This window comes from Mucilaginibacter sp. P4_E8 (assembly GCF_056401495.1).
In genome coordinates this window covers 57672-115342 of record NZ_JBFUJG010000005.1, presented here as the reverse complement: position 1 = coordinate 115342, position 57671 = coordinate 57672, and the positions used below count along the sequence as shown (strand labels likewise).

Here is a 57671-nt window from a genome sequence, read left to right as displayed (position 1 = left end):
TATGCCGTAACATAATAGGTTTGGGCTTCTTCCCTTTCGCTCGCCACTACTCAGGAAATCACTATTGTTTTCTCTTCCTCTGCTTACTTAGATGTTTCAGTTCAGCAGGTTCGCGCATTTATGCAATTAGTCTTCAACTAATTAGGTTTCCCCATTCGGAAATCCGCGGATCAATTCATATTTGCTGATCCCCGCGGCTTATCGCAGCTTATCACGTCCTTCATCGCCTCTGAGAGCCAAGGCATCCCCCGTGTACCCTTTCTTACTTTCTTCTACGCATACGCTTTTGCTCGTATGGTATGCTTTTTTGATCAGATTGCCGTGTTGTCCGTTACGTGTTGTCTGGTTCCGGTTGCCCGTTGCCTATAACATGTAATTTCTAACAGCCAACAACCGTCTCTATACTGTTGTCTTCTCTTTTTCAATTACTTCTTCCAATATGTCAAAGAACTTTACCCCATACTTAACAACGGTTAAGCAGCTTGCATGATATCCTATTTCCTTTCGGAAAACGGAGGGTGTGTGGAGAATAACGGATTCGAACCGTTGACCCCCTGCGTGCAAGGCAGGTGCTCTAGCCAGCTGAGCTAATCCCCCTTAAGATGTTTTCGTCATTATATCATCCGGTCATTATGTCATTGCTTTGCAGTTTTGACTTTTTCCTTTCGACTTTTAACTTACCTTTATAGTAGTCCCGAGCAGATTTGAACTGCTGACCCCTACATTATCAGTGTAGTGCTCTAACCAAGCTGAGCTACAGGACTTTTTGTTTAGTTTGCAGTTCTGAGTCTTAAGTTCTGAGTCTCAAGTCTTTTCTGACTCATGACCTCCGACTTTGGACTGCATCCTGCCAACCTGATCCTTCGCTCACCTTTCGGCTTCGCTCCACATAGATGGCTTCATCTTTTGGGTTTCCTTTTTTGTGTTTATAATAGATAGTAGAGCTACCAGACATCAATGCTGAAACTTTCGTCTCAGATCTCATATCTAACATCTCCTTATCTAATTTTTAAGAAATAATCATGTAGGTAACACTGTTATGTTACTTAAGGGAAACTGCTCCAGAAAGGAGGTATTCCAGCCACACCTTCCGGTACGGCTACCTTGTTACGACTTAGCCCCAGTTACCGACTTTACCCTAGGACGCTCCTTGCGGTTACGCACTTCAGGCACTTCCAGCTTCCATGGCTTGACGGGCGGTGTGTACAAGGCCCGGGAACGTATTCACCGCGTCATTGCTGATACGCGATTACTAGCGAATCCAACTTCACGGGGTCGAGTTGCAGACCCCGATCCGAACTGTGAACAGCTTTTGGAGATTGGCATCCTGTTGCCAGGTAGCTGCCCTCTGTACTGCCCATTGTAGCACGTGTGTAGCCCCGGACGTAAGGGCCATGATGACTTGACGTCGTCCCCTCCTTCCTCTCTATTTGCATAGGCAGTCTGTTTAGAGTCCCCACCTTGACGTGCTGGCAACTAAACATAGGGGTTGCGCTCGTTGCGGGACTTAACCCAACACCTCACGGCACGAGCTGACGACAGCCATGCAGCACCTAGTTTCGTGTCCCGAAGGACTTGAGCGTCTCTGCTCAATTCACTAACTTTCAAGCCCGGGTAAGGTTCCTCGCGTATCATCGAATTAAACCACATGCTCCTCCGCTTGTGCGGGCCCCCGTCAATTCCTTTGAGTTTCACCCTTGCGGGCGTACTCCCCAGGTGGAATACTTAACGCTTTCGCTTAGACGCTGACCGTATATCGCCAACATCGAGTATTCATCGTTTAGGGCGTGGACTACCAGGGTATCTAATCCTGTTTGATCCCCACGCTTTCGTGCCTCAGTGTCAATGACACCATAGTAAGCTGCCTTCGCAATTGGTGTTCTGTGACATATCTATGCATTTCACCGCTACTTGTCACATTCCGCCTACCTCTAGTGTATTCAAGTTCTTCAGTATCAAAGGCACTGCGATAGTTAAGCTACCGTCTTTCACCCCTGACTTAAAGAACCACCTACGCACCCTTTAAACCCAATAAATCCGGATAACGCTTGGATCCTCCGTATTACCGCGGCTGCTGGCACGGAGTTAGCCGATCCTTATTCTTACCGTACATTCAGCTCTTTACACGTAAAGAGGTTTATTCCGGTATAAAAGCAGTTTACAACCCGTAGGGCCGTCTTCCTGCACGCGGCATGGCTGGTTCAGGCTTGCGCCCATTGACCAATATTCCTTACTGCTGCCTCCCGTAGGAGTCTGGTCCGTGTCTCAGTACCAGTGTGGGGGGTCATCCTCTCAGATCCCCTAAACATCGTAGCCTTGGTAAGCCTTTACCTTACCAACTAGCTAATGTTCCGCATGCCCATCTTGTTCCTATAAATATTTGATCATTAACAGATGCCAGTCAATGATGTTATGCGGTCTTAATCTCTCTTTCGAGAGGCTATCCCCCTGAACAAGGTAGGTTACATACGTGTTACGCACCCGTGCGCCACTCTCATGGAAAGCAAGCTCTCCAATCCCGTCCGACTTGCATGTATTAGGCCTGCCGCTAGCGTTCATCCTGAGCCAGGATCAAACTCTCCATTGTAAAATGTTTTGTTTGTCACTGACCCTATTATTAATAATAGAATCTGTATATAATGTATCTTTATACAGTTTCTCTCGTTTTCTCATAACTTACGCTTCCTTCATTCCCCTTACGGTTCCTTCTGGTTGCGTTGTTACACTACATGATTTTCTATTTCTTAAAAGAACTTCTCAGCTTCCCTATCTCAGTTCCGCCTTATATGTTTTGCCGCATTTGCATTTGGCCTAACTTTTCATTTTTGTCCGCCGGAATCGCTCCGGCTTCTCTCTTTGTTTACTCACCAACCTGCGTCAGCTTTCTTCTCTTTGTTACTCGTTAACCTCGGTCAACTTTCTCTTTTTTATCTGGTTAAAATCGCTTTAACCTTTCCCGCTTTCTCTCTCAGCGTTTCCGCTTTTTTCCTTCCTTCGTTTCGGGAGTGCAAAGGTAAAAACCTTTTTCTTATTTCCAAAACTTATTTTTTTTTATTTTTCTAAGTCTCTTTCCCGCTTTTCAATCCCCTCTTTTCTTCCTTTCTTGCGGGTTGCAAAGATGCGAATCTTTTTGTTGTTTGTCAAGTGAAATTTTCACTTTTTTAAACTTTTTTTTATTCGCTAATTCTTCAAAAAACAACGCCCTTTTTCCTTGAGCGGCCACAAATGTACAGAGAAAACTACTTACGTACCAAGAGAAATTTGCAAATAATTAAAACAATTCTGCAACTACCTGAAAACTAACCCAAAATTCATCGGCAACAACCCTGTTTTGCTTATAAACATTAGCATTTACCTTATTTGTATATTTGAAAAGTATATGAGCAACTACACATTTCCCAAAAACTTCCTGGCTTCATTAAGCGCAGAAAACGGATTTGATGAGCAAAATTTTATAAATGCCCATCAGTTTTTAGATGCACCTACCTCTATAAGGTTAAATCCTTTTAAGCTTTCGGCCCTGAAAACAGATCAACAAGTGCCCTGGTGTGCCGATGGTTTTTATTTAAACACCCGTCCATCGTTCACTTTCGACCCGCTTTTTCATGCCGGATGTTATTATGTACAGGAAGCATCGTCTATGTTTATTGATCATATACTTAAACATATCAGGCAAAACAAGCAGCAACCGGTAAAAGTACTTGACCTTTGCGCAGCACCCGGCGGCAAAAGCACGCTCCTTAATTCAGCTATCGGGGCTGAAGATTTACTGGTGGCCAATGAAATTATTAAAACCCGGGTACCTGTATTAACTGATAACCTGAGCCGCTGGGGGCAATCAAACGTTATTGTAAGCAATAATGATCCAAAAGACATAGGCCGGCTGAAAAGCTTTTTTGATATTATTCTGGTTGACGCCCCCTGCTCGGGCTCGGGCATGTTCAGGAAAGATCCGCAGGCCATGAACGAATGGTCTGAGGCCAACGTAGAACTTTGCCACCAGCGACAGGAACGCATACTGGCAGACATACTGCCTGCCTTAAACCAGGATGGATACCTTATATATAGTACCTGCTCTTATTCGCACCAGGAAAACGAAGATATACTGGATTGGCTTTGCCTGGAGTTTGACCTGGAAAGCATACGTATACCTATATATAAGGAGTGGGGTATTGTTGAAACCGAATCGGCACAGCAAAAAGCGTGGGGATACCGTTTTTATCCGGGCCAGGTAAAGGGCGAGGGCTTATTTGCCGCCTGTCTTAAAAAGAGAGACAACACCGGCGAACTTGGCTCCTTTAAAAACAACATGCAACAAAAAATTAGCAGCAAGGAAATTGACCAGGTGAAAACCTACATCAACAATCCTGATAATTTTTATTATTTTAAAGTGAACGACGACTGGCTGGCCATTAACCGCGAACACAAGGAAAGCCTGAATATTTTACAGCGACATCTATACCTTAAAAAATCGGGAGTACGTGTAGGTAAGTTAATGGGAAAAGATCTGATACCCGATCATGAACTGGCTTTAAGTACTATTATTAATAAGGATGTTGTTTTACAAACCCCGCTTAACCATGACCAGGCTATACAATACCTGCGCCGCGACAACATCGACATAAACACTACAGAAAAGGGATGGAGCCTGATGACCTTTGAAGGTCATGCACTGGGTTGGGCCAAACTACTGCCTAATCGTATTAATAATTATTATCCAAAGGAGATCAGGATTATAAATCAGGCGCCAGCCCCCCAGCCCCCTGAAGGGGGAGCTTTTGATTAGCGTGGGGGAATTTTCTGAACTTTTGTCTGAACTATGATTTATGGGATTAAGGGATTACCCGGATTTTTTGTACTTGTAAAGTTAAAGGCCCTAATCATCCTTAAATCGGGGTTCAAAAAAAGAGACACATAATAATGTGTCTCTAAAATAATTTGCAAATCAAAAGTTCCCCCTTCAGGGGGTTAGGGGCTAATAACCTCCTACTGATAACAGCACCAGTGTACAGGCATATTCTGTTTCAATACCTTTTTCATTGGCCATACGACGCAGTTCGGAGTTTTCCGTTCCTGGATTAAATATGATACGCTTAGGATTGGTATCTAATATATAATTGTATAAGGATGGTTGGTTTTGCGGACCAACATATAAAGTTACCGTATCAATATCATGATGGATGGTTTCGGGCTTTTCGATGGGTACGCCTGCAACCTCTCCGGTTTTTATTCCCACATTTACTATGGTATGTCCTTTGCTCACCAAGCGGTTTGATGCCAGATAAGCGTATCTGCTGGTATCGGGCGTGGCACCTAATACCAATGTTTTTTTATCAGCCATTTATTATTCTGTTTAATAACGCAATCTGGGCCGAGTGATATATATGATGCTGTATCAGTCCGTTGATGAGCTCTTCATAAGTTACACCGGTTCCCAATTCGCGGTTCCTTTCGTCGTTAATAGCTTCACTCCATTGTTCCGGGGGAAAGTTTTGGATGACGCCCACCAAATTTACATTAACCAGTTTCAAATCATCAACATAATTCTGCCATTTTTGTTCCTCGGGGCTGCCGGTTTCGGGCCAGTCGCCGCTGATCGGCACTCCTGCGGTTAAGCCGTTCATCCTGTCCATCACTTCTTCTGTCCAGGCAATCATGTGTAAAACAATCTCAGCTATATTATGGACTGAACCGGGCGGCTTTTCATAGGCAGCTTCAAAGCTAATGCCTTCAACAATGTCATAAACCGGCGAACCATACCAGGGATCGCCCGATAATATGTTTTCTAACTGGTGCGAAAGTTCTTTTGAAATGCTCATGATAATATTTTTAAAGTAGCCAATGCGCAGTTAATACCATCTATAGCAGCAGAAATAATGCCACCCGCGTAACCCGCGCCTTCGCCACACGGAAACAAACCCTGAACCTGCGGGTGCTGCAGTGTTTCTTTATCGCGCGGAACTTTTACCGGCGACGATGTGCGCGATTCCACTCCTACTAATATAGCCTCATTTGTATAATAGCCCTTCATTTTTTTACCGAATGCAGGTAATGCTTTTTGTAACCGCCGATGGATCCATAAAGGTAATACTTCTTTAAGCTCGGTGCTTTTAGTGCCCGGCAGATAGGAGTTTACCGGCAGATCATTCGATAAGCGGCCTTCCACAAAATCAACCATACGCTGGCCCGGCGCTACAAGACTACCTCCGCCGGCTAAAAACGCGGCATGCTCTATCTGCTGCTGAAAATGAAGCATTTTAAACGGATCATTATCATCGCCTGCCACATCCTCCATATTAATCTGTACTACTGTGCCCGAGTTGGCAAAGGGATTATTCCGTTTTGACGGACTCCAGCCGTTCACCACAATTTCATTAGCCTCGGTTGCACAGGGGGCTATAATACCACCGGGGCACATACAAAAGGAGAACACTCCCCGGTCATCTACCTGCTCCACCAGGTTATAATAGGACGGCGGCAGATCGGGGCCGCGGTATTCACAGTGGTACTGCGCGCGGTCAATAATTTCCTGCGGATGCTCAATCCGTACCCCTAAGGCAAAGGGTTTAGCCTCGATCAATATATGCTGATGGTGCAGCATCTCAAAAACATCCCTTGCTGAGTGGCCGGTGGCTAATATCACCACATCTGATGTTAACTTTTCGCCACTTGCCAGTTTAACACCTTTTATTTTGCCAAACTCCACCAATAAGGCGGCAACTTTTGTATCAAACAATATTTCGCCGCCGGCATTCAATATGGTTTCGCGCATGGCGGTAATGATCTGTGGTAGTTTATTGGTGCCGATATGCGGGCGGGCATCAATCAATATATCCTCAGATGCGCCATGGGTTACAAACATTTTCAATACTTGGTTCACGTCGCCACGCTTGGTTGATCGGGTATATAATTTACCGTCGGAGTAAGTACCGGCACCGCCTTCGCCAAAGCAATAATTTGATTCGGGGTTAACAAGGCCCTGTTTATTGATGTTGGCCAGATCACGACGGCGTTGTTTTACATCCTTGCCCCGCTCAATAATAACCGGCTTTAATCCGGATTGGATACACTGAAGTGCAGCAAATATTCCCGCAGGCCCTGCACCCACAATAATAACCGGGCGGCCAAACTGTACATCGGGATAATTTATCGTAAATATTTCGGGCTGAAATGCCTGATCTAAAAATACCTGTACTTGCATCCGGTAAACCACCTTACGGCCGCGGGCGTCAATGGAACGCTTTAATACTTTTACTGCCGAAATATTTTGGGGCTGGATATTTAACGAAGCCGCGGCTAAACGTGTTATAACAACTTCGTCTTCCTGTTGCCCGGGAGGGCATACTATCTCTGTTTCTTTTATCATACTATATGCCGGGTTTTTATCCCGGATTTGTGCAAAGGTAGGAAACCCCCTTTAAATCTCCTCCAAAGGGGGAGACTTTTGAAAAATCACAACCAAAACATTCTTTAATCGAGTTGATATTTAAAGCCCTCCCCGAAGGGGGGATTGGGTCAAACTGTTCGCCAGTGCACAACAACCGTCCGCTATCGAACAGTTTCAAGTGACCTTTAAATTACAAACACCTAATTATCAGTAGATTATAACATGGCATCTATATTGGCATAGGGTCATTATAAAAATAACAACAACAAGATGAATATCGCCGAAGACCGCTTGATGACCATTTGGGAAGGATGTTTACAAAACGACCGCAAGCAACAGGAACAACTATACAGATTATTAGCACCAAAAATGCTGGCAGTTTGCATGCGCTATGCAACTGATAAAGACGAAGCGCAGGATATACTGCAGGAAGGTTTTATAAAAATGTTCAGGAACATGAACAATTACCGTGGCGATGGCAGCCTGGAAGGGTGGATTCGCCGCATTATGGTACATTGTGCAATTTCGCGCTATCGTAAATTAAAGCCAATGGTTTTGGTTGATGATTTTGCTGCCGAAAGCAGTATGCCTATGAGCAAATCATATAACGATAACGAGCTGGAAGCAAAAGATCTGATGAAACTGGTACAAAAACTACCTAAAACTTATCGTTCCGTATTTAATATGTATGCCATTGAAGGTTACTCGCACCAGGAAATTGGTTCATCATTGGGTATGTCTGAACTGTTATCGCGCACTACCCTGTACAGGGCTCGCAATATATTAAAAGATATGATCAGTCAGCTTACTATGCGTGAGCAACATTGTTTGGCAGGGTAAGCCTTACCCTGCCCCCTTTTTGTCCGAACAATGGTTCAGGCAAAAAAGAGATTACCTTAATTTTCAACAACCTATGCCAGTTCAAGCGCCCTCTGCTTGAACTTATCCTATTATAAACATCCTGCCTTAATTTCTAATAAATCATTAGTTTATACTAATTAATCTCCGGCTTTATTATTAATTAGGATCCTGATTGTTCTTTAATCGTAGAAATCATGGTTCAGACAAATGTTTTAATTATCTTTAGAGATGTGTATCTTGACATGTTGTCATAACAATTACTAATTGTAACAACGGTACGCGTTTTGTAATCTAAATGAAAACACATCTCAAAAAAGCATAATTAAATGAAAAAGCTATTATCAGTAATATTAATTATAACGGCGGCCATGTCATTAAGCTCATGCAGTTATAACAGCATGGTTAAAATGGACGAAAACGTAAAAACTAAATGGGCGGCCGTTCAAAGCCAGTATCAACGCCGCAGCGATCTGATACCTAATCTGGTAAATACAGTTAAGGGCGCTGCTAATTTCGAAAAAAGTACGCTTACCGCAGTTGTTGAAGCCCGTGCTAAAGCAACAGCCGTTCAGGTTGACCCTACCAAATTAACCCCAGAGTCAATCAAGGCTTTTCAGGCTGCACAGGGCGAACTAAGCTCGGCATTGGGCAGGTTGCTGGCAGTAACCGAAAATTATCCTAACTTAAAGACCAACGAAAACTTCCTGGGTTTGCAAGCTCAAATTGAAGGAACCGAAAACCGCATACAGGTATCCCGACAGGATTTTAATACTGCTGTACAGGAATTCAATACCAAGATCCGTTCGTTCCCGGCCAATATAACTGCTAAAATGTTTGGCTTTAGCGAAAAGGGCTACTTTACCGCCGAACCCGGATCTGACAAAGCGCCTAAAGTTCAATTTTAATTATCATTGATTTCACCGATTGTTGAGATGATTACGCTGATTATAATATAATCAGTGAGTATCAAAGCAATTACAGAAGCAATCGGTGTAATCTTTTAAAAATCAGTGAAATCATACCTATGGCAGTATTTAACGAAGAAGAGCAGCAGCGGATTCGCGGAGCCATTGAAGAGGCTGAGAACCGCAGTTCGGGCGAGATTCGCGTGTGTATTGAAAAAAAATGCAGCGAAGATGTACTTGACCGCGCGGCCAAATATTTTTTTCAGCTTAATATGCATAAAACTACACTGCGCCATGGCGTATTGATCTATGTAGCTACGGTAGACCGTAAGTTTGCTATTATAGGTGATGCAGGCATAAATCAGGTGGTTCCGGCTAATTTTTGGGATGACACCAAAGAAGAAATGCTGAAGCATTTTAAGTATGGCGACATTGTGGAGGGTATTGTTACCGGTTTAAAAATTGCCGGAGAGCAGCTGCAAAAATATTTTCCGCACGCACAGGATGATAACAATGAATTGCCAGATGATATCTCCTTTATGGATGGCAATTAATCTTTAAACTTATGTTCAAAAAAATCATATTGTTCTTTAGCCTGTTGCTTTGCACTTTTATAGCACTTGCGCAGGATTTTCCAGAGCGGTCAACCACGCTGGTTACAGATTATACCAATACCCTATCTGCCGACGATAAGCAGCGTTTGGAAAATAAACTGGTTGCTTTTAATGATTCTACCTCTACTCAAATTGCTGTGGTGATCCTTAAATCGGTAGGCAGTTATGACATTAATGCTTACGGAGTAGCATTATTACGTAAATGGGGAATTGGGCAAAAAGATAAAAACAATGGCATTTTAGTGTTGGTGGCCATGGGAGACCGTAAAATGTCTATCCAAACTGGTTATGGGGCCGAAGGTGCTTTGCCCGATATTATAACCCAGGAAATAATTCAGCGTGATATGAAACCCCACTTTAAGCAGGGCGATTATTATGGCGGTTTGGACGCCGCTACCAGCAACATCATAAAATACACCAAAGGCGAATATAAAGCCGAGAAAAAAGAACAAAAATCGGGCAAAAGCGGTGGCAGTGCACTTATATTAATTATTATTATAGTAGTTATCCTTATCGTCGTATTCCGTAATCGTGGTGGCGGCGGCGGTGGCCGGCAGATCATTGGCCGCAGAGGGGGCGCAAGTCCGTTCTGGTGGTTTTTAGCAGGCAGTTTGCTTGGCGGAAGCGGCAGAAGCAGCGGTTCTGATTGGGGCGGTTTCTCAGGAGGTGGCAACAGTGGCGGCGGCGGTTTTGGAGGCTTTGGCGGTGGCAGTGGCGGCGGCGGCGGATCAAGCGGCAGCTGGTAGTAAATTCAGACCCTAATTCCAAGCCCCATGTTTAAAGATTATATATTAAACGAGTTAGAAAAAATTACGCTCATGATGGCCCGCCTGGCGGGCCTTAAAGCAGAAGCCAAGCCTGACGAATTTATTAAGCTGGCAGATACCATGCTGCAGAATGAGTTTGATATTAAACTACAGGAACTGCTTGAACTAACTACCGATGAGTTTGAGCTCTTATTGGAAAAGCAAAACTATCACCCTGATAAGCTTGAGGCTCTGGCGCAGCTATTATACATGTATTACGAGCCATTTAACCCGAGTCCCGAAACCCTGTTGGCATTGCAAAAGGTGTTACTCATTTTTGACTGGTTAGAGCAAAAACACCACCGCTCATCGTTCGAAAACATCAATAAACGAAATTCCATCTATCAATTTCTACAAAACAACTATGTCTAAAGATCTCACCTGGAAATTACTTTCATCCCACTATATACATAAAGGCCCCTGGGCTACCCTCCGTGTCGATAAATGCGAAATGCCCAACGGTCGCATTGTTGATGATTACTACGTTTTAGAATACAGCAACTGGGTTAATGCAGTTGCTATAACCGAAGACAATAAAGTACTCATGGTTAAACAATATCGTCATGCCGCTGGAATCATATCACTGGAAATTCCTGGCGGGGTGATTGATGGGAATGAATCGCCGGTAGAAGGCCTGCGCCGCGAACTGCTGGAAGAAACCGGTTACCAGTTTGATGACTTTGAGTTGCTTTGCACCGTTTACGGCAATCCGTCTACGGCCAATAACCAAACTCTTACCTATCTGGCTAAAGGTGGCAAAAAAGTTCAGGAGCAAGCACTTGATGATCATGAGGAACTAATTGTTGAAGAATACACCATCCCCGAAGTAAAACAACTGCTGCTTGAAAATAAAGTGGTACAGGCCATGCATTGCGCCGGCTTGTTTTATGGTATGGTAAAGCTGGGGGTTTTGTAAGTATCATTACTCCGGGCAATTATCTTTACGGCGGGTATCAACTATATAAATGATCCTCCAGCCATCCTTAGTTTTCATCAGCTGGAAAACATCAACTCCGCAATGGCTGAATTTATCGTCTAAGTAAAATTTGTATGGCGCCCAAACGCTGGCCAGTGGGCCGTCAATTTTAATATCTTTAAAGGTTACCCGTTCGTCCCATACGCCTTTATGCGGTGTGCCTACCGCTTTTATAAAATCATCCGCGTTTTCGGTTTCAAGGGCTACCGGGCCATCCTTTTTATTGGCTACCCCCTGAAAGGCAATACCTTTAGCAAAAGTCGACCGCAGCAAAGTACTGTCGCCCTTGCGCATGGCGTCTAACATTTTGTTAACCGTTTGTTTTATGGCATCTTGGTCTGTTTGCTGAGCAAAGGCATTCATTGATAAGATTATGATGAGGTTTAAAAGGAGTATTTTTTTCATGTTAAGCTTAGTAAAAATTGGGAAACTAAATATATTCAAATTATATTCAACCGATAAACCTTATCAATGAAAAAGATCGCCTTTATATTATTACTATCCATACACACCTGTTTACCATCTGTAGCCCAGACTGCTTATGAGCCTCAATTATTAATATTAGCCCCTGGCGATCATAATTTTGACCCAAGTCTCCAAACAGAAATTGACGCAAAGAATGCAGAATTAACTAATATGGCTCTACAGGCTGAGGCATCATTGGCTGATCCAAAGGCTGGGAGTAATGTTCAACCTGAGAATATCAAACTGATGCAACAAAGTAGCATCAGCTTTCTTCAGCACATGGATATTTTCAAACAGGTTTCTTTTTTATCTCAACAATATCTCACCTATCGTTTTTATGAGCGGTTTACTAATTGCCTGGTTTTACTGAGAGACGAAAAGTCAAAAGACAATTTAATGGATTTGCAAAAGCTGGCCAAAGAACAGCAAACACCATATATACTAAACTTACCTAAAATTTCTTTTTATAAGCAAAATGGCCAAACTTGGTGCAGACTGCAACTACAATTATATGAATTGAAAGCCAACAAATTGCTTGTTGATAAGGAGTACCAGGGCAATTGGAACAACCCCGGATTTGAATTTTCTTGCGAACAGGGCTCTATTGGTTGCACGATAAATAACGCTATGGCAGCAGCCATGCCCGATGTGCTTTTTCAAATAGCATCACACAATGCTACTTTAATTAATGAAAAAGAGTTGGCAGAGAAAAGAGCGGCATTTATTGAAACAACTATTTACCCCCAAACTGTTGAGGCTGCTTTAATAAAAAAAGTAATCTCCATTACGGACAAGGAAATTAACCTGGCAGATCTGTATCAGTGTTTTTATAATAGCGACAGTTCAAAATTCGTTGCGTTTTTTATCAAAACTATTGACAAAAAAGATGCTAAAACCTTACTGGGTGATAAACAGGATCAGAATGTTAAAGTTATAACGTCAAAAAACATTCATGAGCCCGGTTATCTGGATCAAAAACCTCAAACTTACGCTTATATAGTTAAGGGAATATTATATGAGAACAAGTGGTACTATGCAAAATCAGAGGTAACCTACTTTGATGCTGCCAGCTTAAATGGAGGCAAAATTGACTATTTGAATAATTTACAGGAATGGGGCTTTTTTAAGGACAACACAGCCGAGCCGGGTCTGGAATTTTGGGAAGGTAAACTATTTGAAAAGATAACCGACAAGCGAAAAGACCCCAACTGGGAAAAATATAAGAATATGTGGGCCAGTGATGAGTTGGAAAACCGGGATTATATAGGCTTATATATACTGGTGGCTGACGAGCTAAAAAAAGAAAAGGAAACGGAGGATAACAGTTTTCGTGATGATGTGAAAAAAAAATATCTTTTCCCATTTTATGATAAGCAGGTTAAATTAAAACTTAACCACATCAAAAGATATACACTAAGCGACTACAACCTCATATATCCAAAGGATAAACATGTTGTGCTTAATCCCATATCAATTACAGATGAAAATGGCGGAATATCGGTAAGATATTTTGTGTTGCTGCCTAAAACCAATGAAATATATGAATGGCAATTGGTTAAACCTAATGCTTTAAAGAAAGGCGATTACACAGACAATGTTATTACTAAAACGTTAGGCACATTAACCAAATGGGGTTATTCAAACAATACCTTAGATGATGATACGTTTTGGAATAAAAAAGTACTCCTTAAGGATGGTAGCAGTTATAAATATTTAAAAAAGCTTCAGTAAACCGAGTTCCCCTTAACAGCCTCCCAAATCTTCACCGCCTCAACTGCCTCTTTCACATCATGTACCCTTAAAATATTAGCGCCCTTCATCAAACCTATGGTGTTTAAAACGGTGGTTCCATTCAACGCTTCGGCAGCAGTACCACCCAACAAACTGTAGATCATTTTTTTGCGGGATATACCCACCAACATAGGCAGCCTGAGTATATCAAACTCCTGCAGGCGATTCATGAGCGCATAGCCATGTTCGGGCTTCTTGGCAAAGCCAAAGCCGGGATCAATAATAACATCATGAACACCCAGTTGCTTTAGTTGCTGATATCGGGATACAAAATAATCAAGCACTTCTGTAAATACATCATCATACTGCGCCAGTTGATTCATATTTTGCGGGGCACCTTTCATATGCATTAAAATATAAGGAACCTTCAGTCGGGCTACGGTAGCAAACATATCCTCATCCAACTGCCCGCCGGATATATCATTAATAATATGCGCGCCGGCTTTGATGGCCGTTTCGGCAACTTGCGCGCGAAAGGTATCAATAGACTGTATTGCATCAGGAAAAGCGGATGCGATGGCCTCCACAACGGGCAGTAAGCGGTCGGTTTCTTCGGCAGTGGAAATATCAGTGGCACCGGGGCGGGATGAATAGGCCCCAATATCTAAAAAAGTGGCCCCTTCGGTCAGCATTTTTTCAGCTTGCTGCAGGGCTTCGTCAACGCCGGGTTTGCGGCTGCCGGCATAAAATGAGTCGGGAGTAATGTTAATGATCCCCATAACTTTTGGAGAAGATATGTCGATAAGTTTACCACCTGCATTTAGGGTAACCTTTTTATGAAAAAATGTATCTTTAGCCAAGTCAGTTTTAGTGTTGCAAAGTTTAAATGTTGTAAAGTTAAATTAACTTTGCAACATTGGCGCAGCCCAACATTTAAACGTTTAAACATTAAAACATTTCAGCATTTGGCTAACACATCCGCAGAATACGACGCAGTTATTAACATATGTAAGGGCCTTTTCATGAAAAAGACCCGCGATTACGGAACCGCCTGGCGCATATTGCGCCCGCAATCCATCACCGATCAGATATTTATTAAAGCCCAGCGTATACGTACACTTGAAGAAAAGAAGGTATCAAAAGTAGGTGAGGATATTACCGGCGAGTATATTGGGATAGTAAACTACTGCGTTATAGCCATGATGCAGTTGGATTGCACTTCAGATACCCCTGTAGAACTTGCACCCGATCATGTAGAAAGGTTATTTGATGAAAAGGTATTGGAGACTAAAGAGTTAATGTTTGCCAAAAACCATGACTATGGCGAAGCCTGGCGCGATATGCGCATCAGCTCATTAACCGACCTGATATTGATGAAGCTGCTGCGCGTTAAACAAATTGAGGATAACCTGGGCCTTACCGAAGCATCAGAAGGGGTAAAGGCCAATTACCAGGACATGCTGAACTACTCAGTATTCGCTTTAATTAAACTTGGAGTATAATAAACTAATAAATGAAAAACAGCCTCATTTGGTTTTGCAGGATAGCGGTTGGCCTGCTATTTATTTTTTCGGGCCTGATCAAGGCTAATGACCCATTGGGTTTTTCCTATAAGCTGGAAGAATATTTTGAGGTTTTCCACCTGATGTTTTTAAATGGCTTTGCCCTGAGTATTGCCATTTTGTTATGTGCTCTTGAAATGCTTTTGGGTTTTGCTTTACTTATGGGTGTACGTGCAGTAAAGGTTACCTGGGGATTATTGCTGCTCATTATCTTTTTTGGTTTCTTAACTTTTTACTCAGCCTTTTTTAAGGTGGTGCAAACCTGTGGTTGTTTTGGCGATGCCATTCCACTAACACCTTGGCAATCGTTCAGTAAGGACATGGTTTTACTGGTGTTGGTATTGGCATTGTTTATTAATCGCACAAAAATAAAACCTTTGTTTAAGCCTAAAACTGGCGATAAATGGCTGATCGGTGCCGCCATTGTATCCGTAGGGTTTGGTATTTATACGTATAACTTTATGCCTGTTATTGATTTTTTACCTTATAAAATAGGCGCCAATATATTGGATGAAATGAAAACGCCACCGGGCGCACCACTTGATGTATTTGAAGTTACCTATACCCTCAAAAACAAAAAGACAGGCGAAACCAAGATCATGAGCGATAAGGAATATCTTAAAACCAATATCTGGAAGGATGCCAACTGGGAAGTTGTAGGTAACCCGGAAAGCCGCCTGATCAAAAAAGGTTTTGAACCTAAAATACGCGACCTTTCCATACAGGACGGGCAGGGCAATGATTATACTAAAGAGTTACTCTCCAATCCTTTCTACAGCCTGGTCATCGTAGCCTACGATCTTGACAAAACCGATGGCGAAGCTATAAACCGCTTAAATGCGCTAGCCATAAACGCTACCGAAAACTATAACATACGCACTATATTGCTTACGTCAAACTCGGCACAAAGTGCAAATGCTTTTGCCAAAGCGCATAAAGTAATGAGCGAGATCTTTTATGCCGACGGCGTTCCGCTTAAAAGTATGGTGCGCGCTAATCCAGGAGTTTTATTGCTTAAAAACGGTACTATCATTAATAAATGGCATTATCACGCTATGCCTACTTATGATAAGCTGGTAAAACAATATTTTCAACAACAATAAGCGATGATCAGCTACCTCATCCGCAAATTATTTTACGGACTGGCGGTAATGCTGGGTGTGGTGCTGGTGGTTTTTTTTCTGTTTAATATTTTACCTGTCGATCCCGCCCGGATGACCCAGGGCCAGCGTGCCGATGTACAATCACTGCAGGCTGTGCGTAAGGAATTTGGTTTGGATAAACCCATCCCCATACAGTTTGCTTATTACCTGAATGATCTTTCGCCGGTAGGCATCCATTTAAATACTGCCGATGAGCAACAGCGGTATCATTACGCAAAGCTATTTGCAGTGAGCAATACCAAAGTAGTAGCACTGAAATGGCCTTACCTGCGCCGGTCATACCAGACCCGTAAAGATGTAGCAAGTTTGTTAATGGAGGTTATTCCCAATACATTGGTGCTGGCTACAACAGCTATGATATTTGCTATTATTATAGGAGTGTTTTTAGGCGTATTAAGCGCGGTAAATAAAGATACCTGGATGGATAAACTGGCCATTAGTTTTTCAACTTTAGGTATATCAGCGCCATCGTTTTTTGCGGGTATCATTATTGCCTGGATATTCGGCTTTGAGCTGAGCAAGTACACCGGCCTAAACATGTCGGGCAGTTTGTATAGTTATGATCCGTTCAAGGGCGAGGTAGTCAGCATCAGGAATTTGATATTACCCATGATCACTTTAGGCCTGCGACCGCTGGCTATTATTGTGCAACTTACCCGCAACGCCATGCTTGACGTTTTGGGTCAGGATTATATACGCACAGCAAAGGCAAAAGGCCTGGGCAACCGTACCATTATTTATCGCCATGCCCTTAAAAACGCACTGAACCCCGTGATCACAGCAATTGCCAACTGGTTCGCGTCGCTGCTGGCCGGGTCATTTTTTGTAGAATATATTTTTGGGTACAACGGCCTGGGCAAAGCAACGGTTGATGCCTTAGAGATGTCGGACTTCCCCGTAGTTATGGGCTCCATCCTTTTCATCGCTTTTATTTTTGTGGTGATCAGTATTTTGGTTGATATTATTTATGTTTGGATAGATCCGCGGGTAAAATTAAGTTGATATTATTATGAAGTATTTTTTAGTCGGTTTTATGGGCTGTGGCAAAACCACCTGGAGCCGCAAACTGGCTGCCAAATTAGGCTATGAATTTATTGATCTTGACCATGTACTTGAAGACAAGGCTGGCATGAGCATAGCGGAATATTTTTCGAGTTTTGGTGAAGATGCATTCCGGCAGTTAGAATCGGAAGTATTGAAACAGACTGAATATGCCGAAAATGTGGTTGTATCAACCGGGGGTGGCTTGCCTTGTTTTTTTGACAATATGAATTGGATGAATACCAACGGCAAAACCCTGTATATAAAACTATCGCCCAAAACCCTTGCCGACAGGCTCGAAAATAGCAAAACCGTACGCCCGGTATTACAGGGCAAACAAGGCGATGAGCTGGTTGAATTTATTACCGGTAAACTTGTCGAGCGCGAAGGCTATTACTTACAGGCCAGCCATATTGTTGAAGGGATTGATATGTCGGTTGAGAAACTGGAGGAAGCTTTGAGAATCACGGCCATTTAGCGTAATATTTATCTAACCTTTACAATTGCGAGGTACGAAGCAATCTCTATGCTGTACAGAGCTAAGACAAACTTGCATGATGACCTGCCTATGTAGAGATTGCTTCGTACCTCGCAATGACGTCTTTCTATTTTTTCCCTAACCTACCTCAAATAAACCGCATCTTCTTCACCGGGCTCATCAAGCACCACATCCACATGTTCTTTTATTACTGTTGAAAGCGCCACGCCGGTAAAATCAGTAGTGATAGGAAAACTTTTATGGTTACGGTCAACGAGTACAGCTGTACGTAGTTTTTTTAGAGGAACATCCAGAAACACCCCAAAGCCATAGGCCAGACTTTTGCCGCTGTTCAGCACATCATCAACCAATATCACTACCTTGTTGTTGCAATCCTGCACATCAAAATTAATTTTGGCCTGTAAAGTGCTGCTTTGTTTTTCCAGTTCAATGGTCAGTAGAGTGCTTGTAAAAGGGGCAATACCATCCAGAACGGTTTTGATTCTTTCGGCAATGTGATTACCGCGGGGTAATATGCCGGCTATCAGTATTTCCTGTTCGTCAAAGTTATCTTCCAGTATCTGGTAAGCAATACGGTCTATCTTTTGTTGTATCTGCTGCTGGTTTAATATCAGGAGTTTCTTTTCGGACATGTGTTTGTTTTTGTTGAAATGTTGTAATGTTCGAACGTTGTAATGTTTATAAGTATCAACTTTGTAAATATACACCTTAACCTTTCAACTTTACAACATTGAAACCTTGCAACAATCATTTAGCATACGGAACATATACAAAATTTGCACCCTCGGGTACTACTACAAAAACGCACATAAAATCGTTCGGATTTTTGTAGCTACTGATAAAGCGTTCCTTCAGTTCGGGTTTTATTACTCCACGCTCAGTAAATTCCTCGAGAGTTGAAGCGTGTATACTCCATTCAGAATTAAGGTCATTCCTGTCCAGTATCACCTCACCCAGCTTCAGTTCATGCTGATGGGCTATAAAAATAGGATATGACGAAAGACCTTCCACCATGATCTCGACAGCTACCTCATGAATAGAGTCTTTAAAAATTTTAAGATCACGCTCCAAACTTAGCAGCGGACTTTCCGGTGCAGGTTTTTGGCTTTCGTTACCTTCGTTTAGCAGGTCTTCGGGTTGCATATTATTGACCGTTGATTTATTTAGATTACGTTGATTTCGTTGATACTTCTTTTGTCCAAACCTTGATTCGCAGGATTAAAGGATTTCCTTGATTTTTCTCTTTTGTTTTACTCTTTTATCTTATCGTCCTTATTCCTTTGTCCTACTATCCTTGCTCCGTCAGTCCTTGACCCCTCAAAACCAATAGCACAACATTTTCTACGTGCTGGGTGTGGGGGAACATATCAACGGGTTGTATTTTTACTGTATCGTATTTTTCTTTTAGTACCAGCAGATCCCGGGCCTGGGTGGCGGCGTTGCAGCTTACGTAAACAATTTTTTCAGCTTCAATTTCCATCAGGCGGTTCACTACATCCGGGTGCATACCAGCGCGGGGCGGATCGGTAATAATTACATCCGGTTTGCCGTGCTCGGCTACAAAATCGGCTACCAGCACATCTTTCATATCACCGGCATAAAATTTTGTGTTAGTGATGTTGTTAATAGCCGAATTCACTTTGGCATCCTCAATGGCGGTAGGCACGTATTCTACACCAACAACCTCTTTTACATGACCGGCAATAAAATTGGCAATAGTTCCGGCACCGGTGTACAGGTCATAAACCAGTTCGTCGCCTTTAAAGCCTGCAAAATCGCGTGCTATTTCATAGAGGCGCAGGGCCTGTATACTATTGGTTTGATAAAATGATTTTGGCCCAATACGGAATTTGATACCGTTCATTTCTTCATGAATATACTCAGGGCCTTTAAAAGCTACTACATCCTGGTCAAAAATGGTGTCGTTCTTTTTTTGGTTGGTGATGTATAATAATGAGGTGATCTCCGGGAAACCGGCATCAATAAAGTTCATCAGTTTATCCACTTCCTCTTCGCTTACATAAGCAAATACCACGATCACCATAATTTCGCCGGTTGATGAAGTACGTACTATCAGGTTACGCAACGCGCCTTCATGATTACGTAGGTTATAAAAAGAATAACCCTGCTCAATCACAAAATCGCGGATGCTGTTACGCAGCTCATTTGATGGTTCGGCCTGCAGGTAGCAGTGCTTTACATCTAATATTTTATCAAAACGGCCGGGAATATGAAAACCTAATGCATTCATGTTCAAGGTTTCGTCTTCCCTGTTCTCGCCATCATACAACCAGCGTTTGTCGCTAAAAGTATACTCCAGTTTATTACGGTAATAACGGTCGGCAGGCGAGGGAACAATATCCATCATGCCGTCCACATCAATTTTGGCAATGCGACCCAGGGCATCAGCAACAGATTTTTGCTTAAATTTTAGCTGCCCTTTGTAATCCATGTGCTGCCATTTACAGCCGCCGCAAGTACCAAAATGCTCGCAAAATGGTTCAACGCGATATTCAGACGGTTGCTTAAGCGCGATGATCTTTCCTTCGCCAAAATTCTTTTTGCTTTTATAAACCTGCACATCGGCAACATCGCCGGGAATGGCTTTATCAACAAAAAGCACAAAATCGTCGGTTTTACCTACGCCCTTACCTTCTTCGGCAATATCAATGATCCGAACATCCTCAAAAAACTTCTGTTTAGCAACTTTATTCATCAGGCTGCAAAGTTAACCGTATTTATTTAATCCTGAAACGGTGAGAAAGAAGTAAGAAACAAGCGTTAAAGAGACAGAAAATAAGAAGCGGTAAATACTGAAAGGAACGGGCAAAGGGATACCCTGTCGCTTAATAAGCGAACTATGATAAGGTTATAAACGACCAACTAAGCAAACAGGCTCATTATATAAGATACAAAATCATCTGTATCCATATCGGCTATGTCAAATTGCTCATCAATCAGATCTGAAAATTCTGTTAGTTCGCGGCTCATGATATAAAAATTTACTATGCTAACATAGTAATTATTATACTAAAAACCAAATTGGTATACAGTATTTTTTAAATTAGGGTGAAGCTTAATCGCCTCACCCTAAGAATTTAGTGTTTATCCCAATTTATTTTGCGGGAAAAGTACATTAATACAGCTACTATGATAAACAAAGCGATACTACCTATCATTAATGCAAGGTCTTCTAACTGAATGATCACGAAAATGAACACATAAAACACCGATAGGATAAAGGCAAACAACAAGGCCGCCATCTTATTTTTTAACAATGATGCTATAAACACGGCAACAAGTGCAACGGTTGATACTGAAGCTACCAGGTAAGCCCAGTTATAGCCTATCTGCTCTGAAAAGGAAAGCAACAGCGAATAATAAATGATCATAGCCGCGCCAACCAGTACATAGTTAAATATATGGATCCTTTGCTTGCGGATCACCTCGGTTAAAAACAGGGAGATGAATGTAAGCATGATGATCAATAATGAATACTTGCTGGTACGCATGGTTTTTTGGTACTGATCAACAGGCAGGCGCAGTTTTATGCCAAACACAGCATCGCCCAGCTTTTTATCATTACTGAGCAGGGTATCATTATTTACCCACTGCTGCGGAAACGGCCGGTTATAATACAACATGCGCCAACGGGCGATAAAGCCTTTGCTGTCAACTTTACGTTCATCGGGTAAATAACGGCCGTCAAAGCTCGGGCTGCTCCAGGTACCGATGGCTTCTACATCTGTAGTTTTACCTAAATGTAAAAAGCTTAGTGCCTGGCTACCTTTTAAATCAAGCGAGTATTCAAATGGAACTTCGCCATTTTGTATGCTTGAAATATCAATACTGGTTTGCAAGCCGCTGCCAAATAATGATGTATTATCAAATATAGGCTCAGCCGTTAAGGTTTGCCCGCCGGCTTTTATAACCGGGTTATTCTTTAACCCTTTCAAATCACTTATACTAAAAGTGATATGGGCTTTATTCAGCAAAAGCTGATCAGGAGTTAAGGAAAGACTGTTCAGATCGGCCTTTGAAAAATTACCTGATACTTTTACAATGGAGTTATAAACAGCTACATCAAATATGCCCCGGTGCAAGATCTGTGTGGTGAGCGCGGCTTTAATATGTAGATTATTGGGCAGAATGTACAGGTTCTCCATTACCTCCCGGGTACTTTCTTTTTGTAATGCATCCACAAATTTAACCTGCTTTTTGTAGGGGATAATAAGCACCGGGCCTTTTATTACCTGGCTGCCCGACCATTTATCGGATACATCCTTCATCATATCATCCTGCCGGTTTGCCCGCTCGGTGATCAGGTTTTGGACCAATGATGATGGGATAAGCAGCACAATGATCAATGCTCCGATAAAAATTAATTTAATGGTTACCGACTCCTTGAGCCAATCCATCAGTCCGCGTTTTTGAGGTTCTTCTTCAGTCATGTTTTGTGATAATTAAAAGTACTTTGTATTTAAAAGTTTAAGATCAAAATAAAAGGCTTATGAAAGCCGCTCTGAGAATTAACAATTGCAAAAGTACTTTGTTATTCAAAGTAAATTAAAATAATCTACCAATCCAAATATTTTACTCACAAAGTTCCATATCTTTATAAATGACCACTCAGGAACAAATATATAATTGGTTAGTAATGGGACTTCAGCAATCGCCGGTAAGATTTTCGGAAGTATTTTATTACGACAAACGCGATAACCAGTTCTTTTCCATTTTAATGACCGATTATTTTTTATTTGAGAAAAATGGGGATTTAGCAAAAGAAGCAAGCTCTTCCTACTCAGAAAACACTTTAAAATTACTTACAGACAGAATAAGAAGAATTAATATTGACAGTAGTGTGATTGCCTTACCCAGACTTGGCAATGATGGTGATGACTATGTGCAGCAAGCCGAGGCTTTTCTGAACTTAAATGCAATTAATATCGATGAATCAACTATTTGGGAAGTTGAAGAAAGCGGATCAACAAATATTAAACTACAATAAAACCTACACCGAAATAGCCGCCTTTACCAGATAAGGAAGGATCTCCTTTTGAAAAGAAACAAAGTTTTTGCGCACATCTGAGTCGCTTACCGAGGTAAAGGCAAAGCTGAATACGATACTTTTACTGCATTTAATTAAAAACCGCAGCCGTTGCTGGTAGGTTTCATGCCTGCGGATACCTGGTAATTGGATAAAGGAAGCCATCAGCAGTTCCTCCAGCTCGTTCGAAAGATTTTTTAAAAACTCCTGCGAATTGGTTGATTCGCGAATAAAATCCCAKCCGATGAACTCATTACATACCGTGTATGATAAGCGGCAGGTTTTCATGATGAGGTTGTTTAAATAAGCTTCCTCATCCATCTCTGGCGTATTATGGTGTACCAGTTCGTCAACACTGGCCTTTATGTAATCCATTAACAAAACATGCAAAACAGCCTCTTTACTATCAAAATATTTGTAGATGGTAGCTTTGGCTATTTTGGCCTTCCTGGCAATTTCATTAACACTGGTTTTATGGTACCCGAATTTGCGGAACAGGTCCTGTGCCGCACGCTTAATACTATCTTTTATTTTATCGGCTTCCATGTATCAATTAATAACTTGAATTGTGAACTGTGTTGTTACTACTTGGTATGATCTGAGCGCCCGTGTAGCAGGTGCTTTTACAGGTGTTCCATCATTTAAAGAGAACTTTGAACCACTACAAGGGTCGGTAACTGTAAAGCCTGTGTCATCTAATGTAACGGCACATTTTTTTTCGGGCTGATAGCTGCTGCATCGGTCATAAGCTACATAAGCACCATCAGGGCGGCGATAAATTATCAATCCTGCAACACCATAGCCATTAATTAAAACTGCCCCGCCCTGGCTATTAAGTTTGCTAATGCGAGGGTCAGTTAACGAGGCTTCAAAGTTTACCGGGAGGCTCGGAACAGGATCTCCTTTTCCGCAAGAAAAATAACAAATGCTTATTAATATAACCAATATGAGCTTCCTCATAAAATTTCGGTTTGGAATTGTTTTAAAAAGCGAACATCGTTCTCTGAGAATAAACGCAGATCACGGATAACATATTTTAGGTTCGCTATTCTTTCCATACCCATACCAAAAGCAAAACCGGTATATTTTTTACTATCGATGCCGCAATTTTCCAAAACATTAGGATCAACCATGCCGCAACCTAATATCTCAACCCAACCGCTGTACTTGCACATATTACAACCAGAGCCCCCGCAAATGGTGCATGAAACATCCATTTCGGCAGATGGTTCAGTGAACGGGAAGTAAGAAGGGCGGAAACGTACTTTAGTACCCGCGCCGTATAGCTCCTGTACAAAGTGGTAAAGCGTTTGTTTCAGATCAGAAAATGACACGTTTTCATCAACATACAAACCTTCAACCTGGTGAAAAAAGCAATGCGCACGTGCAGAGATAGCCTCGTTACGATAAACCCTGCCCGGCATAATAGCCCTGAAAGGCGGTTTGCCATGTTCCATCATCCTAACCTGTACCGATGAAGTATGTGTACGTAAAGCAATATCATCCTTGCCGCTGTTCTTTTTAATGAAAAAGGTATCCTGCATATCCCTGGCCGGGTGTTCTTCAGGGAAGTTCAGGGCCGAAAAGTTATGCCAGTCGTCCTCAATCTCGGGCCCCTCGGCAACCACAAACCCCAAACGCTTAAATATATCAATGATCTCATTACGCACTAAAGACAGCGGATGACGTGAACCAACCGCAAAATCATCGCCAGGTAAAGTAAGGTCAAGTCCTAAGTCTTGAGTCTTAGGTCCTGAATCAAAACTCTCATTTAACTCATTATACTTTGCCTCGGCCAGTTGTTTAAACTGGTTCAGTACTTTACCAAATGTGCGTTTTTCTTCAGGACCTACGGTTTTAAATTGCTCAAAAAGGTCTTTTATAATTCCCTTGGTACCTAAAAATTTTATACGAAATATTTCCAGTTCATCGGCGTTAGCCGGCGAAAAAGCATTTATCTCAGCAGTATATTGGTCAATTTGAGCTTGCATTGTTATTGTGTAATTAAAATTATCGGCAGTAAAAACCGGAATGACTCAAGCTTATGATGTTCCTGGATCTCTCCTCCATCATTTCAACAAGTGTGCAAATATAAAAAATCGATGCTTATTATTTAATCACTGCTAATTCCTTACCCACTTTGGTAAAGGCGGCTATAGCTTTATCTAAATGATGTGTATCATGCGCGGCCGATATCTGCACCCTGATGCGGGCTTTACCCTGTGGTACTACCGGGTAATAAAAGCCGATAACATAAATACCTTCCTCCAGCATTTTTGYAGCAAACTCTTGCGCCAGTTTAGCATCATACAGCATAACCGGTACAATAGGGTGTACTCCTGGTTTAATATCAAACCCCGCTTCGGTCATTTTTTGACGGAAGTATTGGGTATTGCTTTCCAGCTTATCACGTAATGCAGTAGTTTCGCTCAACATGTCAAGCACAGCTATTGATGCACCGGTAATAGCCGGGGCAAGCGTGTTCGAAAACAAGTAAGGACGCGAACGCTGACGCAGCATATCAATAATTTCTTTACGACCAGAGGTAAAACCGCCTGACGCGCCACCCAATGCTTTACCCAATGTGCCTGTAATAATATCAATTTGGCCCATTACATTATGATGCTCATGCGTACCACGACCGGTTTTGCCCATAAAGCCCGAGCAATGGCTCTCATCAATCATTACCAAAGCATTATATTGCTCTGCCAGTGCACAAATCTTATCTAACCGGGCAATGGTTCCGTCCATGCTAAAGGCACCGTCGGTTACGATGATACGATGACGCAGATCTTTTGTAGCTTTTAGTTTTTCTTCCAGATCGGCCATATCATCGTGTTTATAACGCTGGCGCTGGGCTTTACACAAACGCACACCATCAATAATGGATGCATGGTTCAACTCATCAGATATAATGGCATCCTGCTCGTTAAACAACGGTTCAAATACTCCGCCATTGGCATCAAACGCGGCAGCATATAGTATGGTATCTTCTGTACCCAGGAATGCGGATATTTTCGCTTCCAGTTCTTTGTGAATATCTTGTGTACCGCAAATAAAACGTACCGACGATAAACCATAACCATGGGTATCCATCACAGCTTTTGCCGCCTGTATCACTTTAGGATTTCCTGAAAGCCCCAGGTAATTGTTGGCGCAAAAGTTTATTACTTCCTTGCCACCCTGTACGGTAATATCAGCGCCTTGTGCCGATGTAATAATGCGCTCTCTTTTATATAATCCGGCATTTTCAATGTCAGCAAGTTCCTGCTGTAAAACTGGCTTTAGTGTATTATACATATAATATGCTGTTTAAAGGGTGCAAAATTAAGCATTACCGCGCATTTGATTAGGTTAATTGAACCTTAATTATTTATTAAGTACGTTTTAAAACATTTTACAGGTAAAAAGTATTTTATTGATTAAAGACTATGAGAAAACACATACTATTGATTCTTATCGCTTTATGTAGTATAAATGCCTCAGCACAACAATACCTGTTATCGGGCCGAATAACCGATCAAAAAAATAGTATTATTCCTTTTACATCTGTATATATCAGAAATTCCACCTATGGTACTACGGCAAACGAAGATGGGATATATCAGTTTAAGCTTAATCCGGGTATCTATAATGTAGTTTATCGCTTTGTTGGTTATAAAGAAAAGACAATTAACATAACTATAGCCGATCATGATGAACAGCTTAATGTACAAATGGACGATGAGGTTTTTGCCACAGAACGGGTAGCATCCACATACCAAAAGAACCGTGATGCTGGTGATACCATCATGAAACAGGTTATCAAAAAGCGGAAAGATTATGTGGAAGAAGCTGCATCTTATTCCTGTGCGGTTTATATAAAGGGCGTACAAAAACTGATAAGTGCTCCAAGATCCCTGTTATCACAAGAGGTAAGACGTACTCTTGACCTTGACTCGAATGGCAGAGGCATCCTTTATCAGTCAGAATCATTGTCTGACTTTAGTTTTCAAAAGCATGATAAGGTTAAAGAAGTTACTATAGCTAACCGGATAGCCGGACAAAATACCGCGTTTAGCTACAATAAAGCTTCGGACCTGCAAGTAAATTTATACCAGAATGTGTTTTCTATAAGTGGATTAAGCACCAGGGGGTTTGTATCACCTGTAGCCTCTTATGCCAGTATTTTTTATCAGTATAAATTATTGGGGACTTCAGTTGAAAATGGTCGTACTATTGACAAAATACAGGTAATACCACGCCGCCAGCACGGCCAGTATTTTCAGGGTAATATTTATATTGTTGAGGGCGACTGGCGTATATACAGCGCCGACCTGTACCTAACCAACAAAATGAGCAACCTTAACCTGGTTGATACCCTGCAGATAAGGCAGCAATATATAGCTATTACTGATAGTGTTTGGATGCCAGCTTCTGTGCAGTATAACTTTAAAGGTAAGGTGTTTGGTTTTAGGTTTGGCGGCTACTATAATTCCATTTACAATAACTACAAAATCAACCCAACTTTTCCTGAAGGCTTTTTTACCGGCGAAGTATTAAAGATCGATACTGCCGCCAATGCAAAAAAGGAAGATTATTGGGCATCAGTACGCCCAGTTCCCTTAACGACTCAGGAAGCCCGCGATTATCATAAAAAAGATAGTGTAACAGCTTATCAAAAAACTGAACGGTACCAGGATACACTTCAACATACCAAGAACCATATTAATTACCCGGGTTATTTAATATTTGGCTACGACGCCAGTAGCCCTGGTGAAAAAGACTCATTGCATGTATTCCCTTTTATACAAACATTTTATTACAACACTGTGGAAGGTTTTGGCATTAATGCTAAAATCAGATACACCCGTACCATCGATAAATTTCACTCATTCAGCATAACGCCCAACGTACGTTATGGCTTTACAAATAAATTGTTCAGCGCCAATATATACAGTGAATACAGGAACGATCCTTTTCATGCCGCTAAATTCTTTGCCGGTTTTGGCAGCGATATGCTCGACCTAAACAATGTAGGCACGCGTTCTCTATATTTTAATACGCTAAGTACATTGCTCAGTGAAAATAATTATGTAAAGTATTACAGATCGCAATATGGCATGTTTGGCTATCAGCGTGAAGTATTGAATGGTGTATTGCTTAACGGGAACTTCACCTATGCCAGCCGCAGCCAGTTGTATAATACCGCCTTCGGCCATATCAAAAATGTAAAGAACCGTGAATATACATCAAACAATCCTTTGGCCCCGCCGGGTACCCCGGCTGACGATCATTCGCTCTTGTTTCCGCAAAACCAGGCGTTAACCTTTGCCGCTTCGGCCATTTTTACATTCGATCAGCAATATGAAACCAGGCCCACAGGTAAATTTAATATACCCTCAAAATATCCAACGTTAACTATAAATTATCGCAGGGGCATTAAAGGCGCATTTGGTTCAGATGTTGATTACGATTTTGCATCGGTTGATATTTCGCAAAACAATGTAAGGGTAGGTTTAACCGGTTTTTCTTCATTTAAATTAAACGCAGGCGCTTTTTTTAATGATAAAAAACTTTACTATATGGACTATAACCACTTTTTGGGCAATCAGGGTTTAACCTTTGACCCAACCTATGTGGGTAGTTTCCATTTTTTACCCTTCTATACCTATAGCACAAATGGCGCTTTTCTCGAGGCTCATTTTCAACATAATTTTGCCGGGTCGATTTTTAACCACATCCCCATTTTAAGAAAACTTAAATTGGAAGAGGTTATTGGAGCAAATTTCCTTACTACAAAAAGCAATACCAACTACCGTGAATTTTACGTGGGTGTGCAACGACTCATCTTTAGGGTTGATTATGGTATATCCTATGCCGGCAATCAAAAATACATACAAGGGTTCAGGATATTTTATGGCATAAGGTAAGGGGAAAGGATAAAGGTAAAAGGCAAACGGTTGCTAATATCCAATAACGAATGTCGAATTTTGAATAACGAAATAAGAAAACATAATACCGAATAAGGAATGTTTAACGTTTGTGCTGATGTAAAACCTTTCGCCTTTTACCTTTCACCCAAAACCCTTATATTTGCACCTCATTTAACACTGTTTGCAGCAGTATCAATGGTTTATGGCAATATATAACACACTACTTTACTATTGTTATTCAACAATAGCTGATGCGGAGCAATTTGCTGCCGATCATTTAAAATTTTGTAAAAGTTTAGGATTAACCGGTCGCATCATAGTAGCTACCGAAGGGCTTAACGGTACCGTTTCGGGCACTGCCAAAGCTTGTAAAACCTACATGGATACAGTACATGCCGACGAGCGCTTCGCCGGTATCGATTTCAAAATTGATGAAGTTGATACGCCTTCGTTTGTAAAAATGCATGTACGTTACAAATCCGAAATTGTACACTCAGGCCTGCGCGATCCTCATATCATTAACCCTCAACAACAAACCGGCAAACACCTGGAACCAAAGGATTTTTTGGCGATGAAGGACAGGGACGATGTAGTGGTTTTAGATGTACGTTCAAATTATGAGCATTCATTAGGCAAATTTAAAAACGCGGTAACGCTGGATATAGAAAATTTCAGGGATTTTCCGGCAATGATCAATGAGCTGGCCAAATACAAGGATAAAAAGATATTAACTTATTGCACCGGGGGCATCAAGTGCGAAAAAGCATCGGCCTTACTATTGCATGAAGGCTTCCCCGAAGTGTACCAGCTGCACGGCGGCATTATAAAATACGGTAAAGAAGCCGGCGGTGAGGATTTTGAGGGTAAATGTTATGTGTTTGATAATCGCCTTTCGGTTGATGTGAACAGCGTTAACCCGGTGGTGATATCAACCTGTTTTAATTGCGGCACAACAACCCATAAAATGATCAACTGTGCCAATCCAGAGTGCAATGAGCATTTTACGCAATGCGATGAATGCGGTACTAAAATGGAAGGTTGCTGCAGTGATGCCTGCCAAAGTCATCCTCGCAAAAGGGTTTACGATGGAACAGGCTATTACGTAAAAGTACCGCAGCCGGTAAATACAGCCAAGAAAAACAACCTGCAATTAGCCGATTAAGTTTACAACAAATCATATAAAGCTTACCCAAACGGTAAGCTTTTGTTTTTTATCCAATTCAAACTGTATTTTCGTAATATTAGTTAGGCTTTGGGCCGATGCTGTTTATTAACCTATGCGTAGATCTATCCTGATTATTATAAGTATTGTTTGCACCTCTGCTTGGTACGCCAGGGCGGTTGATATAAAAAGCATCGGTGTGCCTTATGTGCAAAATTACCCAAAAACCATTTACCAGTCGGGCAATCAAAACTGGTCGGTAACAAGGGATGAGCACGGCATCATGTATTTTGGTAATGCCGAAGGTTTATTGGCTTTTGACGGAAAATACTGGMAACAGCACCACATGCCAAACGGGCTCATTGTAYGGTCAGTCTCGGCCGATGGTAGGGGCAAAATTTACGTGGGGGCCTTTGGCGAGTTTGGTTACTGGCAGGATAACAATAAAGGTTTCTTAAAATACACCTCACTAATAAATCTGGTACCTGAAAAATACCGCCCTATCAACGAAGAAATATGGAAAATATATGTTGATGGCGACAGGGTGATCTTCCAGTCGTTTGGTGCTATTTACATTTACTCAAAAGGAAGCGTCAATGTAATAAAGGCTCCAAAACCTTACCTGTTTTTATTTAAAGCAGGTAAACGTTTCTTTATTGAGCAGGTATCTGCTGGGTTATTTGAATTAAAGAACAACCATCTGGAGTATGTGCAGGGCAGTAATACATTAGGCAATAGCGGTGTACTATCCATACTTCCCTTTCAGGGCAACAAATACATTATTGGCACCGCTCAAAATGGCCTGTTCATTTACGATGGTCAAAACATAAAACCCTGGGTCAGTCAGGCTAATGACTTTTTAAAAACCTATCAGCTTAATAACGGCGCTATAATACCAGGTAAATACTTTGCCTACGGCACCATACTGAACGGGATAGTAATAATTGATACCGCGGGTAACGTGATACAGCACATTAACAAATCAAGCGGTTTACAAAACAATACCGTTTTAAGTTTATATACCGATACCGAGCAAAACCTTTGGGCAGGTTTAGATAATGGTATTGATCGTATTGAGGTTAACTCTCCGCTGTATTTTTATTTTGATAAAACCGGTAAGTTCGGCACCGTTTACGCCAGCATTATATTTAATAAAAAAATATATCTGGGTACAAACCAGGGGCTTTTTTACAGCGATTGGGTACCCGATAATAACAAACCTTTCCAGTCATTTGATTTTAAGCTTATTCCTGGTTCGCAGGGGCAGGTTTGGGATCTCTCTTTGCAGGATGGGCGTTTGCTGTGCGGCCATAATGACGGCACTTACCAGGTAAATGAAAATACCATTACCAAAATTTCGACAGTGACCGGTGGGTGGATCATCAAAAAACTAAGCCAGGATATGCTCATACAGGGTACCTACACAGGCTTGGTGGTTTATAAAAAAGAAGCATCCGGAAACTGGATATTTAGCCATAAGGTTGATGGCTTTGGCGAACCCTCGCGCTATGTTGAACAGGATAGCAAGGGGCAAATATGGGTAAGCCATGCTTATAAAGGCATTTATAAATTAACCTTGAGCAGCGACCTTAAAAAAGTAACCTCAAAAATATATTATGATAAGCAATATGGACTGCCGGGCAGCTATAATGTTAATGTATTTGATTTGGATAACCGTGTTGTTTTTTCATCAGACTCGGGCTTTTATATATATGACGATATTACCGACCGCTTTTTTAAATACACCCAGTTAAATAAAAAGCTGGGTACCTTTTCATCATCAGGCAAAATAATAAAAGCCATAGGCAAAAAGTACTGGTTTATTAATCAGGGGCACGTTGCACTTGCAGATCTTTCTGTTCCGGGTAAGCTCAGTATTGATACCAACAGGTTCACGATACTTAACGGCCAAATGGTACAGCATTATGAAACCATAAACCGAATTAACAATTTAACCTACCTGATCAGTATCGACGATGGATTTGTGATATTGAATGATGGCGATGCCTTGTTGCCAAACCAAATGAAAATACCCCCGGTATTGATACGCCGTATCGAAAACGTAACCGATAAGGTATCTGTGATAAGTGATATGAATAGCAGCCAGAACGTAATTGAAATACCTTATACTCAAAACAACATCCGTATTGCGTACTCGTTACCATACTATAAACAGGCCAAGATCAAGTTTCAATACTATTTAGAGGGTTATTCAAGGCAATGGTCTGATTGGGCTCCGCAAAGTCAAAAAGAATTTACCAATCTTGATCAGGGGACCTACCACTTTAAAGTACGCGCCAAAATAAACGATCAAAACATATCGGCAATTACCACTTTAACATTTACCGTATTGCCACCCTGGTATGCAGGTAAGGCAGCCATGATTTTTTATATATTAATGCTGGTTTTGGCGTATTACCTGATCAGGCATTATTACCGCTTTAAATTAAGACGGCATCAGCAACGTATCCATCAAAAGCTGCAGGCAGAAAAGGAAGAATTTTTAAAGCAGGAAGCCATAGCGAATGAACAGCACATCATCAATATAAAGAATGAACAATTGCAGGCCGATTTGGCCAGCAAAAGTCGTGAGCTGGCAAACTCGGCCATGAACCTCGTTTATAAAAATGAGCTGCTGCAAAAAATAAGTGAAGAAATAGCCCACCTTAAAGATAATACAGGCAAAAAATTGGCCGATGATCAGTTACGCAGGATACAAAAAGTAATTGACGAAGGCATGAATGATGAACGCGACTGGAACATATTTGAAAAAAGCTTTAACGAAGCCCATGAAAACTTTTTCAAAAAACTAAAATCCGGCCACCCCGATCTTGTTCCGAATGATCTTAAACTATGCGCTTACCTGCGCATGAACATGAGTAGTAAAGAGATGGCTTCGCTATTAAACATTTCCCTGCGCGGCGTTGAAATACGCCGTTACCGCCTGCGAAAAAAGCTCAATCTGGAGCACGATAAAAACCTTGTTGAGTTTCTCATTGAACTATAATACTACATCATTACCTCTCATAACCCTACTTGACCTTAGTGTACCTGGCTATATATGTGTAGTATGTATAATATACACTAATTGGTTTTAATAAACTGATAATCAATTTATTAAAAATTAAAAACATAACCACTGAGAAAGTGTTCTATATATGACGTATTAATGTTGAGTTAATATTTTTGATAAAACTGTATTATCTCCTCAGCTTTGTCAAATAATAAACCAATTATTTTTTCAAACCACTTACTTACTATTAACCACTATGAAAAGAATCTTTACTATTTCTGTGTTGGTGCTATTCTGCCTTTTTTTTGTTAATGCTTCATTCGCTCAAAACGCTACGGTAAAAGGCAAGGTTACCGATGCATCCACAGGCGAGGCCTTAATTGGCGTAAGCATTTCCGTTAAAGGAACCACCACAGGGGCGCAAACCGACGTTAACGGTGCTTTCACACTGTCAGCACCACCTACCGCAACACTTGTTTTTACGTATATTGGCTATACTACCTTGTCGTTGCCCATTAATAATCAAACCGAATTAATTGTAAAACTGCAACCCGAAGCCAAGGAGCTGCAGCAGGTAGTAGTTATTGGTTACGGCACTCAGCGTAAAAGGGATGTAACCGGCTCCGTTGCCAGTGTAAGTGGCAGCCTGTTAGCAAAGCAACCTGTGCAAACTCCTACACAAGCCTTACAGGGTAAAGTTTCGGGTGTTCAGGTACTATCATCCGGACAGCCAAACTCAGCACCTATTTTACGCATACGCGGTACCGGTTCTGTACTTGCCGGTGCTAACCCGCTATATGTAGTTGATGGTGTTTTAACTGACGATATCAGGAACATCAATAGCTCAGATATATTAAGTCTTGACGTTTTAAAAGATGCTTCGGCAGCCATTTATGGTGTTCGTGGTGCCAATGGTGTTGTTATCATTACCACCAAAAAAGGTAAAAGCGGTCCGGCTGTAGTAAGTTACGACGCTACTGTAGGTTTCAGAGAAGTTGCCAATCAAATACAAATGGCAAATCGGGCACAGTACACCGACTATTTAAAGGATGCCAACCCTACGGCCGACGTTAATGCACCGGTAACATTCCCCGGCACTACTGATTGGGCTAAAGAAGTAGCACGTAAGGCGTTCACCACAAACCATAACATTTCAGTTGCAGGTGGCGGCGAAACCAATACTTATTTTATCAGCGCTAATTATCTTGATGACCAGGGCGTTATTAAAACCAATGGATTTCAACGCTTTACCATTCGTGCAAATAATGATATCAACATATCTAAAAAGGTAAAATTCAGCGAACAAATATCGCTGAGCCGTGGCGCCGAGCGTACAGTTGATTTTAATGCCATTTATGGTAATGTTTACAGGGCCGCACCAATTATCCCCTCAGTTATAGATGGCAAATATGGAAACACTTCTGCTTGGGGTAATGTGGGGAACCCGCTTTTACAGTTAGACAAGGCGAACAGATTTACCCTGGGTAACCGTGTACAAGGTAATGTAGCTTTAGATTATAAGCCAATCAGCTCGCTTACTTTGCACTCTGCATTTAATGCGGATGTTAAGTTTAACAATCAAAAAAATTATCAATACCAGTTCCATTCCGATGATCAAACGTTTACTGTTGGCGGCGGCAATCAACGTCAGGATAATAGTTCCCTGTTTATTCAAAACGATGATTCATACCAGTACACCTGGGACAACACCGCTACCTGGGACAAAACCTTCGGCAATCACCACTTTACTGTTTTAGGTGGTATAGTTACTGAAAAATTTAAATCAAACTTTCTTAACGGAACACGTCAGGATGTACCTGCCAATGAGGATCAATGGTATTTAAATTTGGGTAACCCCGATGTTAATGCCAAAGATGATAACGGAGGTGGGTTATTTACCAGGCAATCATATGTTGGCCGTATAAATTATGGCTATGGAGGCAAATATCTGTTAAGCGGCTCTTTCAGGCGCGATGGTAGCTCCAAGTTCAATGAGCACTGGGGTAATTTTTATACTTTCGGCGGCGGCTGGGTAATTTCGGAGGAATCCTTCATGAAGGATAACCACATATTTGACCAGTTAAAACTACGCGCAAGCTATGGTAAATTAGGTAATGATAATATTGACCAGGCGCTATACATTATTACCGCTACATCAAACCTGCCCTACTACTTTAATAACGGCACACTCAATTTGGGCAGTGTAATACAGGATATTAAAGACACTAACTTAAAGTGGGAGACTACCAACCAGCTTGATATAGGCTTAGACTTTGCCATATTGAACAGCCGTTTAAGTGGTGAGATTGACTATTACAATAAAAAGGTAAAGGATGCCTTAACCCTGGTAACTCTGCCCGGTATATTAGGCGATCCAACTAATGATTTTGTAACTAATGCCGCCTCATATAGCAACAAGGGTATTGAACTTGGTTTAAAATGGAATGATAAGATCAATGATAAACTTTCTTATTCCATAGGTGGCAACATCAGTTACAATAAAAATAATGTAGATGGCTTGAATGGTGGCCAGGCTTTATTAAGAGGTGGTGCAAATGGTAAAACTATAACCAGCACAGATAATGGCCAGCCCATAGCCAGCTATTTTGTATTGCAGGCAACAGGTGTTTTCCAAACCGCGGCCGAAGCAGCAGCAGCCCCTACCAATACCTTTGAAGCCAATAAGGTTGGCGGGTTAAAATACGCGGATATCGACAAGAATGGAGTTATTGATGCTAACGACCGGGTTTTCGCGGGCTCTTATCAACCCAAATATTATGGCGGTTTTAATTTTAGCGTTAATTACACAAACTTTGATTTGAGCGCTGACTTTACAGGTAACTGGGGCAACAAAATTTATAACGGTAAAAAGAACTCCCGGGGCAGTGAAAACGACAACATTGAAGCCGGCTATGCAAACAGTCGCTTTACTACTGCCAGGCCATCAAATACCGATCCTTCTGTAATTACTTCAGCTACGCCTCCGTCAACTTACTTTATTGAATCGGGCGCTTATCTGCGGTTAAACAACCTTACATTGGGTTATACATTACCATCGGCTATGCTTAAACGGGCTAATATTTCACGATTAAGACTTTACCTGACCTCACAAAACCTGTTTACTTTAAAACGTTACAGCGGTTCATCTGCTGAATTGTTTCAAACAGACATTCTACAATCAGGCATTGATGCTACCAACTATCCGGTAACCCGCACTTTTGTTTTTGGCGTGAACCTTCAATTTTAACTTTCAGCATTATGAAAAAGATATATAATAAAAATTTAAACATTATAGCCGTTTGTATGCTGGTTGCAACAGCAACGCTAAGTGCATGTAAAAACTACCTTGACGTTAGTCCGCAGGCTGCTATAACCCAGGACCAGATAGCTTCTGATCCTAATCAGGCTAAAAATCTGGTAACAGGTATTTACAACGTATTTTATATAGGCGGGTTTGAACCCGATATTGATAGCTTTCAGTTTGTGATCCTGAGCGATATTGCATCTGATGATGCCGATAAAGGAAGCTCGCCCGATGATTACGGCGATGCCAAACAAATTGATAACCTGCAAACCTCTGCATCAAACGGCGTTGTAAACAACGTTTGGACAGGTCTTTATCAGGGCGTTGCCCGTGCTAACCAGGCGCTGGATAAATTACAAAACGCGCAATTTGATGCCGCTACTAAAAACGCGCTAATTGGCGAAGCCCGGTTTTTGAGAGCTTATTTTTATTTCAACCTGGTTCGTTTATATGGTGGCGTACCATTGCTTGACAAGGTTCCCCTGGCCAGTGAGGCTAATCAGGATAAATATCAAACCCGCGCAACTGCCGATGATATTTATAAATTCATTATCAGCGATTTAGATTTTGCAGTTACCAGCCTGCCTGATAAAGGTGCTACTGATGTAGGCCGTGCTAATAAAAGCGCTGCACAGTCATTAGAAGCTAAGGTTTATCTGTATATGAAAAACTATCAGAAAGCTTATGATCTTTCGGCCGCAGTTATTAGCGGTGGTAAATACACACTGGTAAAAGATTACTCATTAATATGGAGGCAAAAGGCCGTGAACGGCGATGGAGGCAATAATAACTCCGAATCAATTTTTGAGATACAGGCAGGTATAAATAAAAGCTGTACCGCAGGTATTAACCTATACACAGTATCACAGGGCCCTCGTGCCGGAGGCAAATTTGGCTGGGCCGATCTTGGCTTTGGTTTCAATAACCCATCTGAAAGCTTATTAAATGAATATGAGGCTAATGATGTTCGTAAAGCAGCTACAGTAATTACTATACAGGATCATGGTACTGTACTTTGGGATGGTTTCCGTATTCCGAGCCGCGATTCGGTACAAAATGGCACTTATAGCTATAAAGCTTACCATAGCCGTACAGCCGAAGACAATTGCGGTGGCAGTACAGACCGTTTGCCAAAGCAGGTACGCATTTTACGTTATGCCGATATTTTGTTGATCAATGCCGAAGCCGCCTTTCAATTGGGCAGGGTAGGCGAGGCCAGCACTAACCTGAACCTGGTACGTACCAGGGCCAAATTGCCTGCTGCAACAGCCTCGTTAGCAACAATATGGCATGAACGCCGCATGGAGCTGGCCGAAGAGCATGACCGTTTCTTTGACATTGTTCGCCAGGATGCGGTGCAACCGGGGCGTGCGGCTGCGGCATTTACTACACATGGAAAAACATGGGCTGCCAAATATGCGTTGTTCCCTATCCCGCAAACACAAATTGATTTAAGCGGCGGCAGATTAAAACAAAATCCAGGATACTAAATAATTGGTTTAATAAAAGTTGGTTGATTGAGTTATGAGGTTTGTCTGCCTATACCAGGCAGACAGCCTCTTTTAACTGCCCTTTTGATCCCTGTAAAGGAGATCGCATACATATATCTACATGAAAAAATTACTATTCGCCCCATTTATACTGCTGGCTGCCGTAAGTTGTTTTGCCCAAAAAACCGAAAAAAATACTTCAACTGGCATTAAGCCGGTTGGTATTATAAAAAATCTGACTGATAGCGCGCTGCTTGATGTGGTACAACGCCAAACATTCCGTTATTTCTGGGATTTTGGGCACCCGGTAAGTGGCCTGGCCCGTGAGCGCAGCAATACCTCTTTTGATTATGGTAACGAGGTGGTAACCACCGGCGGCTCGGGCTTTGGTATCATGGCCCTAATAGTTGCCGACAATCGTAAATGGATAAGCCATGACCAGGCCGTTGACCGTATGGTGAAGATCGTTAACTTTTTATTTAAAGCCAATTCTTTTCATGGTGCTTTCCCTCATTGGTTGAATGGGGAAACCGGCAAAGTAATTCCTTTTGGCCGCAAAGATGATGGTGGAGATATTGTGGAATCGGCATATTTGTTTCAGGGACTGTTATGCGCCCGCCAGTATTTTACTGCCAACAACCCAAAGGAACAACGCATACGTAATGTGATCAACTGGATGTGGGGCGAAATGGAGTGGGACTGGTACACCCGCGATGGCAGGGATGCATTGTACTGGCACTGGTCGCCAAATAACGGCTGGGCCATGAACTTTCCGATACATGGTTTTAACGAATGCCTGATCACTTATGTACTGGCCGCCTCTGCAGATCGCTATCCGGTTAGTGCCAGTGTTTATCACAGGGGTTGGGCACAAAGTGACTTTTTTAAGAACGGAAAAACCTTTTATGGCATTAAGCTCCCGCTGGGCTTTGACTATGGCGGACCGCTTTTCTTTTCGCAATATTCATTCCTGGGCTTAAACCCTAAAGGCTTAAAAGATAGGTATGCTGATTACTGGGAGCAGAACAAAAACCATACGCTGATCAATCATGCATACTGTGTTGATAACCCTAAAAAGTTTAAAGGCTATGGCGAGAATTGCTGGGGGCTTACCGCCAGCGATAATTTTGAAGGCTATAACGCCCATTCGCCTACTAATGATCTTGGGGTCATAACACCAACAGCGGCATTATCTGCATTTCCTTATACTCCTGAATACTCTATGAAGGCCCTGCGCCATTTTTATTATGACCTGGGCGATAAGATTTGGGGTGAATATGGCTTTACCGATGCCTTTAGCGAATCACATAACTGGTATGGAAAATCATACCTGGCTATTGACCAGGGCCCAATTGTAGTAATGATAGAAAACTACCGTACCGGCTTGTTATGGAAACTATTTATGAGCTGCCCTGAAATACAGAACGGGCTTAAAAAGTTAGATTTTACAAGCTCAGCGCTTGTTAAAAATTAAGAAATAAACGGCATTTGGAATGACCTACAGTGTTTGCTCTATAAGCGTATAAGATTTCTCACTATCGTTCGAAATGACATCCCTTTTTTAAATTAATTTTATATGTCATTTCGAACGAGGAATGAGGAGAAATCTTATGCTACCTGTAACGCTGCTTTTTATGCTTCGAAACCTTCAATCAAAAAATATTGAAAAAATGTAAATCAAAAGGCGTTAAATTTGTTTTAATAACACCTGCCGGTTGTGGCAGAAACAGATTTAAACACATCAAATGATCCACAAAAAATTCATTATAGGAATGCTAAGTTTACTCTTAGCATTTTCTTTTTCAGCCCGCTCCCAAAATTTATCATCTTTTGACAGGGGCAGTTTTATAATCAAAGGCGATACATTACCTTACCGGCTATTATTCCCGAAACATTTTGATCCTACTAAGAAGTATCCCCTGCTATTTGTATTGCATGGTGCCGGGGAGCGTGGGAGTAACAACGAGGCACAATTAAAATATGGCCCTTCGCGCTTGTTGCAGGATAGCGTAAGGGAAAAGTATGAAGCCATTGTGGTTTTTCCGCAGTGCCCGGCTAATAGTTACTGGTCAAATGTGCAGCAGGAAACCGACGCTGCTACTCAAAAAAGAAAATTCGTTTTCCAGGTAAATGAGCAGCCAACTATAGCTATGCAATTGTTATTAGGCTTGGTTGATCAGTTTTTGGATAAGCCATTTGTTGACAAACATCGTGTTTATGTTGGTGGTCTTAGCATGGGAGGTATGGGTACATTTGAGATCATTGGCCGCAAGCCAAAAGTGTTTGCCGCGGCTTTTGCCATATGCGGCGGTGATAATACCCTGAACGCTAAAAAATATGCTAAAAAAGTCCCCCTATGGATCTTTCATGGCAGTAAAGACAGCGTTGTACCGGCTGATCATTCGGAAGTGATGGTGGCAGCAATTAAAGAAGCCGGCGGTGACCCGAAATTCACCCTTTATCCCGGTGTTGACCATAACAGCTGGGACTATGCCTTCAAAGAACCTGAGCTGTTAAGCTGGTTATTTTCGCACAGTAAGTAGTAAGAGATTTTCCGCTTCTGCCTCCAAAATACTTCGCGCGTCATTACGAAGTACGAAGCAATCTCTATGCTGTACAGAGCAAATAGTTAAGTGATGAGCTTTTATAATCGACCTGCTTGTGTAGAGATTGCTTCGTACCTCGCAATGACGCGCGGCGGGAGCAATTATTCCTGGTCAGGTTTTGGCGGGAGATTTTTCATATTAAACCTGGGCTTGTAAGCAGGTTTAGCAGCGGCTTCATCAGCAGCAGGAGGAGTATCCGGCTTTTCTTCAGTCTTTTCAACCGGCTTTTCTTCGTTTTCAACAGGTTTGGATTTAACCATTCCCGGTTGGAAACGTGGCTTGTAGGCCGGTTTAGCAGCGGGAGTTTCTGCAGAAATTTCTGTTTTTTCTTGATCCTCTGTTTTATTCTCTTCTGGAGTGGTTTCGTTTTCCGTTGGTTTAGGCTTTGTCATACCCGCCTGGAAGCGTGGCTTGTAAGCCGGTTTCGCGGCTTCAGTAGCAGGTGTTGTGTTTTCTTCCTTCACCTCGGGCTTTTCAGTCGCGCTTGTTTCACTGTCCGCCGCCTTTGGCTTCATCATAGCAGCCTGAAAGCGAGGTTTAAAAGCAGGCTTGGTTGCGGTATTTTCAATAKGGGGCGTAGTTTCTGCTGCTTTGGTCTCCGGTTTTTCTTCGGTGGGTTTAGCTACATTGGGAGCCCTGAACTTTGGCGCAAAACCTAATTTAGGGGCGGGGGTGCCCGGTTCAATCAAGCTTTCGGTAATGGTTTGTTCGGCCAGCTGGTTCTCTATGATTACTTTTTCTGTTTTTATTTCCGGCGCTGCCGGGAATTGTCGCCGTAGCTTATTAAACCAGTACTTTTTGGTATGGTCAAAGCTTTTTTCGCCCATTTGCTCGTAATGAATTTTAAATTCTGAAAATAGCGATTGCTCACCCTGTTCCAAGGCAACCAGGTCTATCTTTTTCTTTTTAAAAAACTCTTCGAAAGTCATTGGTTTTAGCTGTTTAGAAACAAGAATCAAGACACAAGATAAGTTATGGTTCTTGTCTCCTGATTCTTATTTCTTGGTTCTATGAAGTTGCTACATCCACATCCAGCTTATTAAAATGGATGCCTTTATCGGTTTGTTTCCAGTCCTCACGTTCCTCGTCTGTAGCATTCAGCAATTTCGGGAACCACTCCAACGGAAAAGCCTGTTGTTTGCCATCCGCTTTTTCCACAAAAAGTAAGCCGTTAGCAAAGGTTACCTTTATCTTTTTCTCTTCCTTACGTGAACTGAATAGTGGCATAATGTTAATTATTTAAACCTGTTGTTGCGGGGTACGAAACAAGCAGATCAAATATGCTTTTCCATTCGCCCTGTATAGCATAGAGATTGCTTCGTTCCTCGCAATGACGATTAGTGAAAAATCAAAATTACTCCGCCATATTATGGTAAACAGCCTGTACGTCGTCGTCCTCTTCCAGGCGATCTATTAACTTCATGATATCTGCAACCTGCTCTTCGGTTACTTCATGAAATGATTGTGGTACACGCTCTAATTTAGCCGATTTTACATCAATACCCAACTCTTCAAGCATTTTTTGCATTTTGCCAAAGTCTTCAAAGGCAGTATGTATTACCGCAATATCATTCCCATTTTCATCCGCCTCCACAAATAAATCTTCCAAACCGGCATCTATCAGTTCAAACTCCAACTCTTCCAGGTCACGCTCGCCCGGCTCAAATGTAAATACAGATTTACGGGTAAAAATAAAATCAAGCGACCCGGTTTTACCCAATGATCCGCCATATTTAGTAAAATAACTACGTACGTTTGCTACCGTACGATTGGTATTATCTGTAGCCGTTTCAACCAAAACGGCAACACCATAGGGCGCGTATCCTTCATAAACCAGTTCTTCATAATCTTTTTCATCACGGCTTGTTGCCCTTTTTATAGCAGCCTCAACGCGATCTTTAGGCATGTTTACTGCCTTCGAGTTCTGAACTGCTGTTCTTAAACGCGAGTTGGTATTAATATCGCCACCGCCGGCTTTTACAGCCATTACAATCTCTTTACCTAAACGTGTAAACTGCACGGCCATTTTAGCCCAGCGCTTAAATTTTCTTTCTTTGCGGAATTCAAATGCTCTTCCCATGTTTTCTTAGCCCCCAGCCCCCTAAAGGGGGAGCAGGAGTTATTTTATTTGTTATACCATAAGCCTACTCGCTCCCCCTTCAGGGGGTTCGGGGGCTCTAAATTACATTTTTTAAATTGGTTAGCATATCATTGGTCATTGTCGCCAGGTCATACTCTAACTTCCAGCCCCAATCCCTTTGAGCATAACTATCATCAATTGATTTTGGCCAGCTATCGGCAATGGCCTGTCGCGGGTCGTTTTCTGCGTAGCTTATTTCAAAATTAGGGATTAGTTTTTTTATTTCACCAGCCAGCTGAGTAGGCGTAAAACTTATACCCGCCAGGTTGTATGATGACCGTATAGTCAGCTGATCGGCCGGTGCATCCATCAGCGATATGGTGGCCCGTATGGCATCATCCATATACATCATTGGCAAAGCAGTATCTGCAGATAGAAAACTTCGATAGTTCCCATTTTTTAATGCTTCATGAAATATATGCACCGCATAATCAGTAGTGCCACCACCCGGATTAGCCCGCCAGCCTATAAGGCCGGGGTAACGGATGCTGCGCACATCCAAGCCATATTTAGTAAAATAATACTCGCACCAGCGTTCGCCGGCCAGCTTGCTGAAACCATAAACCGTATTAGGATCCATTACGCAATACTGCGGCGTATGATACTGCGGCGAATTAGGGCCAAATACCGCTATGGAGCTTGGCCAAAAAACTTTGGCAGTTTTAAACTCTACCGCAAAATCAAGTATGTGTATGAGGCCGGTCATGTTCAGGTCCCAGGCCAATTTGGGTTTTTGTTCGCCTACGGCCGATAATATGGCTGCCAGCAGGTAAACCTGTGTAGGGCGGTGCTTATCAAAAATGTGGTGCAGATTATCCTTATCAAGCACATTAACAATTTCATAAGGTCCGCTGTGGCGTATGGCGTAACCCGGATCATTGATGTCAGATGCTATTACGCTTTCGGCACCGTGGATATTTCTCAAGGCCATCACCAGTTCTGTACCTATCTGGCCGTTGGCGCCTATCACTAAAATCTTTTCGCTCATGCAAATTTTGAGTTTAGGCAAAGGTAAAAATTTGGGCGAAATCTGTTGAAGTAGTTGATTAAGTTTATTGAGGGCTGTGAAGTGTGGTTTTGAATAGTTCAAGACCCGCTCCTGGCCATTGCCTTTTACTTTTGGTGCACCAAAAGTAACAAAAGTGCTTTTTCTTTTTAGGCTTCTTTGCCGCACAAGGCCTTAGCCCTGCAAATCAAACAGAACCACGGGCTGCAAAAGTTGCCCCACTGCGTTCGCACAATCCCACCGCTTCAGCAAATATTTGCTATGCCATTTACCACACTCAAGGCCACCATTGTTCTGCCTGATTTCGTCCGAAGCGAGCTGCACTTGTCTGAACCAGAATTTTCTGAATTTTTCACGAGTTAATTTTTACCCGTTCAAGAGGGCTTCGCTGTTTAAAAATTGACAGAATAATGAATCTGCTCTCCCTCCGGAAATGATTAGTAAAATATTCTTCCCCTCAGCAGATAAGCTTCGGGTAAAATCAGACAGAACACCGTGGCCTCTGTGTAGGGAAGGGCATTAGCAATTTTTACTGAAGCAGGGGTAGCGGGAACGAAGTGGAGTAAAAATTAAGCAGCCCGTGGTTCTGTCTGATTTGCGGGGCTAAGGCCTTGAGCGTAAAGAAGCATTTCTGCTGAAAGCCTTTTTGGTTACTTTTGTGGCGACAAAAGTAACTGGCCCTCCCGCGGCCAGGAGCGGGTATGCAACATGCATTCACATCATGCTAATCTAAGATTGCATCGTATCTAACAAAACTACCTCACCTATCAACTACAAATTACATAGACTAAGTTCTATAATAACTGTAAAAAAATTCGCATATTTGGGGTTTAAGTTTTTAATACATAACAATTAAACAAAAATGAAAGTCGCAGTAGTAGGTGCTACAGGATTAGTAGGCACCAAAATGTTGCAGGTTCTTGAAGAACGCAACTTCCCCGTTACAGAATTAATTCCCGTAGCTTCAGAGAAAAGTATTGGTAAAGAAATTACTTTTAAGGGTAAGCAGTTTAAGGTGGTTTCTGTTGAGGATGCGATTAAGATGAAGCCGGACGTAGCTATTTTCTCGGCCGGCGGAAGCACTTCATTACAGCAAGCCCCGCTTTTCGCGGCGGCAGGTACAACTGTTATTGATAATTCATCGGCATGGCGCATGGATCCAACCAAAAAATTGGTTGTGCCCGAAGTTAATGCCCATGTGCTTACCGCCGATGATAAGATCATCGCCAACCCAAATTGCTCAACCATACAAATGGTAGTGGCCTTAAAACCACTGCATGATAAATATAAAATTAAAAGGGTGGTTGTTTCCACCTATCAATCAGTAACCGGTACAGGTGTTAAAGCTGTTGACCAGTTATTTAACGAGCGTAATGGTATCGATGGCCCTAAGGTTTATCCTTATACTATCGACCTGAATGTTATCCCCCAGATTGATGTATTTACCGAGAACGGTTATACTAAAGAGGAAATGAAAATGATCCTGGAAACTAAAAAGATCATGGGCGATGACAGCATACAGGTAACCGCTACAACCGTACGTATCCCGGTTATGGGCGGTCACTCCGAATCAGTGAACGTAGAGTTTGCTAATGATTTTGACCTGACCGAGTTAAGAGAGCTATTGGCAAAATCACCAGGTATTGTAGTGGTTGATGATCCTGCTAACCTGAAATACCCAATGCCGCTTGACGCGCATGATAAAGATGAAGTATTTGTTGGCCGTCTGCGTCGCGACGAAACCCAGCCAAATACTTTGAATTGCTGGATAGTATCAGACAACCTGCGCAAGGGCGCAGCTACAAACGCCGTGCAAATTGCAGAATACCTTGCAGCTGCCCATTTAATTGGTCAGCCGGTTGAAGCATAAGTAAAATAATTTAATTCAGATAATATAAAAATAGGGATGATCGTTTGATTATCCCTATTTTTATATCCGAATGTTAACTATGAAAACCATTAAGCTGATAGTTGTTTTCTGCTGTTGTTTAGCTTCGGCACGTCTGTTTGCACAGGATAGTCCGCAGGCCATTGAAAATGATCTGCTCCGGATACTTCAGAAAGTAAACTATTACGGTGCGCACAAAAAGGAATGGAAAGCCATTGATTCGCTGCAAAAGCAAAACAAGATCTTCGCATTTAAGCTTAAATATTATACATCCAAATATCCGGCAACCATCAGTCAAAGTTTTACTTCGTTAATAAAAGAGCGTTTAGTTATTGCAACTTCTGCCGATGGCATGTTCCGTACCTATTCATGGAATACCCAACTGGGTGTTAAAGGGTTTGATATTTATAATGTGCTGCAATACAAAGCCAACAACCAAACTGTTTCATTACTTAAAATGGATACCGTTGGCAAAAAAGGTAACCTCCCGCTTTGGTATTCAAAAATATATACATTTACCGCTAACAATAAAACCTATTATTTAGCTCCCTATAATTCTGTTTACTCACCTGCGAAAGCAGGACAGGGTTTAAAAATATTTACTATTGAAAAAGGCAAACTAATTGGTAACCCGCCGCTCATAAAAACCCAAACCGGCGTATACAGCCAGCTGCACTATGATTTTGATGTAAGTTCAATAGCCGACTGGAAAGCTTACCCAAGTATTTACTTTGATAAGTCTACACAAACCATTCATACACCGCTTGTTGATTATAATCATAAAATGACCCATAAATTGATCACCTATAAATTCACAGGCCGTTTTTTTGAAAAGTTAAAAAGTTAACTTAGCCAAATGATATCCTTTGCTCACCGTGTTTTTATGGAAGTTGCTGCCAACCTTAGTTTTAGTAAGGCCGCGCAGGTATTGTTTGTAACGCAACCGGCTATCAGCAAACACATTAAAGCGCTGGAAGATCAGTATAAAGTGCCCCTGTTTGAGCGCAAGGGCAACAGCATCCTGCTCACCGAGGCAGGCAACAAACTGAACGAATACCTGCAGCAAGCCACCGAAATTGAACGAAAGATAGAATATGACCTTTCGGTGCTGAGCAACCTGTCGCAGGCGGCGGGGCATTTACGTTTGGGGGCCAGTACCACCATTGCACTATATATTTTACCATCCATACTTTCCGGTTTTCAGCGCGAATATGCCAATGTGGATGTACAGCTGGTGAACCGTAATTCCGAGTATATCCTGAACGCCCTGTTAAACCATGAGGTTGATATCGGCATTATCGAGGTGGATAACAAACTCACCACAGTATCATACAAACCCTTTATGAGCGATGAAGTGATCCCGGTATGCTCGGCTAAAAGCCCCTTGGCTGGCCGCTCGTTAACTTTAAAACAGTTGGTTAAAACGCCGCTGGCTGTGAGGGAACGAGGATCGGGAACATTGAACGCGGTATTAAAATCACTATCTGCGCTCCATATCAAGCCTGCCGACCTATCCGTAAAAATACGTCTTGGTGGCACCGAAGCATTGAAAAACTTTTTACTGGCCGATCAGTGCCTGGGCTTTATGCCACGCCCGTCCATCATCCGTCAACTGGCCGAGGGCGACCTGGTCGAGGTACCTATAGAAGGCCTGAAGATCACCCGCGATTTCTTTTTTATCCGCCGCAAAGGAACAGAGGATTATGGCCTCACCAGCAATTTTATCAATTTTGCGTTGGGACATGTGTTACTAACAGAATAATCAATTTAATGAAATCAGCTAACTGCCTCTTCAAAAAAATAATATTAGTTATACTGGTTATTCATCTGCAATCCTGTGTAATGCACCGTTCAGATTTGAAATTGAAAATTATTAATCTTACGGACACAAACGTTTATATCGGAAGTTTAAGTTCATATGGATGTGATTCTTGTGAAATTAAACGGGATATCGGGTTTCATTGTTCCGAAAAGGATGCTGATCCATCAATGCTTAGAATTGTAAATGCAAGAGATAATGCGGATCTTCAAGATAAATTGCTAAACAGTAGCGAGAAAGTCTATGCCATTAATGTGGATTCATTAGATGCTTATTGTGCTAAAGCAATTGCTTATAAAATTTTAAACAAACCTTGGGTAAAAATATTTTCAGGAATTGTAAATTGGAAAGAAAAGACTTGTACTATTATAATTAGATAGGTTTATTGCCTCTTGCGCTCGTTTGCAACGAGCGCTTATTATGGTGAGGCGATTGCATCGCCTTAGCGTTTTAAAATGTAAACCCGTGTAGCACTCGTTGCAAACGAGCGCAAGATTGGGACATATTACTGATAAACAATAGTTTATATTTTTATCAATATCTAATTTCAAATACTTAAAACCATACCGCAATCTACCTGTAATTATATAATACTTAATTTTTATAATCTAAAATTAATATTATATATTATGGCAAGTTTAAGTAGCAGAAAAGTAGCGATCCTTACCGAAGAAGGATTCGAACAGGTAGAGTTAACAAGCCCTAAAGCAGCGCTGGAAGCAGCCGGCGCAACAGTCCATGTAACATCGCCCAAAAGCGGCACGATCAAAGCATGGGATAAAACCAATTGGGGCATTGAAATTAATGTCGACAAGCAGTTAAGTGAAGTTAGTCCGGATGATTATGACGCATTGGTATTGCCCGGCGGTGTATTAAACCCCGACAAATTAAGACAAAACAAGGATGCAGTTGCCTTTACATCAGCATTTTTAGATGAAGGCAAACCTGTAGCAGCAATATGCCACGGACCACAATTATTGATAGAAACCGGATTGATCAAAGGCCGCAGACTAACATCATACCCATCCCTGCAAACCGATCTTAAAAACGCCGGCGCCAATTGGGTTGACGAAGAAGTAGTGGTTGATCAAGGTTTGGTAACCAGTCGCCGACCGGCCGATCTTGATGCATTTAACCGTAAGGTTATTGAAGAAATTGGCGAAGGTGTACATCATGGCGCATAAATAAAACCTCAATTTCAGACAGTGTATAAAAAAAGTACAATCGTAAATGATTGTACTTTTTTGTTATGGAGCAATTATCTTTACCCCATGCCTGTTAAAAGAGCCCTGATCATTGGTGCCGGAATTGCCGGAATTGCTACAGCTATCCGTTTGGCCGTAAAGGGTTACCAGGTTGACGTTTTTGAGGCCAATAATTACCCTGGCGGTAAGTTATCTCAATTTGAGCAGGAGGGTTTCCGCTTTGATGCCGGGCCCAGTTTATTTACTATGCCACAGTATGTAGATGAACTATTTACGCTTGCCGGTAAAAACCCTGCTGATTTTTTTAAGTACCACAAGCTGGATATAGCTTGCCGGTATTTTTATGAGGATGGCACTAAAATAACAGCTTTTGCCAATGCTGATCAATTTGCAGCTGAGGTTAATAAAACTACGGGCGAACCTATTGCAGCTGTTAAAAAACACCAGGCCAACAGCAGCAATATTTACGATATCACCAACCATGTTTTTTTAGAAAGGTCATTGCACCTGCTAAAAACTTACTTAAACAGGGATGCAGTGAGATCAATTTTCAGGTTTCCGCAAATCGATGCATTCAGAACCATGCATAAGGCAAATGAGGGCTTTTTTAAGGATGAACGTATAGTGCAGTTTTACGACCGCTATGCTACCTATAATGGCTCAAATCCCTACACCGCTCCGGCTACACTTAACGTAATACCACATCTGGAGCAGCAATACGGAGTTTTTTTTCCGGAAGATGGTATGTACAGCATCATTACCAGCCTGGTGGGACTGGCAGAATCATTAGGGATCAAATTTCATTATAGTTCGCCAGTACAGGAGATCAGTTTAAAAGATGGAATGGCAACAGGTATAAGGGTTAAAGATGATATAATAGCTGGTGATGTGGTAGTATCCAATATGGATGTGTGGTTTACCTATCATAAATTATTAACGCAACACCAGCATTTATTCCCTAAAAAAATACTGAGCCAGGAGCGCAGCAGTTCGGCATTGATATTTTATTGGGGTATCAAAAAAGAATCCCCGGAGCTTGGGCTGCATAATATTTTTTTTAGTACCAATTATAAAGCGGAGTTCGATCACATCTGGACAGACAAGAATATATTTCACGACCCTACCATTTACCTCAACATCAGTTCCAAACATAAACCCGATGACGCCCCCGAAGGCTGCGAAAACTGGTTTACCATGATCAATGTACCCGCCAATACAGGGCAGGATTGGGATAAACTGATTGCTACCGCCCGCGAAAACATATTGAAAAAACTTACCCGCATACTGGATTTTGACATTAGTAAATTTATTGTATGCGAAAGTATACTCGATCCGCGCAGTATCGAAAGTAAAACATCCTCCTACCAGGGTTCGCTTTATGGTACAAGTTCCAATAGCCGGTTTGCAGCGTTTTTAAGACATGCCAACCGGTCATCAAAAATTAAAAACCTTTACTTTTGCGGTGGCAGCGTGCACCCCGGGGGTGGCATCCCGCTTTGTTTGCTTTCGGCTAAAATTGTGAGCGAGTACCCCCAGCCCCCTAAAGGGGGAGCAAATTGCTAAAATAGAATACATAATGAAAAAGGCATTAAAACCTTACTCCCTAATTACATTATAAAATAAAAAGCTTTTAACTTTATCCCTTCAACTTTTATCTTAAACACTCCCTTTAGGGGGTTGGGGGAAACTATGGATCTACAACTTTTTGACAGGCAGGTTTACACCGACCGCCGGCATATATTAAAGCAAAATATTGGTTCAGACGGCATTATCCTGTTACTGGGTAACGAGGATAGCAGCATGAATTATAAAGACAATTGCTACCCCTTCAGGCAGGACAGCAGCTTCCTTTATTACTTCGGGCTTGATGTGCAAGCATTGGCCGCGGTAATTGATACTGATACCGGCGAAGAAGTGATCTTCGGTAATGAGCTAAGCATTGATGATATCATCTGGACAGGCACCCTGCCGTCGGTTCATGAAATGGCTGCCCTGGTTGGGGTTACCCAAACCAAACCTTATGATCAGGTAATGCATTATGTGCATAAAGCCATAACATCGGGTAGGCGGGTACATATTTTACCACCTTATCGTCCCGAAAATAAAATTAAACTGGCTAACTGGCTTAACGTAAGTCTGCAGGATGTTGCCGATCATGTATCCATCAAACTCATTAAAGCAGTTATTGCACAGCGGGTAATAAAATCGCCGCTGGAGGTTCAGGAAATGGAAAAAGCCGTTTCCATTAGTGTAGATATGCAACTGGCGGTAATAAAAAACACCCGGCCGGGAATTAAATCCTATGAGCTGGTGGCTAAAGCACATGAAATGGCCATAGCCGCTGATGCACGTTTGGGCTATCCTGCTATTATAACTCCGCACGGCGAAACGCTGCACACGCATTACTACGGGCATACACTGCAAGATGGTCAAATGTTACTATGTGATATTGGCGCCGAAAATGCTATGCATTATGGCGGCGACCTTACCCGCACATGTCCGGTTGGCCGTAGTTTTACTAACCRCCAAAAGGAATTGTATGAAGTAGTACTAACCTCGATGAATCATGCTATCAGCATGTTAAAACCAGGCGTTAGATATAAAGATATACACCTGGCGGCTTGTCAAAAACTGGTTGAGGGCCTAACACAGGTTAACCTGATGAAAGGTGATGCTGCTGAAGCAGTGGCCGCTGGTGCGCATACCATGTTTTTTCAATGCGGCTTAGGCCACATGCTGGGCATGGACACACACGATATGGAAGATCTGGGCGAACCATACGTAGGCTATACAGATACATTGAAAAAAGACACCGTATTCGGACTTAAATCGCTGCGTTTAGGCCGCGAGCTTGAGGCCGGTTATGTACTAACGGTGGAGCCTGGTATTTACATCATCCCCGAGCTGATAGACCGCTGGCAAGCAGAAAAGAAGTATGCCGATTTTATTAATTACGATGTATTGAACACCTACCGCGATTTTGGTGGCGTACGTATTGAGGATAACTTTTTAATAACCGATACAGGAAGTCATTTATTAGGTAAATATTTGCCGAAGACATTGAAGGAAATTGAGGGGTTGAAGGGATAAGGAATAAGATATCAAACTCATACGCGTCATTGCGAGGTACGAAGCAATCTCTACACAGGCAGGTTAATTATGGGAAGTCTAAATCTTTATAGTTACTCTGTATAGCATAGAGATTGCTTCGTACCTCGCAATGACATGATTGTTTTGTGCCTGATAAATCCTAATTCTCCCTTACCATTTTCTCCAACGCATCTATCCATATCGGCGAATCGTTAAGGCTTTCCACGAGCTGAACTTTTTCGCCGCCTAATGCTTTAAACTCGTCGCCGTATTCGGTTGTTACTTCATAAACGGTTTCCAGGCAATCAGCTACAAATGCAGGACAAAATACCAGCAGGCTTTTCTTGCCTTCTTTGGCCAGTTTGGCTACAATTTCACTGGTGTACGGCTGTACCCAGGGATCGTTACCCAGGCGCGATTGAAAACAAATGGTATATTTTTCCTTCGGGATATTTAATTTTTCGGCAATCAACTTTGCAGTATGGTGCGATTGTGCCGAATAGCAAAACTTATTGACATCGGTGATAGTCTGGCAGCAATCATTTGCTTTTAAGCAGTGCTGATGGGTATGGTCGGCCTTGATCAATTGCCTTTGTGGCAAGCCATGAAAGCTAAATAGCACGTGATCATACGTTTCGGGGTTGTATTTACTTGCGTTATTTGCAAAGGTCGCTATCATCCCTTCGTTATCATGAAAGGAATTAACAAACGTGATATTGGGTTTGGTTGGCCACTGCAACAGCAGCTCCATCACCTTGTCATAAACAGAACCTGTACTGGCCGATGCATATTGTGGAAACAAGGCAATAACCTGTATACTGTCAACTAAAGCATCTTTAAGCCGATTAAGGGCTGCTTCAATAGTTGGGTTTTGGTAGCGCATGGCCAGTTCAACAATGTAATCATCGCCAAGTCGCTGTTGCAGGGCTTTTTGTTGTAAAAGGCTGTAATGCATTAATGGCGAGCCGGTTTTATCGTCCCATATAGCCTGATATAATTTGGCCGATTTTGGCGCCCTGAACGGAACAATAAGACCCCGTACTAAAAGGGTACGACCTATCGGATTAATATCAATTACCCGCGGATCCATCAAAAACTCATTCAGATAAGTACGCACATCTGCCGTTGAAGGACTATCGGGGGTACCTAAATTCACCAATAAAACTGCTTTTTTACCCATAATTTAATTTCGCTGCAAAAATAAAAAATAAATGCCCCCTAACCCCTATAGGGGGAACAAATTACAAATAAATGATGCCCCCCGGCCCCCTAAAGTGGGAGTAAACAGACATAACCTAATCGTTTGTAAATCAAAAAACTCCCCTTTAGAGGGCCGGGGGCTTTCCCTATTTGCACTTGTTGTAAACGAGCGCAAGACTAAAATTTATTAATCAAAAAGCTCCTCCTTTAGGGGGTTGGGGGGCTTTCCATAACATCCACCAGGGTGTACCGGGCGATTCATGGTGCTCATAATGATATCCAAAAAAATAGCAGGATAAAAAAGCGAGTAAGTGGTTTCTTGACTGGCTGCGCGATTGATGCCTGTTATCATGCTCGCCCTTATGAGGTTGATAAGTGCCGAAATAAAACAATTGCAGGGTACTTAACAGCGATGGCACCACCCAAAACATAATCAGGTTAGGTTGCGGGATCCATAATTTTAAAATATTAAACAAAATGGCCATTACCACAATTTGCCAAACGGATAAGTAGTTACGAATAAATCTTACATACCAGCTCCAGAAACCACCTTCATGATAATCAGGATCCTGATTGGTATGTACGTGACCATGGTGCTGGTGGTGTTTGGTATACAGTTTTGGATACCAGAACGAAGCATATAGAAAAGTACAAATGTAGCCAATAAGGTTATTTATAGTGCGATTAGGTGATACTGTACCATGCATAGCATCATGAGCGGTTATAAACAACCCGGTGTACAAATGCATCTGCACCAAAATAAATACATAAAGCAGGGGATTAGCAAAACTGAAATGCCATTGCATCAATAAAATAATTGATGCGGCCCAGCAGCCAAGCACAAGCAGGGCAATAAATAAACCTGTATTTGAAGGGCTTTTTTGCATGTGTGGTATAACAGCAAAAAGCGTGCTGTTAAAATTTTTCCAGTTCGGCTTTTACTTCCTGCATCAGCCACATGGGGGTTGATGTAGCTCCGGCTATGCCAATGGTATCATTTGGCGAAAACATGGCCTTATCCAGTTCGCTTGATGATGATATGAAATAAGTGTTGGGGTTATGTTTGCGGCATACCTCAAACAGCACTTTACCGTTTGATGATTTGCGACCCGAAACAAAAACAATTTTATCAAACCTACCCACAAACTTAGGCAGGTCCTTATCGCGGTTTGATACCTGACGACAGATGGTATCATTAGCTTTAAGGTTATATCCACGTGCTATCAGCTCATCCTTTATACCATAAAACTTTTCCATGCTTTTGGTGGTCTGGGTGTACAGCGTAATATTTTGTGGCAGTTCTACATTATCCAGCTCGGCAATGTCCTGGAAAACCAGGGCTTCGTTATTGGTTTGCCCTTCCAGCCCAATTACTTCGGCATGGCCGTGCTTACCAAATATGAGTATCTTCTCGTTGGCATCGTAGGATGTTTTTATCCTGTTTTGCAGTTTTAAAACTACCGGGCACGATGCATCTATCAATGTTATATTGTTCTCTAACGCTATGCGATAGGTGTCGGGCGCTTCGCCGTGTGCACGGATCAATACCTTTTCGTTACGCAGGTTTTTCAATTCGCTGTGTTCTATAATGCGTAGCCCCCGGGCTTTCAGCCGTTCAACTTCTTCATCATTATGCACAATATCGCCCAGGCAGTACAGATATCCTTCGTCGGCCAGTATTTCTTCGGCCATATCAATAGCATATACCACCCCAAAGCAAAAGCCCGAATCCTGATCAATAGTAACCTTTAACTGATACTCTCCCATTGCATTACAAATTTACTGCAAAAATAACCGTTGATTGCAATGATTGTGTGATTATTCACGCGTTACATAAATTTTAATGTGTTCATGAGAATGCCGCGCCTGGTTTCGTTGATTTTTCCAGGTCCTTAATTCACAGTACCCAATGCCATAAAAAATATAAACTGCATAAACAGCAATACGGAGGCTACCATGCTTTGCTGTTTAAATTTAAATTTTTCAAAAACAAAAAGCATCAGCGCGCTAAGCAGGAACCAGCAGGTATAGTTTTTAATGGGAATGCTGTTACTTGTCCAATGCCAGTAATCAAATTGAGTGGCTATTGGCTCAATCAGCAGATCGAGCAGTACCAATATTACAGCTCCTCCTATTATCCGGAGCAAGGTGTTCTTAATCCTGCTCCGCTGCATAAATACACCGGTCGAGTAGATCAGTAAAAACCAGTTCACACCTATCATCAGGGGTATACTAAACAATTTAATGCCCAATGTTTCCCCATAAACGTAACTGCCGAATAGCCAGCTGGTATGTACTCCCGTAAATTCGGCCATAAAACCCATAGTAAAGATCAGCAAAGCAAAAAGAAAAAATTTGCCGTTGAATCGGTCATGGGTATATAGCACTACACTCACCATGAGTAACAAATGCCATGGTACTATTTTTAAAAACAGCACATCAAAGTAGGGAGTAACAAAACCAACAAAGCCAACAACATGAAACAGCACAATAATGATGATGGCTATACGATGTACAGGTTTCATAGCAGCCGGAAACAGCTTTTTCAAATTTTGCGCCCTTTCCATACCGTTGTTTTGGTGAGGTATTTTTGTATGGATATAACCGCTATAAGCAGCATGTTAAACATTTGCAAGGGGTGCATAATAATGTTGCTTACAGCGCTTTGGTCTGACAATAGCGAGATCATGGTACGGGTGAGCATAATTAAACCCAGCATAAAAAATATCAGGGGCAGGTTAAGGGTCATGATCACGATCATGGGGCCACCTATAACCAACACTATGTAAATTAAAAAACCTATGATACTATAATTAAACGCTGCCAAAAAGTTTTTACCGAAACCGTTTATAGCTTCGTCATAACTTTTATACATGCGGCAACTTATCATCCCGTTGGCCAGCAGCGCCTCGCCGTTATAGGCCTCTGCTTTTATTAGCCGCATGATCTCAACATCCTCAACCACCTTGTTTTTAACCGCATTATGCCATTGGTGCTGATGATAAATGGCCGCATCAAATAACATGAACTGGCCACTTGCAGCTGCAACGGCGGCGTTTTTTACCAGGTAAATTAATCGTACGGGCAGCAGGTTTAATAATATAAAATGCATCAGGGGTACTACTGCCTTCTCGCCGGGGGTTTCCATTTGCTGGTTGGTGAACAGGCTTAATAAACCCAGCTGGTGCAAATGCATCCGGTGTACCGCACTATTGATCAAACCCGGTTTTACCTCTTCATCGGCATCCAAAAAAAGCAGATATTTGCCATCGGCATGTTGAGCCAGCTGGTGGCATGCATAATTTTTACCTATCCATCCATCAGGCAATTTGGCTCCCTTTAGCACCTTGAAACCTGGATGGCTTGCTGCAAATGCCGAACAAACCGCATAAGTATCATCTGTCGATTCATCATCTAATATGATCACTTCATAATTCATATAATCCTGCTTATGAATGGAGCGGAGCAGCGTTAATATATTATCGGCTTCATTGCGGGCCGGGACCAACACAGATACCCTATCGCTATACTGCTTGCCCACCCGGTGTAATTTAGGGTTCGATATAAAATTGAACAGGGTAACCGTAAAACGCAGGATGATAAAAAAAAGGGTGATTAATATGGCAATGATCACTTTTTATAATACTATTTGGGTTTGCAGCTGTTTTGCTGAATCATAATGTTGTTGATAGGCTGTTGCCAGCTCGTCTATATCTTTATAAGTTAAACTTTCGCTTAAAGTTTTCAAATAAACGTTAACACTGGGTTTTTTATATTTAAAATGTTCAATAAATGTTGCAGCAAACATTAGCTGGAAATTATTTTTAACCCCGCTCATAATTTTCATTAAGCCTTTTTGAAAAACCATTTTATCTGTAAAATTTGAATAAAGTTTACCTTGAGGGAAAATAAGCAGCATGTTTTGCGGATCGTTTAATAACCCTGAAGCATAATCAAGCGAAGCCATCATATCCCTGGAGTTTTTATTCACGGAGAATGCGCCCATATATTTAAAAAAAGATATCTGGCGTGCGGTATCTTCCAATATCATTACATGAAATTTTTTGCCCAGCAGTTTATAGTTTAAATAATATATCAAAAAACCATCCCACCAGCTAAAGTGATTAGCCAGCAATAAAATGGCCCTATCCTGAGCAACAACCGTATGATCAAACTTAACTTCATGAAAATTACGCCCCACTATCCACAGAATATAATGATGAAAAAACCAATGTATCAAACTGTTTTTTTGCGGATGTATCATGTGCTGCAAGATACTGATTGAAACTTTAATTTAAATCAGTGAGGTATATTAACCTGTTTTTTTAACGCCTGCTGATGAAAATCGTTGATGCGTAGTTTCAACTCTTCAAATGGTACTTTGCCTGCAACACCGCAATCAAACTGATGAATATAGGCCCGTGGTTTCAATCCCTCAAAATAATCAATCAGTGTGCACTGGTAAACTATCTGACAGGGGCCGCTAATTTGCTTTATGAGTCGCTCAATACCTTTTTCAACGTGAATGTACGTGATGTGGTTGGAACAAAGTTTGCCTTGTGGAAATATGGTGACCAGATTTTCCGGATCATTCAACAGTCCTGCCGAATAAGTAAGGGATTCCAGCATATCACGCGATCCTTTTTTCATAGAAAAAGCGCCCCAGTATTTAAAATACCAGTGTTTTACAAAATGATCATGCTGCATCATAATATAAAGGCGGCGCTTTAAATTAGTAAAGGCCGTATAATTGGCAAAAAAACCATCCCACCAGCT

General features: G+C 41.8%; 51 protein-coding genes, 2 tRNA genes and 2 rRNA genes (2 of these 55 cut by a window edge). 27 read left to right on the top strand and 28 right to left on the bottom strand.

Annotation, left to right across the window (positions count from 1 at the left end):
* The 4 genes from AC1DRQ_RS03930 to AC1DRQ_RS03915 form a co-directional block, all read right to left on the bottom strand.
* Positions 1–272: ribosomal RNA gene (locus AC1DRQ_RS03930) — 23S ribosomal RNA — on the bottom strand (it extends 2608 nt beyond the left edge of the window).
* A 251-nt stretch (positions 273–523) separates the two neighbouring features.
* Positions 524–597: transfer RNA gene (locus AC1DRQ_RS03925), tRNA-Ala, on the bottom strand.
* 92 nt (positions 598–689) lie between these two features.
* Positions 690–764: transfer RNA gene (locus tag AC1DRQ_RS03920), tRNA-Ile, on the bottom strand.
* A gap of 301 nt (positions 765–1065) precedes the next feature.
* Positions 1066–2587 (bottom strand): 16S ribosomal RNA (locus AC1DRQ_RS03915).
* The 16S and 23S rRNA genes sit together here with 2 tRNA genes alongside, the layout of an rRNA operon.
* 792 nt (positions 2588–3379) lie before the next feature.
* Here AC1DRQ_RS03915 and AC1DRQ_RS03910 point away from each other — a divergent pair.
* Positions 3380–4786 (top strand): methyltransferase RsmF C-terminal domain-like protein, encoded by a 1407-nt coding sequence (locus AC1DRQ_RS03910; RefSeq protein WP_477422290.1) that lies wholly within the window; start codon positions 3380–3382, stop codon positions 4784–4786.
* A gap of 189 nt (positions 4787–4975) precedes the next feature.
* On the opposite strand, the gene AC1DRQ_RS03905 is transcribed toward AC1DRQ_RS03910, so the two are convergent.
* Genes AC1DRQ_RS03905 through AC1DRQ_RS03895 form a run of 3 tightly spaced genes read right to left on the bottom strand, consistent with a single transcriptional unit; the run spans position 4976 to position 7366 of the window.
* Complete coding sequence (locus AC1DRQ_RS03905) at positions 4976–5341, bottom strand: CoA-binding protein (RefSeq protein WP_477422289.1); 366 nt, start codon at positions 5339–5341, stop codon at positions 4976–4978.
* Positions 5334–5819: a DinB family protein gene (locus AC1DRQ_RS03900; RefSeq protein ID WP_429402133.1), complete on the bottom strand. Its 486-nt coding sequence runs from the start codon at positions 5817–5819 to the stop codon at positions 5334–5336. The genes AC1DRQ_RS03905 and AC1DRQ_RS03900 overlap by 8 nt, the downstream gene beginning before the upstream one ends.
* A complete protein-coding gene (locus tag AC1DRQ_RS03895; protein WP_477422288.1) occupies positions 5816–7366 on the bottom strand; it encodes an NAD(P)/FAD-dependent oxidoreductase in 1551 nt (516 codons plus the stop codon). The genes AC1DRQ_RS03900 and AC1DRQ_RS03895 overlap by 4 nt, the downstream gene beginning before the upstream one ends.
* 291 nt (positions 7367–7657) lie before the next feature.
* Between AC1DRQ_RS03895 and AC1DRQ_RS03890 the strand changes: the two genes are divergently transcribed.
* The 6 genes from AC1DRQ_RS03890 (at position 7658) to AC1DRQ_RS03865 (ending at position 11489) form a co-directional block, all read left to right on the top strand.
* Positions 7658–8227, top strand: coding sequence for an RNA polymerase sigma factor (locus tag AC1DRQ_RS03890; protein ID WP_477422287.1), 570 nt, complete (start codon positions 7658–7660; stop codon positions 8225–8227).
* A gap of 347 nt (positions 8228–8574) precedes the next feature.
* The gene (locus AC1DRQ_RS03885) at positions 8575–9153 is read left to right on the top strand and encodes a LemA family protein (protein ID WP_477422286.1); all 579 of its coding nucleotides are present in this window, start codon (positions 8575–8577) and stop codon (positions 9151–9153) included.
* A gap of 119 nt (positions 9154–9272) precedes the next feature.
* On the top strand, positions 9273–9707 hold the full coding sequence (locus AC1DRQ_RS03880; protein WP_429402125.1) for a TPM domain-containing protein: 435 nt from the start codon (positions 9273–9275) through the stop codon (positions 9705–9707).
* A gap of 11 nt (positions 9708–9718) precedes the next feature.
* A complete protein-coding gene (locus tag AC1DRQ_RS03875) occupies positions 9719–10513 on the top strand; it encodes a TPM domain-containing protein (RefSeq protein WP_477422285.1) in 795 nt (264 codons plus the stop codon).
* A 27-nt stretch (positions 10514–10540) separates the two neighbouring features.
* Positions 10541–10945, top strand: a complete 405-nt coding sequence (locus AC1DRQ_RS03870; RefSeq protein WP_477422284.1) for a hypothetical protein — start codon at positions 10541–10543, stop codon at positions 10943–10945.
* Positions 10938–11489: an NUDIX hydrolase gene (locus AC1DRQ_RS03865; RefSeq protein WP_429402119.1), complete on the top strand. Its 552-nt coding sequence runs from the start codon at positions 10938–10940 to the stop codon at positions 11487–11489. The genes AC1DRQ_RS03870 and AC1DRQ_RS03865 overlap by 8 nt, the downstream gene beginning before the upstream one ends.
* Positions 11490–11495: 6 nt before the next feature.
* Here AC1DRQ_RS03865 and AC1DRQ_RS03860 read toward each other — a convergent pair whose 3' ends face one another.
* Positions 11496–11954: a nuclear transport factor 2 family protein gene (locus tag AC1DRQ_RS03860; RefSeq protein ID WP_477422283.1), complete on the bottom strand. Its 459-nt coding sequence runs from the start codon at positions 11952–11954 to the stop codon at positions 11496–11498.
* 66 nt (positions 11955–12020) lie between these two features.
* Here AC1DRQ_RS03860 and AC1DRQ_RS03855 point away from each other — a divergent pair, with 66 nt between their 5' ends.
* Positions 12021–13745, top strand: a complete 1725-nt coding sequence (locus tag AC1DRQ_RS03855) for a hypothetical protein (protein WP_477422282.1) — start codon at positions 12021–12023, stop codon at positions 13743–13745.
* On the opposite strand, the gene folP is transcribed toward AC1DRQ_RS03855, so the two are convergent.
* A complete protein-coding gene (gene folP, locus AC1DRQ_RS03850; RefSeq protein WP_477422281.1) occupies positions 13739–14605 on the bottom strand; it encodes a dihydropteroate synthase in 867 nt (288 codons plus the stop codon). The two genes, AC1DRQ_RS03855 and folP, sit on opposite strands and share 7 nt — an antisense overlap.
* 162 nt (positions 14606–14767) lie before the next feature.
* Between folP and AC1DRQ_RS03845 the strand changes: the two genes are divergently transcribed.
* From AC1DRQ_RS03845 to AC1DRQ_RS03830, 4 genes are read left to right on the top strand one after another with little or no spacing between them, the layout of a single operon-like run.
* Entirely contained in the window at positions 14768–15247 is a 480-nt protein-coding gene (locus AC1DRQ_RS03845; RefSeq protein ID WP_477422280.1) for a DUF1599 domain-containing protein, read from the top strand.
* Between the two features lie 11 nt (positions 15248–15258).
* Positions 15259–16410: a BT_3928 family protein gene (locus AC1DRQ_RS03840; protein WP_477422279.1), complete on the top strand. Its 1152-nt coding sequence runs from the start codon at positions 15259–15261 to the stop codon at positions 16408–16410.
* Between the two features lie 3 nt (positions 16411–16413).
* Positions 16414–17472, top strand: coding sequence for an ABC transporter permease (locus AC1DRQ_RS03835; protein ID WP_477422278.1), 1059 nt, complete (start codon positions 16414–16416; stop codon positions 17470–17472).
* Positions 17473–17479: 7 nt separating this feature from the next.
* Positions 17480–17989, top strand: coding sequence for a shikimate kinase (locus AC1DRQ_RS03830; protein ID WP_477422277.1), 510 nt, complete (start codon positions 17480–17482; stop codon positions 17987–17989).
* A gap of 143 nt (positions 17990–18132) precedes the next feature.
* Here AC1DRQ_RS03830 and AC1DRQ_RS03825 read toward each other — a convergent pair whose 3' ends face one another.
* The 4 genes from AC1DRQ_RS03825 to creD all read right to left on the bottom strand — a co-directional run bounded on the left by AC1DRQ_RS03825 (position 18133) and on the right by creD (position 22461).
* Positions 18133–18642 (bottom strand): phosphoribosyltransferase family protein, encoded by a 510-nt coding sequence (locus AC1DRQ_RS03825; RefSeq protein ID WP_429402105.1) that lies wholly within the window; start codon positions 18640–18642, stop codon positions 18133–18135.
* Between the two features lie 115 nt (positions 18643–18757).
* Entirely contained in the window at positions 18758–19153 is a 396-nt protein-coding gene (locus AC1DRQ_RS03820; RefSeq protein WP_477422276.1) for a hypothetical protein, read from the bottom strand.
* 145 nt (positions 19154–19298) lie between these two features.
* The gene (gene rlmD, locus AC1DRQ_RS03815) at positions 19299–20726 is read right to left on the bottom strand and encodes a 23S rRNA (uracil(1939)-C(5))-methyltransferase RlmD (RefSeq protein WP_477422275.1); all 1428 of its coding nucleotides are present in this window, start codon (positions 20724–20726) and stop codon (positions 19299–19301) included.
* Positions 20727–21108: 382 nt separating this feature from the next.
* A complete protein-coding gene (gene creD, locus AC1DRQ_RS03810) occupies positions 21109–22461 on the bottom strand; it encodes a cell envelope integrity protein CreD (protein ID WP_477422274.1) in 1353 nt (450 codons plus the stop codon).
* A 170-nt stretch (positions 22462–22631) separates the two neighbouring features.
* On the opposite strand from creD, the gene AC1DRQ_RS03805 reads away from it, so the two are divergent.
* The gene (locus AC1DRQ_RS03805) at positions 22632–23018 is read left to right on the top strand and encodes a hypothetical protein (RefSeq protein ID WP_477422273.1); all 387 of its coding nucleotides are present in this window, start codon (positions 22632–22634) and stop codon (positions 23016–23018) included.
* Positions 23019–23021: 3 nt separating this feature from the next.
* Here the strand turns inward: AC1DRQ_RS03805 and AC1DRQ_RS03800 are convergent, their stop codons facing one another.
* The 4 genes from AC1DRQ_RS03800 to kbl all read right to left on the bottom strand — a co-directional run bounded on the left by AC1DRQ_RS03800 (position 23022) and on the right by kbl (position 26357).
* The gene (locus AC1DRQ_RS03800) at positions 23022–23603 is read right to left on the bottom strand and encodes a TetR/AcrR family transcriptional regulator (RefSeq protein ID WP_429402095.1); all 582 of its coding nucleotides are present in this window, start codon (positions 23601–23603) and stop codon (positions 23022–23024) included.
* A 3-nt stretch (positions 23604–23606) separates the two neighbouring features.
* A complete protein-coding gene (locus AC1DRQ_RS03795; RefSeq protein WP_477422272.1) occupies positions 23607–24017 on the bottom strand; it encodes a Rieske (2Fe-2S) protein in 411 nt (136 codons plus the stop codon).
* Positions 24014–25048: a phenylalanine--tRNA ligase subunit alpha gene (gene pheS, locus AC1DRQ_RS03790; protein WP_477422271.1), complete on the bottom strand. Its 1035-nt coding sequence runs from the start codon at positions 25046–25048 to the stop codon at positions 24014–24016. Before pheS ends, AC1DRQ_RS03795 begins: the two co-directional genes overlap by 4 nt.
* A 118-nt stretch (positions 25049–25166) precedes the next feature.
* Positions 25167–26357, bottom strand: a complete 1191-nt coding sequence (gene kbl, locus AC1DRQ_RS03785; RefSeq protein ID WP_477422270.1) for a glycine C-acetyltransferase — start codon at positions 26355–26357, stop codon at positions 25167–25169.
* A gap of 131 nt (positions 26358–26488) precedes the next feature.
* Here kbl and AC1DRQ_RS03780 point away from each other — a divergent pair, with 131 nt between their 5' ends.
* The 7 genes from AC1DRQ_RS03780 (at position 26489) to AC1DRQ_RS03750 (ending at position 40484) form a co-directional block, all read left to right on the top strand.
* On the top strand, positions 26489–28969 hold the full coding sequence (locus AC1DRQ_RS03780) for a DUF5686 family protein (RefSeq protein WP_477422269.1): 2481 nt from the start codon (positions 26489–26491) through the stop codon (positions 28967–28969).
* Positions 28970–29174: 205 nt separating this feature from the next.
* Complete coding sequence (gene trhO, locus AC1DRQ_RS03775) at positions 29175–30134, top strand: oxygen-dependent tRNA uridine(34) hydroxylase TrhO (RefSeq protein WP_477422268.1); 960 nt, start codon at positions 29175–29177, stop codon at positions 30132–30134.
* A gap of 115 nt (positions 30135–30249) precedes the next feature.
* Positions 30250–33141 (top strand): ligand-binding sensor domain-containing protein, encoded by a 2892-nt coding sequence (locus AC1DRQ_RS03770; protein ID WP_477422267.1) that lies wholly within the window; start codon positions 30250–30252, stop codon positions 33139–33141.
* Between the two features lie 262 nt (positions 33142–33403).
* Positions 33404–36394 (top strand): SusC/RagA family TonB-linked outer membrane protein, encoded by a 2991-nt coding sequence (locus tag AC1DRQ_RS03765; RefSeq protein ID WP_477422266.1) that lies wholly within the window; start codon positions 33404–33406, stop codon positions 36392–36394.
* Positions 36395–36405: 11 nt separating this feature from the next.
* Positions 36406–37941 carry a RagB/SusD family nutrient uptake outer membrane protein gene (locus AC1DRQ_RS03760; RefSeq protein WP_477422265.1) on the top strand — a complete coding sequence of 512 codons (1536 nt, stop codon included), beginning with the start codon at positions 36406–36408 and terminating at the stop codon, positions 37939–37941.
* 121 nt (positions 37942–38062) lie between these two features.
* On the top strand, positions 38063–39415 hold the full coding sequence (locus AC1DRQ_RS03755; protein ID WP_477422264.1) for a glucoamylase family protein: 1353 nt from the start codon (positions 38063–38065) through the stop codon (positions 39413–39415).
* Positions 39416–39686: 271 nt separating this feature from the next.
* Positions 39687–40484: a carboxylesterase family protein gene (locus AC1DRQ_RS03750; RefSeq protein ID WP_477422263.1), complete on the top strand. Its 798-nt coding sequence runs from the start codon at positions 39687–39689 to the stop codon at positions 40482–40484.
* Between the two features lie 164 nt (positions 40485–40648).
* Here the strand turns inward: AC1DRQ_RS03750 and AC1DRQ_RS03745 are convergent, their stop codons facing one another.
* From AC1DRQ_RS03745 to AC1DRQ_RS03730, 4 genes are all read right to left on the bottom strand, one after another.
* Positions 40649–41476, bottom strand: a complete 828-nt coding sequence (locus tag AC1DRQ_RS03745) for a hypothetical protein (protein ID WP_477422262.1) — start codon at positions 41474–41476, stop codon at positions 40649–40651.
* Between the two features lie 79 nt (positions 41477–41555).
* Positions 41556–41774, bottom strand: coding sequence for a DUF2442 domain-containing protein (locus tag AC1DRQ_RS03740; RefSeq protein WP_429402072.1), 219 nt, complete (start codon positions 41772–41774; stop codon positions 41556–41558).
* A gap of 127 nt (positions 41775–41901) precedes the next feature.
* Positions 41902–42627: a YebC/PmpR family DNA-binding transcriptional regulator gene (locus AC1DRQ_RS03735; protein WP_429402070.1), complete on the bottom strand. Its 726-nt coding sequence runs from the start codon at positions 42625–42627 to the stop codon at positions 41902–41904.
* 97 nt (positions 42628–42724) lie between these two features.
* On the bottom strand, positions 42725–43675 hold the full coding sequence (locus tag AC1DRQ_RS03730) for an NAD-dependent epimerase/dehydratase family protein (RefSeq protein WP_477422261.1): 951 nt from the start codon (positions 43673–43675) through the stop codon (positions 42725–42727).
* 880 nt (positions 43676–44555) lie between these two features.
* Between AC1DRQ_RS03730 and AC1DRQ_RS03725 the strand changes: the two genes are divergently transcribed.
* The 7 genes from AC1DRQ_RS03725 to AC1DRQ_RS03695 all read left to right on the top strand — a co-directional run bounded on the left by AC1DRQ_RS03725 (position 44556) and on the right by AC1DRQ_RS03695 (position 51695).
* The gene (locus AC1DRQ_RS03725; RefSeq protein WP_477422260.1) at positions 44556–45563 is read left to right on the top strand and encodes an aspartate-semialdehyde dehydrogenase; all 1008 of its coding nucleotides are present in this window, start codon (positions 44556–44558) and stop codon (positions 45561–45563) included.
* A gap of 79 nt (positions 45564–45642) precedes the next feature.
* Entirely contained in the window at positions 45643–46428 is a 786-nt protein-coding gene (locus AC1DRQ_RS03720; protein ID WP_477422259.1) for a hypothetical protein, read from the top strand.
* 9 nt (positions 46429–46437) lie between these two features.
* On the top strand, positions 46438–47343 hold the full coding sequence (locus AC1DRQ_RS03715) for a LysR substrate-binding domain-containing protein (RefSeq protein WP_477422258.1): 906 nt from the start codon (positions 46438–46440) through the stop codon (positions 47341–47343).
* Between the two features lie 8 nt (positions 47344–47351).
* The gene (locus tag AC1DRQ_RS03710) at positions 47352–47780 is read left to right on the top strand and encodes a hypothetical protein (protein WP_477422257.1); all 429 of its coding nucleotides are present in this window, start codon (positions 47352–47354) and stop codon (positions 47778–47780) included.
* Between the two features lie 249 nt (positions 47781–48029).
* Positions 48030–48584 (top strand): type 1 glutamine amidotransferase domain-containing protein, encoded by a 555-nt coding sequence (locus AC1DRQ_RS03705; RefSeq protein WP_477422256.1) that lies wholly within the window; start codon positions 48030–48032, stop codon positions 48582–48584.
* Positions 48585–48671: 87 nt separating this feature from the next.
* Positions 48672–50168, top strand: a complete 1497-nt coding sequence (crtD, locus tag AC1DRQ_RS03700) for a 1-hydroxycarotenoid 3,4-desaturase CrtD (protein ID WP_477422255.1) — start codon at positions 48672–48674, stop codon at positions 50166–50168.
* A gap of 126 nt (positions 50169–50294) precedes the next feature.
* Positions 50295–51695, top strand: coding sequence for an aminopeptidase P family protein (locus AC1DRQ_RS03695; protein WP_477422254.1), 1401 nt, complete (start codon positions 50295–50297; stop codon positions 51693–51695).
* Between the two features lie 160 nt (positions 51696–51855).
* On the opposite strand, the gene hemH is transcribed toward AC1DRQ_RS03695, so the two are convergent.
* From hemH to AC1DRQ_RS03660, 7 genes are all read right to left on the bottom strand, one after another.
* Entirely contained in the window at positions 51856–52875 is a 1020-nt protein-coding gene (gene hemH, locus AC1DRQ_RS03690) for a ferrochelatase (protein WP_477422253.1), read from the bottom strand.
* Positions 52876–53086: 211 nt separating this feature from the next.
* A complete protein-coding gene (locus AC1DRQ_RS03685; protein ID WP_477422252.1) occupies positions 53087–53782 on the bottom strand; it encodes a fatty acid desaturase in 696 nt (231 codons plus the stop codon).
* A gap of 28 nt (positions 53783–53810) precedes the next feature.
* Positions 53811–54662: a 4-hydroxy-3-methylbut-2-enyl diphosphate reductase gene (locus tag AC1DRQ_RS03680; RefSeq protein ID WP_477422251.1), complete on the bottom strand. Its 852-nt coding sequence runs from the start codon at positions 54660–54662 to the stop codon at positions 53811–53813.
* A 125-nt stretch (positions 54663–54787) separates the two neighbouring features.
* A complete protein-coding gene (locus AC1DRQ_RS03675) occupies positions 54788–55462 on the bottom strand; it encodes a carotenoid biosynthesis protein (RefSeq protein ID WP_477422250.1) in 675 nt (224 codons plus the stop codon).
* Positions 55441–56529 carry a glycosyltransferase family 2 protein gene (locus AC1DRQ_RS03670; RefSeq protein WP_477422249.1) on the bottom strand — a complete coding sequence of 363 codons (1089 nt, stop codon included), beginning with the start codon at positions 56527–56529 and terminating at the stop codon, positions 55441–55443. The genes AC1DRQ_RS03675 and AC1DRQ_RS03670 overlap by 22 nt, the downstream gene beginning before the upstream one ends.
* 3 nt (positions 56530–56532) lie before the next feature.
* Positions 56533–57159, bottom strand: coding sequence for a 1-acyl-sn-glycerol-3-phosphate acyltransferase (locus tag AC1DRQ_RS03665; protein ID WP_477422248.1), 627 nt, complete (start codon positions 57157–57159; stop codon positions 56533–56535).
* 35 nt (positions 57160–57194) lie between these two features.
* Positions 57195–57671, bottom strand: partial view of a lysophospholipid acyltransferase family protein gene (locus AC1DRQ_RS03660; protein ID WP_477422247.1) — the 3' portion only. The gene runs 147 nt beyond the window's last position; the window shows 477 of its 624 coding nt (coding positions 148–624); its start codon lies off the right edge, out of view — the gene reads right to left on this strand; its stop codon occupies positions 57195–57197.

Bases quoted from the DNA above. Each gene is read 5' to 3' on its own strand.
- AC1DRQ_RS03910 (WP_477422290.1), top strand. From the start codon at position 3,380: ATGAGCAACTACACATTTCCCAAAAACTTCCTGGCTTCATTAAGCGCA.
- AC1DRQ_RS03905 (WP_477422289.1), bottom strand. From the start codon at position 5,341: ATGGCTGATAAAAAAACATTGGTATTAGGTGCCACGCCCGATACCAGC.
- AC1DRQ_RS03900 (WP_429402133.1), bottom strand. From the start codon at position 5,819: ATGAGCATTTCAAAAGAACTTTCGCACCAGTTAGAAAACATATTATCG.
- AC1DRQ_RS03895 (WP_477422288.1), bottom strand. From the start codon at position 7,366: ATGATAAAAGAAACAGAGATAGTATGCCCTCCCGGGCAACAGGAAGAC.
- AC1DRQ_RS03890 (WP_477422287.1), top strand. From the start codon at position 7,658: ATGAATATCGCCGAAGACCGCTTGATGACCATTTGGGAAGGATGTTTA.
- AC1DRQ_RS03885 (WP_477422286.1), top strand. From the start codon at position 8,575: ATGAAAAAGCTATTATCAGTAATATTAATTATAACGGCGGCCATGTCA.
- AC1DRQ_RS03880 (WP_429402125.1), top strand. From the start codon at position 9,273: ATGGCAGTATTTAACGAAGAAGAGCAGCAGCGGATTCGCGGAGCCATT.
- AC1DRQ_RS03875 (WP_477422285.1), top strand. From the start codon at position 9,719: ATGTTCAAAAAAATCATATTGTTCTTTAGCCTGTTGCTTTGCACTTTT.
- AC1DRQ_RS03870 (WP_477422284.1), top strand. From the start codon at position 10,541: ATGTTTAAAGATTATATATTAAACGAGTTAGAAAAAATTACGCTCATG.
- AC1DRQ_RS03865 (WP_429402119.1), top strand. From the start codon at position 10,938: ATGTCTAAAGATCTCACCTGGAAATTACTTTCATCCCACTATATACAT.
- AC1DRQ_RS03860 (WP_477422283.1), bottom strand. From the start codon at position 11,954: ATGAAAAAAATACTCCTTTTAAACCTCATCATAATCTTATCAATGAAT.
- AC1DRQ_RS03855 (WP_477422282.1), top strand. From the start codon at position 12,021: ATGAAAAAGATCGCCTTTATATTATTACTATCCATACACACCTGTTTA.
- AC1DRQ_RS03845 (WP_477422280.1), top strand. From the start codon at position 14,768: ATGAAAAAGACCCGCGATTACGGAACCGCCTGGCGCATATTGCGCCCG.
- AC1DRQ_RS03840 (WP_477422279.1), top strand. From the start codon at position 15,259: ATGAAAAACAGCCTCATTTGGTTTTGCAGGATAGCGGTTGGCCTGCTA.
- AC1DRQ_RS03835 (WP_477422278.1), top strand. From the start codon at position 16,414: ATGATCAGCTACCTCATCCGCAAATTATTTTACGGACTGGCGGTAATG.
- AC1DRQ_RS03830 (WP_477422277.1), top strand. From the start codon at position 17,480: ATGAAGTATTTTTTAGTCGGTTTTATGGGCTGTGGCAAAACCACCTGG.
- AC1DRQ_RS03825 (WP_429402105.1), bottom strand. From the start codon at position 18,642: ATGTCCGAAAAGAAACTCCTGATATTAAACCAGCAGCAGATACAACAA.
- AC1DRQ_RS03820 (WP_477422276.1), bottom strand. From the start codon at position 19,153: ATGCAACCCGAAGACCTGCTAAACGAAGGTAACGAAAGCCAAAAACCT.
- rlmD (WP_477422275.1), bottom strand. From the start codon at position 20,726: ATGAATAAAGTTGCTAAACAGAAGTTTTTTGAGGATGTTCGGATCATT.
- creD (WP_477422274.1), bottom strand. From the start codon at position 22,461: ATGACTGAAGAAGAACCTCAAAAACGCGGACTGATGGATTGGCTCAAG.
- AC1DRQ_RS03805 (WP_477422273.1), top strand. From the start codon at position 22,632: ATGACCACTCAGGAACAAATATATAATTGGTTAGTAATGGGACTTCAG.
- AC1DRQ_RS03795 (WP_477422272.1), bottom strand. From the start codon at position 24,017: ATGAGGAAGCTCATATTGGTTATATTAATAAGCATTTGTTATTTTTCT.
- pheS (WP_477422271.1), bottom strand. From the start codon at position 25,048: ATGCAAGCTCAAATTGACCAATATACTGCTGAGATAAATGCTTTTTCG.
- AC1DRQ_RS03780 (WP_477422269.1), top strand. From the start codon at position 26,489: ATGAGAAAACACATACTATTGATTCTTATCGCTTTATGTAGTATAAAT.
- trhO (WP_477422268.1), top strand. From the start codon at position 29,175: ATGGCAATATATAACACACTACTTTACTATTGTTATTCAACAATAGCT.
- AC1DRQ_RS03765 (WP_477422266.1), top strand. From the start codon at position 33,404: ATGAAAAGAATCTTTACTATTTCTGTGTTGGTGCTATTCTGCCTTTTT.
- AC1DRQ_RS03760 (WP_477422265.1), top strand. From the start codon at position 36,406: ATGAAAAAGATATATAATAAAAATTTAAACATTATAGCCGTTTGTATG.
- AC1DRQ_RS03755 (WP_477422264.1), top strand. From the start codon at position 38,063: ATGAAAAAATTACTATTCGCCCCATTTATACTGCTGGCTGCCGTAAGT.
- AC1DRQ_RS03750 (WP_477422263.1), top strand. From the start codon at position 39,687: ATGATCCACAAAAAATTCATTATAGGAATGCTAAGTTTACTCTTAGCA.
- AC1DRQ_RS03740 (WP_429402072.1), bottom strand. From the start codon at position 41,774: ATGCCACTATTCAGTTCACGTAAGGAAGAGAAAAAGATAAAGGTAACC.
- AC1DRQ_RS03735 (WP_429402070.1), bottom strand. From the start codon at position 42,627: ATGGGAAGAGCATTTGAATTCCGCAAAGAAAGAAAATTTAAGCGCTGG.
- AC1DRQ_RS03730 (WP_477422261.1), bottom strand. From the start codon at position 43,675: ATGAGCGAAAAGATTTTAGTGATAGGCGCCAACGGCCAGATAGGTACA.
- AC1DRQ_RS03725 (WP_477422260.1), top strand. From the start codon at position 44,556: ATGAAAGTCGCAGTAGTAGGTGCTACAGGATTAGTAGGCACCAAAATG.
- AC1DRQ_RS03720 (WP_477422259.1), top strand. From the start codon at position 45,643: ATGAAAACCATTAAGCTGATAGTTGTTTTCTGCTGTTGTTTAGCTTCG.
- AC1DRQ_RS03715 (WP_477422258.1), top strand. From the start codon at position 46,438: ATGATATCCTTTGCTCACCGTGTTTTTATGGAAGTTGCTGCCAACCTT.
- AC1DRQ_RS03710 (WP_477422257.1), top strand. From the start codon at position 47,352: ATGAAATCAGCTAACTGCCTCTTCAAAAAAATAATATTAGTTATACTG.
- AC1DRQ_RS03705 (WP_477422256.1), top strand. From the start codon at position 48,030: ATGGCAAGTTTAAGTAGCAGAAAAGTAGCGATCCTTACCGAAGAAGGA.
- crtD (WP_477422255.1), top strand. From the start codon at position 48,672: ATGCCTGTTAAAAGAGCCCTGATCATTGGTGCCGGAATTGCCGGAATT.
- hemH (WP_477422253.1), bottom strand. From the start codon at position 52,875: ATGGGTAAAAAAGCAGTTTTATTGGTGAATTTAGGTACCCCCGATAGT.
- AC1DRQ_RS03685 (WP_477422252.1), bottom strand. From the start codon at position 53,782: ATGCAAAAAAGCCCTTCAAATACAGGTTTATTTATTGCCCTGCTTGTG.
- AC1DRQ_RS03680 (WP_477422251.1), bottom strand. From the start codon at position 54,662: ATGGGAGAGTATCAGTTAAAGGTTACTATTGATCAGGATTCGGGCTTT.
- AC1DRQ_RS03675 (WP_477422250.1), bottom strand. From the start codon at position 55,462: ATGGAAAGGGCGCAAAATTTGAAAAAGCTGTTTCCGGCTGCTATGAAA.
- AC1DRQ_RS03665 (WP_477422248.1), bottom strand. From the start codon at position 57,159: ATGATACATCCGCAAAAAAACAGTTTGATACATTGGTTTTTTCATCAT.